We start from the raw sequence: 57096 nt of genomic DNA, 5'->3' as shown, positions 1-57096 counted from the left end.
GCACCGCCGGGCACGCTCACCGACCCGCCGCCGAACGTGCTCGTCCGCGACCGCGTCCCGCCGCTCAAGCTGCTCGAACACGTGTCGGCGGTCGTGTGTCCCGGCGACCACTCCACGGTCTGCGAGGCCCTCGCGCGTGGAGTGCCGCTGGTCGTGGCGCCGGTCCGGGGCGACGAACCGGTCATCGCCCGCCGGGTGGAGGCCGCGGGCGCCGGTGTCGCCGTCCCGTTCGCCGACGCCCGCCCGGACGACCTACGGGCCGCGCTCGCCGCCGTCATCGCGGACGGCCCCCATCGCGCCGCCGCCGGACGCGTCCGCGACTCCTTCGCCGAGGCGGGAGGCGCCACGGAGGCCGCCGACCGCCTGGAAACATTGCGCGGGTCCGGTTCGGGGTGAGCGGTCCATCTCCGTGCGGTTTCTCTGTATGGTGCACGGCATGTCAGGAAAGAAGATCAGCCCGGTTTTCATCATCTTCTGCGCGGTCGGCCTTCTGATCATCGCGTTCGCGCTTTTCGCCACCTTCGTGGCGGGGTCGAAGGTGGACGATCCCGATGAGAACAAGGGCGAGATCCAGTTGCAGCTGGCGTCGATGCTCAACTTCATCCTCATCGGCATGTCGCTGATCCTCGTCGGCCTCGGTTTCCAGCACGCGTCCGGTCCGAACACGACTCCGGCCGCGCTCCCGGGGCAGACGCCGGGGTACCAGTACGGGCAGCCCGCTCAGCAGCAGTACCAGTACCAGGTGCCCCAGCAGCAGCACCAGACCCCACAGCATCAAGCACAGCAGCCCGGTCAGCAGTGGGGCCAGCAGCCCCCGGGAGCACCGCCCGCCCAGTAACAGCGGACAACTCCCGGAACGTCAGCGCGGGGCAGGCCGGGACGTGACGGTCGCGTGCAGGCGCCGGACGCTCCGGACGGTCGCGTCGAACGACGCCTCGGCGATGGCCCTGGTCATGAAGTGGCACAGCCAGGTCACCGCGAAGGTGCCGAGGATCAGCACGGGCGCCCACGTCCACGTCAGCTGGACGACGATCCGTTCGGCGGCGGCGTGCGGATCGACGACGGGCTCCCAGCTGTTGAGGCGGGCCCAGCGTCCGAGGAAGATGCCGACGGAGCACAGGGCGTGCGCGGCGATCGTGACGCGCCCCTGCCAGGCGCCGAGGCCGACGCGGGCGAGGTGCCGGAGCGCCGCGCCGAGAGCCAGGTAGTAGGCCAGGAAACCGGACCCGATGAGCAGCGCGTAGACGGGCAGAATGGCCGTCACCACCGGGCCGCCCTTGTCGGCCGCCACGATGTCCGTGCGGAGATGGACCAGATCGGTCACCACGTACGGAGCGTTGGGCAGGAAGAGCACGAAAAGGACGAGCCCGCCCCACCAGAATGGTGACCGGGACAGTTGCCGACCGCGAAAGAGCGCCCAGGCCAGTGCCACCGGTATCCAGGCCAGAAGGGTGTTCCAGCCCATCCACCACATGTCACGGCGGAGGACATCGACCAGATTCGGCGCCACCTGCTCCAGAACCCCCATGATCTCCATCATGCATGAGAATCGTCGTCCGGTGTGGTGACGAAGGGTGCCAGCAGCCCGGCGGTGTCGCCGAATCCGGCCGTGGCCGCACGGAAACGGTCGGGCCAGTCGGTGTCGGTGCGGAGCGCGCCCACGGCGGTTTCGATGGCCGAAGGGGTTCCTCCCCAGAGCACGGTGGAACGCGCGTGCTGGTCGCGTTGGTCGCGTTCCCACCACGCGGTGACATGACCGAGCTGGTCGGCCAGCGCGTCACCGGGAATGGTCCTCCGGTAGTGGGACGCCCATTCGTCGCTACGAGGATGCCTGCCCGCGTCAGGGGTCGCCTGGTGTGATTGCTGGAGTTCCTCCAGGACGAGGCACCAGCGGTAAGGGGCCGCGAAGTATTCGGACTCGTCGCCGGTGCAGGGCCCTTCGTGAAGGACCGCGACGAGATGGACGGCGAGCCCGGGTGGCGCGCCGCGCGTGGCCACGGCCTCGTCGACCGCGTGCGACAGGGCGCACTCGCGCAGGCGCGGGGACAGGCCGTCCAGCATGGAGGCGTCCAGCTTCGGAGGGCCCCAGCCGGTCAGGTGCGCGACCGTGGCCAGTTCCGCCCACAGAACCAGTTCCGGACGGTCGGCCACCACGCGCTGGGCCGTCCGCATGTCGCGGAGGGTGCAGGGGGTGTCGCGACAGTCCGTCCCGCAGGTTCCGCTCCGGGGGCTCACAAGCGCGCGCGGGGACGCGACCGGCGCGTCCTTCTCCAGGTGCGTCCCGTCCGGCATGCGGACCAGATGCGGGTAGTCCATGCCGTCGGTGAACACCGCGCCCTCGCCGGGCGTGAGCGTCACCAGGAACTGCGACTGGGCGTCGGTGATGTTCATCGTGGCGCCGACCGCGTCCCGGTCGTCCTTCGCGGGCAGCCGGTGGACGATCTTGACGGCGGTGTTCTTGATGACGTCCGGGACGAGCTTGGACGGGATCTGCTCCGCCACGATCAGCCCCTCCCCGTACGCGCGGATCTCCGCGAGGAGGCTCGCGAACGTCTCGACCGCGTGCGACCCGGGCCCGGCCTGCTCGCTGCGGCGCAGCAGCCGGTGCGCCTCCTCGAACACGCTCAGATGGCGCAGCCCGGCGCCGCCGTCCCGCCGCTGCCGCATCCGCAGGTGCTCCACGAGCCGGACCAGGACCGTGCCCATGAGGAACGCCTTGTCGCGGTCGTCTCCGACGTCCTCGATCTCCAGGACGACGTTGCGCGCCAGCAGCGCGTCGAAGTCGATCGGATGGCCGCCCTCGAAGAACCGTCCCGTCGTGCCGAGCCGGAGGCTGGACAGCCGGACCCGGATGAACCCGCGCACATTGTCGGTGATCTCCTGCCCGTAGCCGATCTCCGTGACGACCTGCTCGGCGGCGGCCTGGAGATCGGCGAGCGCCGGGTAGCGCGGCGCCGTGCCGGGGCGGGACGGCTCGCCGAGCGCGAGGTCCCAGCCGAGCCGCTCGTAGCAGCGGGTCAGCGCCGCCGACAGCACCTGCGGGAACGGCTCCTCCGCGTCGAACGCGGCCAGGAACAGCGCGCGGACGAGATCGGCGTGCGTCTGGAGCGGGAACGGCCGCCCGTCCGGGCCCGTCGCCGGTTCGAGCGGGTTGATCCCGGCGGCGATCGCCTCGGTGTCGCCGGGCCGGATCGCGATCACCTCGGCGTCCGGCAGCCGCGCCGCCATCATCCGGTACTCGGCCTTCGCGGGCTCCACGACCAGCCACGGCAGCCCGGCGCGCGACGCCTCCGCCAGCAGCGCCCGGACGGTCTGCGACTTGCCCGCGCCCGTCGCGCCGCACACGAACGTGTGCCGGTTCAGACTGGACAGCGGCACCGACATGGGCCCGACGTCGCGGCGATCGCGGTCCAGGACCCGGCCGAGGCCGACACCCTCGTCCCCCGACTCGGGCGTCACGTCGAACTCGGGCCGCATCACGAACCTGACCCCGGCGACCTCCCGCACCGGCGGACGCGCGACAGCCGCCACCAGTTGCGTGCTCGCCTCGAACGGACCCGCCGCCCCGGGCACCAGGGCGTACGGCAGCCCGCCGAGATCGGCCGACGCGCACACCAGCGCCGCGACCCGCGCCGCCTCCCGCGCGGTCTCCGCGCCCGCCATCAGACGCACCCGCCACAGCCCCGACGTCGCGGCCTGGCGTAACTCGCGGTGCCGCCGCTCCATGCGGACGGCCGCGACCGACTCCTCCGGCGACAGTTCCGCCATCGACCGGGCGCGCTGTTGCCGGTCGGCGAGGTCGTCGGCGATGCGTCCCGCCTCGTCCGGGGCGATCGGTTCGGCGACCAGCAGCCAGGCGAACGGTCGCGTCCATACCGACAGGAGACCGTCTTCTAAGGACGGCCTGGCGGGTTCGGCGGGGGAGTCGTCTTCGAGTAGGCCATCGGTGATGGCGCCGATGCTCACCCAGTGCGGCATGGAATCGCGGGCGATCCCGTCCGGGACGGGCACGCCGCGTCCGCCCGCCGGGAGGCTCAGCGTCGCGTACTTCCCGTCGGTGTCGGCGAGGAGGCCGTCCCCGCCGACGAACACCTCCGTGGGACCGGACGCCCGCGCCCGCCGCCACCCGACCAGCGCCGGGTCGCCGCCCGCGTGGTACGCCGAGACGAGGGCGGCGAGCCGCTGGTCGCGCCACTCGTCGCGGCCGTCCGTCCCGTCCGGGCGGGGCACCTCCAGCAGGCGGCACACCGGGAGGCCGCGCACCACGTCCCACATGTCAGCCGTTCTCGCCCTCCGGCTCGACGACGATCCAGGCGTCGTCGCGGGGGCCCACGCCCTCCGACAGGGTCAGCGTGCGGCCGGTGGCGTCCTCCCAGCGCCTCGACCAGTCGTGCAGCGCCGGGGCCGCCCGCTCCAGGTCGTGGAACCGACCGGAGAGATCCGCGGTCGCGATGCCGAACTCGTAGCCGTCCGGCTCTTCGGCGATGCCCAGCTTGTACATGCTGTCGAAGAACGGCGCGATCGGACTGGGCCGCTCGCGGGAGAACCCGGCCGTCCGGTATTTCGCGACGGCCTTGTCGGCCCGCCGCAGCCGTTCGTCGTCCGACATGCCACGGTTCCGCCGAATGACCCTGGACCGCAATTCATTCTCGTTCTGGGGAAACCATTTCATTTGATCACTCGAACAGAACCGCGCACCCGGACCCCGAAGGCGGACTTCGGCGTCGCCGCAACCATCAGAGGTCAATGCGGCGCGCAGTTCGGCGACGCATCTGTCCCATTGCTCGGGACGAAAACCGAGCGGCGAACGTCGGGTGTGCATGTCCCATGCCTGCTCCGGGGTGACGTCGGCGAACGCGAACTCGCGCTCGGAGAACGAGAACCCGGAATGGTCGGTCACCTGCGGAAACCGTGTCCACTCGGGCTGCACCGGCTCAGGCGTCGGCTCAGGCACCGGCTCCGGTAGCGGGCGGCGGTCGGAACCGCCGGTGGCGCGGGCGGCGGCCCGGCTCGCGGCCCGCGACGGAGCGCCCTCGGCGCCGGGCCGGTCGGGCGGCGGCGCGGACGCCCGCTCCGCGCCGGGCGCCGCACGGTCGATTCTCCTTGCGCTCCCATCCCGATCCACGGCCATGGCCAGTCAGGCTATTGAGCAAGACGCCCGATGGGAAGGCCGAAACCGCGCGGAGGGCCTGACAAGTCCTGTGTCAATCTGCTTGGGTGGTTTGCGCATCGCCGCGCAGCCCCCCGCAGACTCGCGTGCCGATTGACCCGGAATCCGAACAGAACGGGAGTTCAGCGTCGTGAGGGGTGGACCCGTCGAGCACGGAGGGCCGCGGACGCGCGTGGAACGGCTTTTCAGCCCCGATCCCCGCCTCGGCTGGGTGTTCCGGGACCGCTGGTGGTTCCTGCGTCCCTTCGCCGAGGCGCCGCCGCACCAGCGGGCGCTGCCGGAGTACCTGGCCCGCCGCGTCACCGAGACCGAACGGCTCGCGCACCGCCACCTGAGCCGGACGCTGCCGATGAGCCTGACCGCCGCCGCCCTCCTGGTGGTCCTCGCCGCCTGCGGGGCCGCCGCGTCCACGATCCCGAGCGGGGTCCCGCTCGGGATGCTGGTTCTCGGCGGGATCGTCGCTTCGCCCGGCGCGGTGCTGGCGACCTGGTCCGTCCGGCAGCGGCAGAGCGCCCGGCAGGCCCACGACCTGGCCCAACGGCAGAACGCGAACGGCTATCAGGACCAGTCCCGCCAGTGGCGGGCGCGCAGACAGGCGCACGACGCCGCCGAACGCGTCCGGCTGGACGCGCTGCCCGAATGGGGCGCCGTCCCGCGTCCGGCCCGCCGCCTGGACGTGTTCGGCGGGACGCTGTGGGCGTGGGAGGCGCTGCTCACCACCTACGGGACGTCGACCCTCGCCGTCCAGCCGCTGCTCGTGCTGGACCTGTCCCGCGAGGTCGTCAGCCGGGAACTGGCCGAACTGTCGCGGGAGGCGCGAATGGCGGTGGACGTGCAGTTACTCCCGAGCCGCCAGCCGTCGGCCCGCCTGCTGACCGACCTGCCGCCGCAGGACCTCGTGGACGCGATCGTCGAGTCCATGCACGGCGGCACACCCGACGCCGCACGCGCCGAGCGCAGCATGGACGACCGGATCCTCACCACCGTGTGCGGCGCGCTCGGCGACGACGTCACCCTCGGTCGGATCGCCGCGTCGCTCCGCGCTCTGATGGGCGAACCAGACGACGGTGACGCCCTGACCCGCGATGAGCGGCGGCGCATAGGGAACGAACTGTTCACCGTGGAGTACCGTCGCCAGGCGCATGCGAACTTGTCGCGGATCGAGTCCTACGTGCATCCGCTGGAGAGCCTCGGTACCGAACCGGCGAAAGTCGACGGCCCGGGCTACCTGACGTGCATCGCATTGGACAGTCAGGCCCGCAACGTCCGGTCCGAACTGCTCACCGACCTGATCGTGCAGTGGGTCACGCATCGCATCACCGCGTCCCAGGACGCCACGCCCGCGCTCATCGTCGCCGGGGCGGACGAGCTGGCCCGCCGCCACCTGGAACGCCTCTCGGACGCCTGCGAACGGCGCGGCGTGCCGCTGACCCTGCTGTTCCGGCGGCTGCGCGAAACCTCGGCGGAGATGATCGGCGGCGGGGCCGTCGCGTTCATGCGGCTCGGCAACCACGAGGACGCGTCCCGGGCCGCCGACTTCATCGGACGCGAACACCGGTTCGTCTTGTCGCAGATCACCAAGAACATCGGCGGGAACGAGTCGCACACGTCCACCGACACCGAGGGCGAGTCCGACTCGGAGACCCTGAGCAGCAGCCGGACGACGGGCACGTCCAGCAACTGGGGGACGAACCAGTCGTCAGGCACCAACTACTCCGGCGGCGAAATGTTCGGGATGTTCCCCGACCGCTCCACGTCCCACCAGCGCGGACGCAACCGGGGCGGCTCCACCAGCAGCAGCGACACCGAGGGGACCGCCACGTCCACCTCACGCAACTGGTCGGCCGCCTACGCCTACGCCGAAGGCACCAACTGGAGCGACGCCGACACGACGCAGCGTGTCTACGAGTACGCCGTCGAACCCGTCTCGCTCCAGCACCTCCCCGACCACGCCCTCCTGCTCGTCGAGTCGGCGCCCGGCGGCGGACGGACCCTCACGCCCGTCGAGTGCGACCCGTCCATCATCACGCTGGACCGCGTCGCCACCGGGGCCCTCCCGGAACCTCCGCCACAAGCCGCCCTCCCCGCTCCCGGCCAGCCCACCCCATGGGCCACACCCACCGCACCCCAATGGGCCGCACAACCCGCGCCGCCCCCACCCCGCGCACCACTCACACCCGACCCCGGCGCGCCACCCGACCACCGATCGGGCCCGCGCGGAAACCCACCGCACCGTCCACCCGGCGAGGGCGGCCCACCACCCCTCTTCGGCGGTCACGGCTGAACTCAGCCCAGCCTGCGACGCAACCCCTCGGCCCGCCGAATCAACGGAAGCGGCATCCTCTTCGCAGGATCGGTGCCGTCGATATGGTGCTCGACCGCCGCCACAAGATCGGCACCAAGCCCCATCCGGACGGCCGCCGCGTCCGCCCGCGACTCCGGCCGTCCCGCGACCATGCGCCCGGCCATCAGCACCACCCGCGCGACCAACGCGGGCACCACCACCACGACCGTTACCGCCATCGCGACCAAAGCCATCAGGAAAACACCCAAGAACCCGATCGGCCTGTGCCATGCCACGGCCCGCTTCCACAACGAAACAACCAGGGACCACGGCGTGCGAAGCGTCCACGCCAACGCCCGTCCCGGCACCGTCACCTGCACCCGCACGAACGCCGGACCCGCCCGCCAACCAAGCGAATGCCCCAACTCATGGGCGAGCACCCCGGCCAATCGCGCCGGAGGCAACGACCGCGCCGCATGGGACGTGACCGCGACCGTCCGCCCGAACGGCGCGCAAGCGTTCAACTCATTCGACTCGACGACCAACAGCCGATACACACCACCGCCCGCCCGCCGCTGAACCTCCCGCCACGGCATCTCCACCCGCGCCCGCTCCTCCGCAGTCGGCTCCCGATACCCGTACACGGCCCGAGCCCCCAGCGGAGCCACCAACAAGACACCCCAAACAACCAACGGCAATACCGCACCCCAAACCGTCCACCCCACGCCCACCCCAACAGCAAGCACCACGACGACCAGACCCTCCACCCCAACAACAACACCCACCGCCACCCGCCGCCGCCCACCCCCACCTCGCGGAACGTCCTCCGACCGCCCCGCAGGCAGATAAAGCCGCCCACCCGAACCAGGCGGCGTCCCCTGAGAAGCCCCCACCGCCCGCGCCGCCCCAGCCGCAGGCGACGACACACCCCCAAGCGGCGCAGTCCGGGGCGATGCGGGCCCGCGCGGCGTGGATCGGGCCGCCACTGAGCCGGACGGCGCAGACCCGGGCGGCCCAGGCCGAGGTTGCACGGGCCGAGAGGATGCGGGCTGGGGCGGCACACGTCCGTGTGGTGCGGGCCCAGGTGGTCCGGGCCGAGATGACACAGGGCGAGGTGGCGCCGAATCGGGCGGCACGGCCGGGGTCGGCGAGGCGACGGGCGGCGCAGGTCTGGGCAGGGCGGATCGCGGCGGCGCGGGACGGGATCCGGCGGAATTGGGCTGCGCCGGTGCGGGTGGAGCAGGGCGCGGCTGCGCAGGTCGGGGTGGTGTGGGTGGGGGGTTGGGGCGGTGGCGGGCTTGGCCCTCGTAGGGGCGGGAGTGGTCTGTCCAGGTTTGGCCGTTCCAGTAGCGTTCGCGGCCCATCAGCTCCGGGTCTGGGTACCAGCCGGGTGGTGCGCTCACCGGACTCCGCCTCCCGTCGGGTGAGGTCAAGGTTTGCGCACGTCGCGACTCAGCGTCAACGGGACGGTCACAGCTTGGGGGTGAAGGGGCGCCGATGGGTGGGGTCGTCCGGTTCGGCGAGGCCGCGCAGGGCCGTCTCGACCAGTTCGATGCCCTGGAGGAGGGTGACGAGGCGGGCGCCCTCGCGGCGGTAGGTGTCCAGGACGGACTCGATGCCGTGCGGCGGGACGACGCCGCCGAGGTCGACGCGGGCCGTGCGGAAACCCTCGCGGGCCGCCTCGACGGACGCGCCGACATGGTGGCGGGCCATCCGAGCGAGGGCGAGGGGGTAGCGGCGCAGCACGCCGTAGCGCCGGTACTCGGGAGGGACGAGTTCCAGCAGCCAGGCGAGGGCGGTGTCCTCGAAGCGGTCGGAGCCCGGCGGGTGCACCTGCGAGGGCCAGCCGGGCGGAACGTGGGTGCTCACCAGCGCAGAATAACCCGAAGTCGAACCTGTGTTCGAAGTCAGTCGGGGCGGGGAGCGTCGCGGCGGATGCGGATCTTGCCCGAGGCGAGGTCGTCGCGCACGGAGCCGGAGCCGCCCGCCTGCTCGTGGTCGTCCTCGCGGAGCAGCCGCTGCCGCTCCTGCTCCTCGACCTTGACCCGCTTCGAGCCCTCGAACACGGACGCGAGGTCTTCGAACATGCCGCCGCCGAAGCCCGCGCCGGTCTTCCCGTCGCCGCGGATGGCGCCCATCATGGTCGACTTGCCGGTCCCGTCGCGGGGCCATTCGACGGTCTCGTGCTCGGCCGGCTGCTCAGGGCGGTTGCCCATGGGACGGCCCTTGACGCGCTTGCGGCGACGAAAGGGTGACTTCACACAGTCTCCAACGCGGTGAGTCTCCGAATTGATCCCCCGGAGGACGGTCAGGTGGCGAACGACCACCGGGTCGGGGAGCCGGTGAAGTCTCCCTGGTGGAGCCCGAACGCCTGCTGTGGCCGCACCGCGACGGTCGCGTTCACCTCGGGGTCCAGGAAGTCCACACGATATCGGGTGGAGTACTTGGAGTTGACCAGGTCGATGAACCGTTGCAGGTCGCGCTTCTCGGTGAGGATCTCCGCGTGCCCCTCGATGACGACGGGTTCCTCGGCCTCCTCGGTCGTCACGACGACCTGCGGGTTCGCCCGCAGGTTCGCCATCTTGCGGGACGGGACGCTGCTGCTGAACAGCAGGGCCGCACCGTCCCAGGCGCCCCACACCGGCATCGCGTGCGGGCGTCCGTCCGGCCGCACGGTGCAGAGCCAGAAGTTGCGCGTGGCGCGCAGCCGTTCCACGGCCCACGACCACGGGAGCAGGCCGGTGCCCTCGTCCGGCCCCTGCACGCCGTAGCCGGGCATGTGCGGGCGTCGCGCGGTGGGTTCGGCGGGCTCCGGTTCCGCGGCGGCGGCGGAAGCCGACATGGCATACTCCTCTCGGTCGTGGTGCCCCCGCCCATCGTTTCAGACCCGGGCACCTTCGGGTGACGCTCGTTGCCGGGTGCTCGGCGCGATAGCCTGCGGGACGTGCGTCTATCCCATGTCATCGCGGTGCTCGAGGAGCTCTACCCGCCGTCGTGGGCCGAGCCGTGGGACGCCGTCGGGCTCGTCTGCGGCGACCCCGACCAGGAGGTCCGCCGGGTGCTGTTCGCGGTCGATCCGGTGGCCGCCGTGGTCGACGAGGCACTGGAATGGGACGCCGATCTGGTCGTGACGCACCATCCGCTGTTCCTGCGCGGGGTGCACTCGGTGGCCGCGACCACGCCGAAGGGCCGTCTCGTCCACCGGGTGATCGTGAACGGGGTGGCGCTGCACACCGCGCACACCAACGCCGATCGCGCCGACCCGGGCGTGTCGGACGCGCTGGCGCGGGCGGTCGGCCTCATCGGGCCGCTGCTTCCCATGCTCCCGGCCGATGACGACCCCCGCCGCGGGCTCGGCCGGATCGGCGAGCTGGACGCGCCGCTCACGCTGCGGGACTTCACCGACCGGGTCGCCGCGGGGCTGCCGTCCACCGCGTGGGGGGTCCGCGCGGCGGGCGACCCGGACCGTCCCGTCCGCACCGTCGCCGTGTGCGGGGGCGCGGGCGACTCGCTGCTCGACACCGCGAGGGCCGCCGGTGTCGACGTCTACCTCACCGCCGACCTGCGGCACCACCCCGCGTCGGAGTTCGCCGAGCACGGCGGGCCCGCCCTGGTGGACGCCGCGCACTGGGCGACGGAGTGGCCCTGGCTCGCCACCGCCGAACGGTCCCTGACCGCGGCCTCGGCGGAGGCGGGCAAGCTGGAGACACGGGTGTCCACGCTCGTCACCGACGCGTGGCGCCATCACGCCGGATGATCCTTGAGCAGGAGTCGATTTGAGTCAAACACCGCCGGAGTCCGTCGTGTACCCAGGGGACCGTGAGGGATCGGCCGTCCGTACGGGAGGTTCTCGGTGAAAGCCGCACCGCAGGCCCAGATCCGCCTGATCGACCTGCAGGAGCTCGACACCTCGCTGGACCGGCTGGCGCACCGCCGCCGGACGCTCGCGGAGCTGGCGGAGATCGAGCGGCTGGAGGGCCGCCTCACCGAGCTGCGCGACGCGATCGTCGCCGCCGAGACGGAGGTCGGCGATCTGCAGCGGGAGCAGAAGAAGGCCGAGCAGGACGTCGAGCAGGTCCGCACCCGCGCCGACCGCGACCAGCAGCGGCTCGACTCCGGGCAGGTGACCTCCGCCAAGGACCTCGGCAGCCTCCAGGCGGAGATCGAGTCGCTGCACCGCCGCCAGTCCGACCTGGAGGAGGTCGTGCTGGAGATCATGGAGCGCAGCGAGCAGGCGGAGGGCAGGGTCGCGGCGCTGCGCGCCGACCGGTCCGCCGCGCAGGACGAGCTGACCGGCGTCGCCGGGAACCGCGACGCCGCCGAGCGGGAGATCGACGACGAGGCCGGGACGACCACCGCCGCCCGCACGGCCGTCGCCAAGGACGTCCCCGACGAGCTGCTCGCCCTCTACGAGAAGCTGCGCGGCCAGTTCGGCGGCGTCGGCGCGGCGAAGCTGTACCGGGGCGCGTGCCAGGGCTGCCACCTGGCGCTCAACACCGTCGACCTGAACCGGATCCGGACGGCGGCCGACGACGAGGTCATCCGCTGCGAGGAGTGCCGCCGCATCCTCGTCCGGACCCCCGAGTCGGGCCTGTGACCTCGCGCAGGCTGGCCATCGAGGCGGACGGCGGGTCGCGCGGCAACCCCGGCCCGGCCGGGTACGGGGCGGTCGTCCGCGACGCGCTCACCGGGGAGGTCCTCGCGGAGGTCGCCGAGTCGATCGGGCACGCCACCAACAACGTGGCCGAGTACCGGGGCCTGATCGCCGGGCTGGAGGCGGCCGCCGCGATCGACCCGTCCGCCCGCGTCGAGGCCCGGATGGACTCCAAGCTCGTCGTGGAGCAGATGTCCGGACGCTGGAAGATCAAGCACCCGGACATGATCCCGCTGGCCATGCGGGCCCGCGACCTGGCGGCGGGCCTCGGCTCGGTGACCTACGGCTGGATCCCGCGAAACCGCAACGCCCACGCCGACCGGCTCGCCAACGAGGCCATGGACGCGGCGGCGCGCGGCGAGCACTGGGTCCGCCGCGAGGAGACCCCCGAGGAGCCGCAACCCCCGCCCTCCTTCACCACGACACCCTCCGCGACCCCGCTGACGACGATTCTGCTGCGGCACGGCGAGACGCCGCTGTCGACCGACAGGCGCTTCGCCGGGACGGGCGACATCCCGCTCACCCCGAACGGCGTGGCCCAGGCCCGCGCCGCCGCCCTCGTGCTGAAGGACCGCGGCCTCGACGCGATCGTCACGTCCCCGCTGTCCCGCTGCCGCGACACCGCCGCCGAGGTCGGCGCCGCCACCGGCCTGGACGTCCGCGTCGAGGACGGCATCCGCGAGACCGACTTCGGCGCGTGGGAGGGCCTCACGTTCGGCGAGGCGGCCGAGAAGTGGCCCGCCGAGATGACGGCATGGCTGGCCGACCCGGCCGCCGCGCCGCCCGGCGGGGAGAGCTTCACGCACGTGTCCCGCCGCGTCGGAACCGCCCTGGACAAACTAAGGGTCCGCTACCGCGAGCAAAAGGTCCTGGTGGTCTCGCACGTCACGCCCATCAAGCTTCTGGTGAAGGAGGCCTTGGGCGCGCCGATATCGGCCCTGTACCGGATGCACCTGGACGTGGGGGCCATTTCCACCATCGACTGGTATGCCGATGGCCCCGCGACCCTTCGCGCCTACAACGACGTCCACCATCTGGAGACCTGAGCGGAACAACCGCCCCGCGCGACCCGCTAACCTTGGAGGACGGCGGACGAGCCGGCCGGACGGCCGCGTCGGGGAGCGATTCCCGTCGAGGAAAGTCCGGGCTCCACAGGGCAGGGTGGTCGGTAACGCCGACCCGGGGCGACCCGCGGGAAAGTGCCACAGAAAGCAGACCGCCGCCGGTACGCCCGGCGGTAAGGGTGAAACGGTGAGGTAAGAGCTCACCAGCGCCCACGGTGACGTGGGCGGCTCGGTAAACCCCACCCGGAGCAAGGTCAAGAAGGGGCCCGCCAGGGCTCCGCGCAGGTGTCTGAGGGCTGCTCGCCCGAGCCTGCGGGTAGACCGCTGGAGGCCGCCGGCAACGGCGGTCCGAGATGGATGGCCGTCACCCGTCGCCCTCCGGGGCGACGGGCACAAAACCCGGCTTACAGGCCGACTCGTCCGCCCTCCCCGCCCCTGATCCAAAGGCCAGGACGGCCCGTCGGAAAGGGCCTTCACGCCTGCAATGGGCGGCGCGCCGATAGACGGTTCTAGGCGTGGATTTCCTGCGTTTGGATTACCGGCACCGGTAAAGCCGAAACTGCGATGATCATGGTGCTCGCCGCCGTAATTCTGACTGTGCCGACAATGGCCCCGATGAGTCCTTCCTGACAGGTGGGACGTCGCGTCCCCCACCCCGGGGCCCACGTGGGAGCGCCCTTGTGGCATCGGCGCGTCCGGCCGCGTCCTCGACCTCGGCGCCGCCCGGCGCGCCGTTCTGAGACCGGGGGTGGAGGGGCATGCGGCTCAACTTGATTGGGGCACATGACACAGAAGGTTCGAAACGGCGCGCTTACCGTTCGAGTAAGAGCTGATCGCCTTGATCGGTGACGACGCGGGGCCGGTGCTGAGCCCCGTGGAGAGGAGCACTGATGATCGTCATCGCGTTCGTGGCCCTCGTGCTCGTCGGGGTGCTGACAGGTTTCGTGTACCTGTGGGACTTCTCGCGCGCCAGCCGGTGCGACGCGCTGTTCCTGCCGGCGTCGGATCGGCGCGCCCGACGTGCGCGCCGGGTGACGGGGATGTACGTCCGTGACACCACGCGCGACCAGGAGTTCGTCCCGCTGGCCGATGACCGCGGCGGAGCCCTGGCGGAGTGACCTGACACGTCGGGCGCCACGATCGGGGGCGACGTGGCGCGCTGACCGGGGGACGCGGTGGTGCCAGAGCCACTGTGGAGAGCGTGGGCCGTCCGGGCGGGGGGACGGCCCACGCGCATTCTTGGAAGCGGGGTTCAGGCGCGTGTCGAACGGCGCGGGGGCGCGTCCGGGACGAGGGCGAACGTCCCCGCTGAACGATCCAGGATCTCCACCCGCGCGGACTGAAGGTCGAGGTAGAGGCCCACGAGCTCGATCTCGCCGGACTCGACCCGTTCCCTGAGCCACGGATACGTGAGCAGGTTGTCCAGCTGCTGCATCACGTTGATCTTGCAGAGGCGGGTGAGCGGCGGCTCGTCGGTGTCGGGCGGCGGCTCCTCGGCGAGGAACCGGGCCAGGCTGTGGTTGCCGTGCTTGAGCCACCGCGACAGCCCCGTCAGATGCTCCACCTCGGTGCCGCCCGCGAGGAGCGCGGCCATCGCGCCGCAGTTGGAGTGCCCGCAGATGGTGATCGTCCGGATGTCCAGGACGTTGGTGGCGTACTCGACGGTCGCCGCGACGGAGTCGTCGGGCGTCCGGGAGCCGTGCCGCGGGACGAGGGCCCCCACGTTCCGGTTGATGAACAGGTCGCCGGGCCCGCTGGCGGTGATGATGTTCGGCACGATGCGCGAGTCCACGCAGGTGATGAACAGGTGCTGGGGCTTCTGCTCCATCGCCAGCTCGGCCATGATCGGCCGGACGAGCCGGGCGGTGCGGCCGTGGTACTCCTGCACACCGGCGAGCAGCACGGCGGCGGGCGACACCTCCGGCGCGTCCAACTCGGCCTCCGAACGCCGCCGCCGATTCGCCCAGGGCGCCCACCAGCGGGCAGGGGGCGGGGGTGTTTTACGTGGTGCGGACATGTCTCCTGTCACAGCCCTTTCATACCAAGCCTCGTGAACCTCGTCGATGTCGACCCTGCCGCCGTGCCGTTCGTGCGCCAGCCGCCACTGGTGGACGGCGTCGAACGCGGCATGGTCCATGAAGTCGACGTCGAGGTCCAGGTCGACGTGGGCACCGGGCGGTACGTCCTGGAGTTGGCGCGTCAGCTTCGGCACCCCGAGGAACGTGAGCGTGCCCGCCACGACCACGTGCACGCGGGGCGGCACCGGCCCGTCGTCCGGCGCCGGGACGAGATGCTCCGCGCGGACCGACAGTCGCGTCAGCCGCCGCAGCGCCATGATCGCCATGATGCCGACGCCGAGCAGCACGCCCTCGCCGAGCCCGAGGACGACGACGCCGCCGAGGGTCGTGAAGTACGCGGTCGCCTCCCGGTGGTGGCGCAGATCACGGATGCGGGCGGTGTCGATCAGCCGGAACCCGAGGACCACCAGGAGTGCCGCGAGCGCGGACAGCGGCACCTGCTCGATGAGCGGGCCGCACGCCAGCGCCAGCACCAGCACCCACACGCCGTGCATGATCGTGGACACGCGGGTGCGGGCGCCCGCCTCCAGGTTCGCCGAACTCCGGACGATCACGCCCGCGATCGGCAGCCCACCGAGGAACCCCGACACCGCGTTGCCCGCGCCCTGGCCGAGCAGGTCGCGGTCGAGGTCGGCGCGGGCGACCCCGGCGGGACGCCTGCGGTCGATCGCCACGCTGCACAGCAGCGACTCGACGGCCGCGACGAGCGCGACGGAGACGACGGCGCCGACGATGCCGTGCGGGGAGCCGTCCGGAAGGGCGGGGGCGTGCCATCCGCTGAGGAGGGTGTCGGGCAGTTCCACGCGCCGCGCGTTCCAGCCGAGCGACCAGGCGACGGCGGTGGCGAGGGCGATGGCGGGCAGTGGGCCGGGGACGAGCCGCAGCCATCCGCCGCGCGGCAGCCGCGCCCAGATGAGCAGGACGAGCACCGTCAACCCCCCGAGCAGCGCCGGATGGGTGTGCGGGTGCGCCAGCTGTCCGGGCAGCTCGCGCAGGTTGTCGAGCGCCGACTGCTGGGGGGTGCCGCCGAGGACGACGTGCACCTGCGCCAGCATGAGGACGACGCCGACGCCCGCGAGCATCCCGTAGACGACGGCGGGGGAGACGGCGAGCGCGGTGCGCGCGACCCGGCTGGCGCCGAGCGCGAGTTGCAGCAGCCCGGCGAGCATCGTGATCGTGCAGGTGGCGCGCCAGCCGTAGGTGTCGACGAGCCCGGCGACGAGCACGGTCAGCCCGGCCGCGGGCCCGGAGACCTGGAGCGGTGAGCCGCCGATCGATCCGGCGACGATCCCGCCGACCACGGCGGCGATCAGCCCGGCGGCGATCGGGGCGCCGGAGGCGACCGCGATGCCCAGCGACAGCGGGATCGCGACCAGGAACACGACGAAGGAGGAAAGGAGATCTTGGCGGAGGTGAGAAAGTTTCGTAAACCTGGGAGTCACGTCGAATATGTAACCCGAATCACCTGCCTTCACCCGTGAAACGCGAAGGCCACCGGACGGATCCGGCGGCCTTCACCCGTGTTCGGGTCAGCGGCGGTAGTTCTCCCAGTCGTCGGTGGGCTGGCGGGAACCGTACGGGCCGGTGTCGTTCGGGTGCCCCGGCGGGTAGCCGCCCTGGGGCGGACCGCCCTGCGGGCCGGTGCCGTACCCGCCGGCCCCGTACGTCTGGGTGGCGTTCGGGTCGACGTAGCCGCCGCCCTGCGCGCCCGTGTCACGCGGACCGGACAGCGGGTCGCCGCCGCCGTTGTAGCTGCTGCCGCTGAAGTCGCCGTAGGCGCCCGCGCCACCGCCACCCGAACCGGTGCCGGGGGAACCGCCGTACGGTTCGCGTCCGGTGCCGCTGAGCGGGTCGTCGTACCGGGGCGCCGAGTCGCCGTAGGCGGGGGCCGTCGGGTAACCGTCGTTCTGCTGGCCCTGCCCGTATCCGGACGCGCCGCCGAGGCCCGAGTCGTATCCGGGCGTGGCGCCGGACGGCACGCCCGAGCCCACCCCGGAGTCGTAGCCGCCGGAGTGGCCGGGCGACGACCACGGACCGGTCGCGGTGTTGCCGGTTCCGCCGCCCGCGCCGCCGCCGGTACCGAACGAGCCGGTGCCGAGCGGGTCGCCGAGGGGATCGTTCAGGGAACCGCCGCCGTAGCCCGGGTCGGACGAGGCCGGACCCGACGACCGCTGCCGGTCGTTCTGGATGCGCTGGAGCAGCTCGTCCACGGTCGGGAGCTTGTGACCGTCGGTGTCGGTGCCACCGCCGGGGGTCGCACCAGGGGGGGCGCCAGGAGGGGCGCCGTGCGCCGCCGGGGCCTGGGGAGCGGGCGCGCCGGACGGCTCGTCGGTGCGGCCGAGCGGCAGCCCGAGCGGGTCGGACACGCGGGGATCGGGCATCCGTGGATCGGGCACGCGCGGGTCGCCCAGCCCGGGCGAACCGGGAGCGGGCGCGCCGGGTGCGGAGGGGACGGGACCGGACGGGCCGAGCCCGAGGTCGTAACCGTCCTGGCGGCCTCCGGGGGGCGGGCCAGCGGCCGCGGCGGGACGGCCGCCCAGCGGGTCGGACCCGTAGGACGGCTCGGGGGAGCCGTGCTGGGACTGGTCGCCGTACCCCTGGTCCGGGTAGCCGGTGTCGTGGCCGCCGCCGTACTGGTCGCCGCCGTACTGCTCACTGCCGTACTGGTCGCCCGACCCGTAGTCGCCCGAACCGTAGTCGGCCGACCCGAACGCGGGCTGCGGCTCCTGCCCGCCGTAGGGGGACTGGTCGGGCATGCCGGGACCGCCGCCGTACGGCGACTGCATGCCGGGGCCGCCCTGGCCGCCGGGGGAGCCGAGGTCGGTGGGGATCGGGTCGAGCGCCGTCGAGCCCGGGTCCTGGCCGGTGAAGGGGGAGCCGCCCTGGAAGCCGCCCTGGCCGGGCGTCTGCTGCGGACCGGTCCCGCCGCCGAGGACGCCGAATCCCGGGCCGTCGGCGTTCATGGAGACCGGCTGGGTCAGGTTGTGCTGGGGCGGGCCGGGCTGCTCGGCGGGCGCCTGCTCGGCGGGGCCCTGCGCGTTCAGCGGGTCGGCTGACGGGTCGACGTCGCCGCGGGCGTCGTCGTTGTCGTGCTGCCAGGGGAACTTGGGCTTGTCGAAGGTGATCGTCGCCCAGTAGTCGTCGTCCTCCATCTCGTCCGACGCCGGGCCGCCGCTAGCGGCGGGCGGTGGCGGGGACGGGGTGGTGGGAGCCGCGAGCGGTCCGCCAGCGACCGGTCCGCCAGCGACGCGCCGGTCATGGGCGGCCTCGGGAGCGCCCGGACGTTCGTAGCCGCCGGAGTCGTATCCGGCGTCATAGCCCGAGTCGTAGCCGTCGTTGTAGCCGTAGCCGTCGGGGCCGCCCGCCTCCTCGTGCTGCGGCGGGACTCCTCTACGGCCGCGCGGCTGCTGCGGCTCGTCGTCCATCCAGTCGTCGTCGTCGCGTCCCGCCCTGCTGGCCCGCAGGCCGAGGGCCACGAGGACGACCACGAGGACCACGACCACAATGAGGCCGAAGACCACGATGTAAGAAGTCATGCCACCACCCAATGCCTTGGCCCGGTGAGAAGTCCCGGCGCGGACCGCGGGTCCGTTCCGGCCGATGCCGACGGCCTGTCGTCCTCGGGAGTCCGCCGCCCCGGCTCAACCCGATTCTGTCCGACCGCTATGACCGTTGTCACACCCTTCGCGCACATTTACCCTCGCACGGCGCGTGCCGATCGGTCGATCCGACCATCGGTACGCCCCTGTCGGCTCCAGCCCCCCGGTGGGGTCCGCCCTGACCCTGTGCTTCGAGACTTCACGTGTCCTGTGGCTCCACGTGCTTCGAGACTCCACGGTCAACGCGCCTACTAGCCGCCGAAGTTCCCTGTGATCCGTCCCCGCCCGACCGTGTGCTCGGCGATGGCGGGAAGCGAGTCCTTCAGTGCGGCGCCGTTCTGGAATGGTGCCGGATCGTCCAGCGCGTAGATGGTGAACCGGTACCGGTGCCGTTCTCCCTTGGGCGGGCACGGCGGCGCGTAGCCCACCTTCTTGTCCGTGGTCGATCCTTCGACGGTCCTGTCCAGACGTGCTCCCTCGACGAGTTCGTTCACGGTTCCGTCGATGCCCGCGATCACCCAGTGGACATAGGCGCCGCCGGAGGCGTCCGGATCGTCCATCACGATCGCGAACGACCTGGTTCCGGCCGGGGTGCCCGACCACCGCAGCGGCGGGGTCTTGCCCTGCCCGCCAGAGTACGTCGTACAGCCGTACCTCGGGGGCAAGTCGCGCCCTTCGCGGAAGACGGGGCTGGTCACCGTGAACCATTCCGACAGTTCGGCGCTCTTGTTCTGGGGTTGGCCGATCAGCCCGCAGCCGCCGACGGATCCGGCGAGCGCGAGCGCGCCGACCGCGGTCGCGGCCCTGGACGCGAACACGGTCGGAATCGGACGCCGGTCTCTGCTCATCATGGATTCGCTCCCGGGCGAGATCGTACGCCGCGCACCGCCGGATCGCCGTCATCTCGGCTCCGGATCTCGGCAGCCCGCGTCCCGCCGCCGGCGCCCCCTTCCTCGTCCGCCCCAACGATAGGGCTTCGCGGGGAGTGGAACGCGCCTTTCGTCCCACCGGGGACGGCTCTCCGGGGGCGGACGCTGTGACGTTGGTCATGAGTGTTTTGTCCGTTTGTGTCGAGTTAAAAGGGAAGGAGTGGCGTGTTTCACAGCGTCATCCGCGACTTTCTTTGCCAGAACGGGAAATTTTCGCGTTCTTCGCACGGTTCTCATTGGTGCCGGGCACGCTCCATCGAGTAGCTTGTGAATGTCTTCACAAGCCGACCGTGACATTGGAGGCCGCAATGGCCAGGACCGCCCAGGAGACCCCTGGCGCTCCCCACATCCTCATCGTGGGTGGTGGCTATGTGGGCATGTACACCGCCTTGCGCCTACAGAAGAAGCTGAAGCGCGAGCTGAGACGGGGCGAGGTCAGGATCACCGTCGTTGACCCCAACTCGTACATGACGTACCAGCCGTTCCTCCCCGAGGCGGCCGCCGGGAACATCTCCCCGCGGCACGTCGTCGTTCCGCTCCGCCGGGTCCTGCAGAAGTGCACCGTGCGCAAGGCCAGGGTCACCGAGCTGAACCACGAGGAGGGCTGGGCGATCGTCCAGCCGCTCGCGGGCACGCCGGAGCGGATCACCTACGACTACCTCGTCATGGCCGCGGGCGCGGTGCCCCGGCTGCTGCCGATCCCCGGGCTCGCCGAGAACGGCATCAGCCTGAAGACCGTCGGCGAGGCCATCCACCTGCGCAACCACGTGCTGGAGCAGCTGGAGATCGCCGAGTCGACCGACGACGAGGAGCTGCGCCGCAAGGCGCTGACGTTCGTGTTCGTCGGCGGCGGCTTCGCCGGGGTCGAGGCGGTCGCCGAGCTGGAGGACATGACCCGCGACGCCACCCGATACATGCGTAAGGTCACCCCGCAGGACCTGCGGTTCATGCTGGTCGAGGCGACCGGGCGCATCCTGCCCGAGGTCGGCCCCGACATGGGCAAGTGGACGGCCGAGCAGCTGCGCGGGCGCGGCATCGCCGTGAAGATGAACACCCTGCTGAAGTCGGCGGTGGGCGGACGCATCGAGCTGTCGGACGGCAGCAACTTCCTCGCCGGGACGCTGGTGTGGAACGCGGGCGTGAAGCCGTCGCCGGTCGTCCGGCTCGGTGACCTGCCGCTGGACGCGAAGGGCCGGGTCAAGGGCACCGAGTACCTGACGATCGAGGGCCTCGTGCGCGCGTTCACCGCGGGCGACAACGCCGCGATCCCGGACCTGACGCAGGACGGCGAGTTCTGCCCGCCGAACGCGCAGCACGCCGTCCGGCAGGCCAAACTGCTCGGCGACAACATCGTCCGGTCGCTGCGCGGCAAGACGTTGAAGCCCTACGTCCACGGCGACCTCGGCACCGTAGCCGGGCTCGGCCTGCACAAGGGCGTGGCGAACCCGCTCGGCTTCAAGCTCAAGGGCTGGCCCGCGTGGTTCTTCCACCGGACCTACCACGGCGCGATGGTCCCGACCTTCAACCGCAAGATCCGCGTCGTGGCGGACTGGACGCTCGCGCTGTTCCTCAAGCGCGAGACCGTCTCGCTCGCCACCGTCGAGCAGCCGCGCGCCGACTTCGAGCTAGCCGCTGTGTCTATTGCAGAGCTCTCCTCCGTCGGGCGCTGAGCGCCCTCCGTCGTCGTGCACTGCGGTGCGATCGCTGCATCGCTCCGACCCGCCTGGAGGCTCGCTGCGCGATCAGGTTTCTCGCAAGCTCGAAACCTGCCTTCGGACGCGATCGCAACAGTTGAGGTCGCTGTCGGTCGCGGCGATGGCCGATCTGGTCACGGGCATGCCGAAACGGCCGTCCGGACCGTGCCCCGAAAGGGGTCACGGTCCGGGCGGCCGTTTGATGCTCACGCGCGCTTCTTGAAGGCGCGCAACGACAGCGGTGCGAAGACCAGGGCGATCCCGAGACCCCAGACCAGTGCGATCCAGGCGTGTTCGAGGACGGGCCCGCCCACGAGCAGGCCGCGCATCGCCTCCACCAGGTGGGTCACCGGACTGTTGTCCATCACCCAGGCCACCGGCCCCGGAATCCCCTCGGTGGTCTTGATGAACGCCGTGCTCAGGAAGCTCAGCGGGAAGATCACCACAAAGCCGAAGATCTGCACCTTCTCCGGCTCGCTCACCTTCATCGCGATGTAGACCGACGTCCACGAGAACAGGACCGCGAAGGTCAGCAACAGGATGAACGAGGTGAGCAGGGCGAAGACGTTCGTCCCGAGCCGGAACCCGATCGCGAAGCCGACCGCCAGCAGGATCGACATCGACCACGCCTGCTTGACGGTGTCGGCGATGATCCGGCCGACGAGCGGCGCGCTGCGCGAGATCGGCAGGCTCCGGAACCGGTCGAACACGCCCTTGGTGATGTCGGTGTTGAGCCCGAAACCGGTGCTCATCCCGGCGAACAGGGCGTTCTGCGCGATGATGCCGGGAATCAGGACGGGCAGATAGGCGTCGACGCTGCCCTCCATCGCGGGCCCGAAGACGTACGCGAACAGCAGCACGAACATCATGGGCTGGAGGGACAGGTCGAGCAGTTCCATCGGGTTGTGCTTGATCTGGACGAGGTTTCGCCAGGCCAGCGTGAGGATGTTGCGGACGGCGGTGCCCGGCGCGACCCGCTTGGACAGATCCTGCGGCGCGAACGTCGCGGTGGTCATGCCGACGCCCCTTCCCGGTCGGCCGACTTGTCGGCGGACTCGTTCTTCACGGACTGCTCCAGCTCGTCGGCCTCGGCGTCGATGTCCTCGGTGTGGTGGCCGGTGAGGGCGAAGAACACCTCGTCCAGGCTGGACTTGCGCAGCGACAGCTCGCCGACGGTCACGCCCGCGTCGTCGAGACGGCGGACGACGGCGGGCATCAGCTCCGGATCGGTGATCGGCGTGCTGATCAGGCCGTCCCGGACCTCCGGCTCGGCCTCGGCCAGCTCGCCGACGATCCGCGCCGCGGTGTCCAGATCCGGCGCGTTGACCGGGCGGACCTCCAGCACCTGCCCGCCGACCTGCGACTTCAGCACGTCGGACGTGCCGTGCGCGATGGCCTGCCCGCGGTCGATGACGATGATGTCGTCGGCCAGCTGGTCGGCCTCCTCCAGGTACTGCGTGGTGAGCAGCACGGTCACGCCGTCGTCGGTCAGGCCGCGGACGATGTCCCACAGGCCGTTGCGGCTGCGCGGGTCGAGGCCGGTGGTCGGCTCGTCCAGGAACAGGATCTGCGGCCGTCCGACCAGGCTGGCCGCCAGGTCGAGACGGCGGCGCATCCCGCCGGAGTAGGTCTTCGCGGCGCGTTCGGCGGCGTCGGTCAGCTGGAAACGTTCCAGCAGCTCGGCCGCGCGCGCCTTGGCGTCGCGGCGCGGGATGCCGAGCAGACGGCCGATCAGGACGAGGTTCTCGGTGCCGGTGAGCATCTCGTCGACCCCGGCGTACTGCCCGGTCAGGCCGATGAGCTGCCGCACCTTGTGCGCGTCCTTGACGACGTCGAAGCCGCCGACGCTCGCCCTGCCCCCGGTCGGTTCGATCAGGGTGGCGAGGATACGGGTCATGGTGGTCTTGCCCGCGCCGTTCGGCCCGAGCACGCCGAGCACCGTCCCGGCGTCGGCGGTGAGAGAGACGCCCGCCAGCGCCTGGGTCTCACCGAACCGCTTCTCCAAGCCCTCGGCCTGGATCGCGTACGTCATGTGATCTCCTGGTGGTTGGTTCGCCGGACGTCTACGCCTCTCAGAAGAGAGACCAGCCAAAATATGCGGTGTCCGGATAAGTTCGCATCCAGTTTTCCGCCGCCCCGTGCCTGGCCCTGTCAGCGACGCAAGATGCGTCCTGGAAACATCGCATGCACCTCTGACAGAACGCTCACCTCCGGCGGATTGTGCCCCGGATCCCGCGATTCGACCTCGCAGGTGACAACGGGAGGGGACCTCCGGCGTTCTAAACTCGCGGTGTGACGTCGGTGCGGAGCGGTCACGGGGAGGACGGCGGGGGGCCGCACCCGCCGCGCTTGCGGCCGCCCGAACACCGGGTGTCGCGCCGCGCCGTCGCGCACTGGGCGATCGAGTACCTGCTGCTGTGGGGGCTCGCGTTCGGTCTCGCGGTGGGCGTGGCGGCCTGGGCGGGCGACGAGGGGTGGAGCGGCGTGCCCGGCTGGCTGTCCGGCCGGATCGGCTGGCTGCCCTACGCCGTCGGCGCCGCCGGGCTCCTCATGGTGTCCGTCGCGCCCGTGTGGCGATACCGCGTCCACCGGTGGGAGGTCAGCGCCGACGTCGTCTACACGCGGACGGGCTGGTTCAGCCGCGAATGGCTGCTCGTGCCGGTGAGCCGCATCCAGACCGTCGACACCGAGCAGGGCTGGATAGAACGGATGCTGGGCCTCGCCACCATCGAGGTGAACACGGCCTCGCACACCGGGTCGTCCGAGGTGTCCGGCCTTCCGGTGGACGTGGCGACCCACCTCGCCGAGGATCTCGCGCGACGCGCCCACGACCTCCGCGACGACGCCACGTGAACGTCCAGGACGGCGACCACACCCCCGAACCCGCCGCGCGCCCGCACCCGGCCCCCGAACCGTCGTCGAACGGTCACGGGGGCGACCACCGTCCCGCGCTCAACGGGACGTCGCCGCCGGACGTCGGCCGCGCGCAGCGGCTGCATCCGCTCACCTTCGTCGTCGGGGCCGTCCGCGAACTCGTGGCGCTGGTCGCCGCCGGGGCGACGGGGCTGCTCGTCGGCGGGCTGTCCACGGCGTTCTACTTCACGCTCATCGGGCTCGCGTTCGGGCTGCTGGTGCACGTCGCGAGCTGGGCGACGTTCACCTATGTCCTGTACGGCGACCGGATCGAGTTCCGGCGCGCCCTCATCGGACGGTCCGTCAAGAGCATCCCGCGCGACCGGATCCGGGGCGTCGACATCAGCGCGTCCCTGCCGCACCGGCTGCTGGGCCTCGCCGTCGTCGAGATCGACGCGGGCGCCGACGGCGGCGAGGGGTCGCTGAACGCCGTGTCCCGGCAGGAGGCCGACCGGCTCCGGGGCGTGCTGCTGGCACGCGACGCGCCGACCCGTGACGCGCCCGCGCCGCCGAGCCGTGTCCTCGCCCGCATGCGGCGTCGCTGGTACGTGTACGCGCCGCTCAGCGGCGCCTACCTGTTCACCCCGTTCGCGCTGGCCGGGAGCCTGCTCGGCACCGTCTACAACCTCGGCGACGACCTCGGCCTCATCACCCGGGAGCGGGTGGAGGGCGTCGGCCATGACGTGGTGGGGCTGTCCACCGCCCTCGTCGTCGCGCTGGCCATCCTCGTGCTGATCGCCATGCCGGTCATGTCGGTCATTGTTTTCACACTGTTCAACTGGGACTTCACCGTCCGCGAACGGGACGGATCCGTCGTCGCGGAACGTGGCCTCATCACCCGCCGCAGTGTGTCGCTGGAGCGTCGCCGGTTGCGGGGGGTCGAGCTGGCCGACAACCCGTTCGAGCGCGTGGCCGGGGTGACCCGTGTGGGCGCGCTGATCACCGGTCTGGGGGACGCCGCGCATCGCGGCCGTCTGCTGCCCGCAGCGCCGCGCGGGGTCGCCGAGGCGCTCGCCGCCCGCGTGGTCGGGGCCGTGCCCGGGCCGCTGGTCGCGCATCCGCCCGCCGCGCGGGGGCGACGGCTCGTCCGCGCGATGGCGCTCCCGGCGGGGGTCGCCGTCCTGGCGCTGCTCGCCGGTCAGCCCTGGGTGGCCTGCGCGTGCGCCGTGTTCGTCGTGCCCGCCGTCCCGCTCGGGCTCGACCGCTACCGGCAGCTCGGCCACGGCACGGACGGGGAGCGCCTCAGCGTCCGGTCCGGCTCGCTGCGCCGCCGCCAGGTGGTCGTCGAACACGGCGCCATCGTCGGGTGGCGCATCCGCCGGACCCTCTTCCAGCGCAGGCTCGGCCTGGCGACGCTGTTCGCCGCGGTCGGCGCCGGGGACGGCGGCTACTCCGCCACGGACATGGCGGAGGCCGACGCCGTGGCGCTGGCCGCCGAGATCACCCCGGCCTGGTTGGCGCCGTTCCTGGAGCCCCCGCCGGACGGCGAGGGCCGCGGCGAGGTTGACGTCCGGCCGCCTACTCGGGGCGGCGGGCGCCGAACATGATCTCGTCCCAGGACGGCACGGAGGCGCGCTTGCCCTTGGCCTTGCGGCGCCGCGCCGGACGGGGCGCCGCCGTATCACCGTTGCTCGCGGCCGCGGCGGGCGTCCCCGCGGCGGGTCGTTCGGCGGCGGGCCTTTCGGTCGCGGGCTTCTCCTGTGCGGCGGCGGGCATGGCGGGACGGCTCGGCTGCTTCTTCTTCGCGGGCGTCCGCGACGACTGCCGCTGCGCCGTCCGCTGCTGCGGTGCGGGCTTCTCCGCCGGGGCCTTCTCCGCTTCGACGGGTTCGGGCGCCGGTTCTGGTTCCGGCTCCGGCTCGGCGGGCTTCGCCTCGCTCCGCGGTTCCGTGGCGGGTGCCTTCTCCGCCGGTGCTTCCTCGGGCTGGTCGGCGACCGCCTCCGGCTCGGCGGGCTCCTCGGCGGCCTCTTCGACGAATTCTTCGGCGGTGGCTTCGCTGGGGGGGTCCGGCTCCTCGGCCTGGACGGTCTCCTCCGGCTCCGGGGCCTCCTGGACGTCCGCGGCGGCCCGCACCGGCTCGGCCGTCTCCGCCGGGTCCGGGGCGTCGTCGGTCGGACGGAGCGCTGCGGGCGGCCCGGTGGCGGCCTCGGCGGCGTCGTCGGTCTCGGGCGCGTCGTGAGTCTCGGGCGGGGCGGTCTCGGGCGGGGCGGCCTTGGCGAGGGCCGCCGCCTCGGCGCGGGCGGCTTCGGCGGCGGCGGCCTCCATACGGGCGGCCTCGCGCAGGACGGCCTCGGGCGGCCGCCGGAAGGGGCTGCGGGACTCGGTCGTCGGGCCGGGCTCGACGATGTAGTCGCGGGGCTCGGCGGCGCGCAGCGGTTCGCGGGCGCTCGCCTGCTCGGGCCGTTCGGCCTGCTCGGGCTCGGCGGGCAGCCCACGCGGAGCCGCCTCACGGTCGCGATCACGGTCACGGTCGCTGGACACGACCGTCATGGCGGGACGGCGCGGGACGAGCGGCGTCACGGTGTCGGACAGCGGCTCGTCGTCCCACTCGGCGGCGGTGAGACGCGCGGCGATCTCGTCCAGCGGGGAGACATGGCGGCGGCGCGGGTCGAACGTCCACTCGGCGGCGTGTGGGCGGCCGTTGTCGAAGAAGGAGAGCCGGACGCGCCAGGTGTTGTCCTCGCACTTCCAGGAGTCCCACTCGGCCTCTTCGAGGTCGACGCCGCCGCGGCCGAGGCGTTCCTCCACGGTCTCGCCGAGGGGCGGGCCGGGCGCGGACTCGCCGGGCCGCCGGACGGCGACGCGTTGCGCCTGCTGCGCCATGTACTCGCGTTCCTGTAGGACCGGGCCCTCGAACCAGCGGACGCGTTCGACCGGGATGCCCGCCGATTCGGCGATCTCCTCCGCGGTCTCGCCGGAGCGGATACGGGCCTGGATCTCCTTGGGGCGCAAGGGACTCTCCACTTCGATCTCGAACTGGCCGAGGCGGGAGAAGTGCCCACGGACCGCGGCGCGGAGCCGGTCGTCGACGGGCAGGGTGAACCGGGTGCCTCGGCCCGCGGTGGCCAGGACGAGGTACGTACCGTCCTCGCTGACCGCGACGAGGCGCAGCTCCTGCATGCGTGTCCTTCCTGCCCTGTCCTGATGGCACGGAGGACTCCGGACCCGTCCGGCCGTGCTCTCACCGGCCGGCCGTCCGATGCCCACCGAGGGCGCATGCGTGCCCTTCCCCCGGGTTCCCGAGTCTCTCTTTCGGACACACCTGCTGCCAGCACCGTACCCGGCATGTCCGAACATCGCCGCTCTCGAAGCCCTCTTCACGAGGTCGAAGAGGGCACCCGACCTAGCTTGCCGGTGACGCGACCGGCCCGGGGCCGCCCGGCTCGATTCTTGTCCATCTTTTTCCACACCGTGCCCGCCGGCGCCTCCGCCTCGACGTTGCGAGCGTCACGTCTCCGTCCGGAACATTCCGAATGTCCTGGTTAGTTGGTCATCGGGGGGTTGACGGCGATGGAACAGGGGTGAGTCGGGGAATGCGGCGCAAGCTGCCGGATCTCAGCACGACGCAGCTGATCGCGAGTGCGCTGGCGACGGCGGTCGCCGCCTTCGGCGCGTCCTACCTGGGGGTCTACGGGACGATCATCGGCGCGGCGCTGATGAGCGTGATCTCGACGGCCGGTTCGGCGGTCGGCAAGCACTATCTCGACCAGGGCAAGGACCAGATCAGGGAGCTGACGCACCTCCAGGCGGCGGCGCGGCGGCGGGAGACCGCCGAGGGCGCGGTGGGCGAGGCGACGAGCGCCGACCCGACCCGCACCGTCGTGTGGTCGGGCGACCCGAACGCCACCCGCTACGACCCCCCGTTCGGCGGCGGTGACCCGAACGCGACGCGGCTCGACGGCGTGTTCGGCGCCGATCCGAACGCCACCCGCCGGGAACCGGTCGACGCCGTCGCCGCGTCGCTCGCGGAGGAGGCGGGGGAGGACGCGGTCCGCCAGGTCGTCCGCCGGTCGGCGTGGGACGGCACGGTCGAATGGGCGAAGGCGCACTGGGTGAAGCTGGTGGTGTCGTCGGCCGCCGTGTTCGGCCTCGTGCTCGGCGGCATCACGCTCGTCGAGGCGACGACGGGGCAGCCCATAGGCAAGAGCAACAAGGGCTTGACGGTCACGAACGTCCTCGGCGGCGGAGGCGGCGGCAGTACGGACGACGACCCCACGCACGGGCCGTCCGGCCAGCCCACCGACCCCACGACCAGCCCGAGCGACACGCCGACGGGTGAGACGCCGTCCACACAGCCGAGTACGGACGGCCCACCGACGACGCAGCCGACGCAGGAACCCACCGGAGAGCCCACGCCGGGGCCGACGAGCACGGCGCCGACGGGACCGGACACCCCGACACCCAGCGAGGGCCCGCAGGGCGGCGGCGGCCAGCAGCAGACCCCCACACCCGGGGACTAGTCGCCGAACACGCGCCGTGTGTAGGGGTTGGCGAAGCGGCGGTCCGGGTCGAGTTCGTCTCGCAGAGCTTGGACGTCGCCGAACCGTGAATACACCTTCTCCAGGTAGGCCGCGTCGCGCGTGTGGAGCTTGCCCCAGTGGGGGCGTCCGTTCAGCGCGGTCATGATGTCCTCGACGCCTCGGAAGTACTCGTGGTGCGAGTCGCGGTGGAAGACGTGCACGGCGATGAACGCGCTGTGCCGTCCGTGCGCCATCGAAAGCCAGGCGTCCTCTTGGGGGAGGACCCGTACCTCGATGGGGAAGCTGATCCGCCAGTCCTTCCGTGCGAACAGGGAGCGGAGTTCGCGCAGGGCGGGGACGAGTTCCTCGCGCGGGATCGCGTACTCCTGCTCCTTGAACCGAACGGTTCGCGGGCTGGTGAAGACCTTGTACGACGTGTCGGTGTAGGTTCGGGCACCCAGCGCCTTGGCCGAGATGCCGTTCACGAACGGAGTGGTGGCGGGAACCAGGTGCGTGACCTGGTTGACCGCCCCGAAGACCGTGTTGGACAGGAACCTGTCGTCCAGCCAGTGCTTGAACCTGGGCAACGGCTCGGCGGGACCCTCCACACGGTTGTTCCGCTTGGTCAGGCAGCCCTCAGTGTGTGGGAACCAGTAGAACTCGAAGTGCTCGTTGGCGGTGTCGAACTCGTCCAGGCGCGCGAGGACCTCGTCCCACCGCATCGGCACCTCCCGCGCATGCAGAAGGAACGCGGGGATCGTTTGCCACGTGACGGCGGTGACGATGCCGAACGCGCCGAGGCCCGCGCGGGCCGCGTCGAACAGGTCGGGACGTTCCTTCCGCGAGCACGTCACGACGGTGCCGTCCGCGAGGACCAGTTCCAGCGCGACGACCTGCGAGGCGAGGCCCGCGCTGTCGCGGCCGGTGCCGTGCGTGGCGGTCTGGAGGGCCCCGGCGACAGTCTGCTCCTGGATGTCGCCCATGTTGGCCAGCGCGAGGCCGTGCTCGTCCAGAAGGCGATTGAGCGCGTGCAGCGGCAGCCCCGCCTCGACGGTGACCAGCCCGGACGCGGTGTCGACCGAACGCACGGCCGTCAGCCCGGTGGGGCGCAGCAGGACGCCCTCCGCGACGGCGGCCCCGGTGAAGGAGTGGCCCGTGCCCGGCATGCGGACGGTGAGGCCGTCGTCGGCCGCCGCCCGGACCGCCGCGGCCACCTCGTCCGTCGTGCCCGGCGTCTGGACGCGACGCGGCGTGGCCTGCTGGTTTCCTGCCCAGTTCTGCCAGGTTCGGTTGGTCACGGGGGACATGGCGTGACTCTAGGGGACATGGCGTGACTCTACTCGCGGCGGATTCATGAGGAAAGTTCATGTTTTTGGCCCGGGTCGATACCGTACGATCCGCGACGCTCCCAGATCATGATCCGGGCCATGATCCCGTGACATGCGGGAAAGAAGTGACACCGTGGGCACCCGTCCGTGACGACAGTCGTTGGGAAGTGTTGTGGCTCCTCCATCAGCACGGCGCGCCGGCTCGCGCGGCCGGGGCGGCCGGGGGCTGCCGCTCGTCATCGCCGGTATCGCGATCCTCGCCGCCGCCACCACGTCCGGTGGGGTCTTCGCCGCGCTGACCGCCGACGAGGACGCCCCGCCCGTGTCCGGCGCGACGGGGACGGAGCCGCCGCCGAGCGTGCCGCCCGGCGATCCGGTCAACGTGTCCACGGGCGGCCAGGTCGCGCCGCTGCGGCGGGTGGTGCCGCCGGACGTGCTGGCCGTGGGCGGCCACGGCCCGATCCCCGCCGCCAAGATCAAGAAGATCCGCGGGCTGGGGAAGATCGGGGACGTCGTGGCGGTCGCGGGCGGCGCCGTCCAGCTCCAGGGCCGCCAGGTGAACGCCCTCGCCGTCGACCCGTCGGCGTTCCGGTCCTGGACGCCGCCCGCGACGGCGCGCAAGACCGAGCTGTGGGAGGCGCTCGCGGCCGACAAGTTCGTGGTGTCCCCGGCCGCCGCCGAGAAGCTCCGGCTCGACCGGGGCATGCGCTACCCGGTGGTCGGACGGACCGTCCCGACCCTCACGATGGGCGGCGCCGGACCCCTCGGCCTGCCCGGCATCGACATGCTCGTCAGCGCGAACGCCGGGAACCGGATGGGGCTCGTCTCCAACGTGGCGGTCCTGGTCAACGCGCCCGGCGTCAGCCCGGCCAAGGTCGTCAGTGCGGTGACCAGGATCCTCGGCCGGGGCGCGAACGTGGTGAACCTGCACGACTTCCAGGAGCCGGCGGGCGGCGGGCGTCCGACCGGCTACCTGGACCTGTACAAGCGGGCGGCCTCCTCCTGCCGGGGCCTGTCCTGGACGGTCCTGGCCGCGATCGGCCAGGTCGAGAGCGACCACGGGCGCAACGCGGGCCCGTCCAGCGCGGGCGCGCTCGGCCCGATGCAGTTCATGCCCGCGACCTGGCGGACGTACGGGGTGGACGGCGACCGCGACGGCAAGGCCGACATCATGAACCCCTACGACGCCATCCCCGGAGCGGCCAAGTACCTGTGCGCGAACGGCGCGGGCCAGGGCGGACGGCGCCTCTACCAGGCGGTGTGGCGCTACAACCACGCCGACTGGTACGTCCAGAAGGTCCTCGGCTTGGCCCAGGCGTACGCACGGAAGTACAGCTGATTTGATGGAGTCATGACTTCGCGCGCGCGCGTGCTGACCCAGTACGACGCTTTGCTCCTTCTCTCCTTCGGCGGGCCGGAGGGGCCCGACGACGTGATCCCGTTCCTGGAGAACGTGACTCGCGGCCGGAACATCCCCCGCGCACGCCTGGAAGAGGTGGGCGAGCACTACTTCCTGTTCGGCGGGGTCAGCCCGATCAACCGGCTGTGCCGGGACCTCAAATCGGCCATCGAGGCCGATTTCGCCGCCCACGACATAGACCTGCCCGTCTATTGGGGCAACCGGAACTGGACCCCGTATCTGGCCGACACCGTCCGGCAGATGCAGGCGGACGGTGTCCGGAGGGCGGCCGCGTTCGTCACGTCCGCTTACAGCGGCTTCTCCACCAACGACCAGTACCTCAACGACATCGCGCGCGCACGCGCAGAGGTACCGGACGCGCCTGAGATCGACAAGCTGCCCGTCTACTGCGACAGGCCCGGATTCATCGAACCGTTCGTGGACGCCACCAAGGACGCACTGAGCCGACTCCCAGAAGGCGCCCGGCTGGTCTTCACCGCGCACAGCGTGCCGCTGGCCCAGCCCAACCGCGACCTGTACGCGGAAGAGCTGTACGCGGCCGCGCGGACGGTCGCGCAGAAGGCCGCCCCGGGGACGCCGTGGGATCTGGTGTACCAGAGCCGCAGCGGCCCGCCGACCCAGCCGTGGCTGGAACCGCAGATCACCGAGCATCTGGAGAAGCTGCGCGGCGAGGGCGTCCGCGCGGTCGCGGTCGTCCCGATCGGATTCGTCTCCGACCACATGGAGGTCAAGTACGACCTCGACGTCGAGGCCGCCGACCTGGCCGCCGACCTCGGCATCGCGTTCGCGCGCGCCGCCACCCCCGGCACCGACCCCCGCTTCGCCGCGCTGCCGCGCCACCTCCTGGGCGAGACGGAATGAGCGAAGCGAATCCGGGGGGCGCCGAGGGTCGTCCTCCCACAGAGATCACGATGAGCTTCGCGGAGGAACTGCTGGGGCTGGCCGTCGCGACCGCGCGTGAGGCGGGGCGGATGCTGGTCGACAAGCGCCCGGCGGACGGCCCGGACGTCGTGCAGACCAAGTCGTCCCCGACCGACGTCGTCACCATGATGGACCGCGCCGCCGAACAGCTGATCATCGAGCGGATCCGGGCGGTCCGGCCGGACGACGCCTTCCTCGGCGAGGAGGGCGGCGACCGCGCGGGCGGCAGCGGCGTCCGCTGGGTCGTCGATCCGATCGACGGGACCGTCAACTACCTGTACGACCTGCCCGACTGGGCGGTCAGCATCGCCGCCGAGGTGGACGGGACGGTCGTCGCCGGGGTCGTGGAGATCCCGCGGCGCGGCGAGTCGTACACGGCCGTGCGCGGCGGCGGCGCCGTCGCCCACACCGCGTCCGGCACCCGCGAACTCCGGGTGAACTCTCAGGTGCCGCTCGGCGAGGCGCTGGTGGCGACCGGGTTCGGGTACGCGGCGAAGCGGCGGGCCTGGCAGGCGCAGGTCCTGACCGGGGTGCTGCCCCGCGTCCGCGACATCCGGCGCGGCGGCTCCTGCTGCGTGGACCTGTGCTCCCTCGCGGCGGGACGGCTCGACGCCTACTACGAGCGCGGCGTCCAGGCGTGGGACATCGCCGCGGGCGGCCTGATCGTCCGGGAGGCGGGCGGACGCATCGAGGGGCTGCACGGCGCCCCGCCCGGGCCCGAGCTGGCCGTGGCCGGGGGACCGGGCACGTTCGAGGCCCTGCACGACGTCCTGGCCCCGCTGAACCCGCTCACCGACTGACCCGCGCACACAGCCCGACCCGCATGAAGCTCGGCTCGCATGAAGCCCGGCTCGCACGAAGCCCGACACGCACGAAGCCCGGCCGCGCAAAGCCGGACACGGGGCCCGGGACGCGATCCCGGACCCCGTGTCGTCAGCGCGTCGCTCAGTCGCAGCGGGGTGGTTCCACGCCGATGTCGTTGTTCGCCGCGATCCGGCGCAGGTCGTTGATCTCCTCCTGACGGATGTCCGCCAGGTAGGCGTCTCCCTCCGCATGGGCGCTCCGCAGCGACGCGTACGCGTCGTCGAGTCGCTGCTGGATCATGCGTGACAACTCGCCCATAGGCCTCCTCCCGGATCGTGCCATGCCTTACCCAGGCCTAGGCTGAAGGTAAACCTGTCCGCCACTGCAATTTTCGCGGGGACTTGCGTCCGCCTGGTCACGGTGCGGGCGACGGTCAGCTGAACAGGTGTTTACGGGCGCCTTACGGTGTCCGTGGCATACCTGGAGCCCGGGGGCGTGCCGTGCCCCCGGCCATGGAGGGGGATCCCGTGCGTGTTCTAGTCGTCGAGGACGAGCGCGTGCTCGCCGACGCGATCGCCACCGGCCTGCGCAGGGAGGCGCTCGCCGTGGACGTGGCCTACGACGGCGCGGGCGCGCTGGAGCGGGCCGGCATCAACGACTACGACGTGATCGTGCTGGACCGCGACCTGCCCCGGGTCCACGGCGACGACGTCTGCAAGCAACTCGTCTCGCAGCGCTACCCGGCGCGGATCATCATGCTGACGGCGGCGGGCGAGCTGGACGACCGCGTCGAGGGCCTGTCCATCGGCGCCGACGACTACCTGGCCAAGCCGTTCGCGTTCGCCGAGCTGATCGCCCGGGTGCGCGCCCTCGGCCGCCGCGCCGCCGCGCCGCTGCCGCCCGTGCTGGAACGCGCCGGGATCACGCTCGACCCGTCCCGCCGCGAGGTCGCGCGGGACGGCCGTCCCGTCGAGCTGACCCGCAAGGAGTTCGCCGTTCTGGAGGTGCTGCTCAGCGGCGACGGCGCCGTCGTCAGCTCCGAGCAGCTCCTGGAGAAGGCATGGGACGAGCACATCGACCCGTTCACCAACGTCGTCCGCGTCACGATGATGACCCTGCGCAAGAAGCTCGGCGACCCCCCGGTGATCGAGACCGTGCCCGGGGTGGGGTACCGGCTGTGACCGGCGAACCCGAGCCGCGGCAGGGCACCGACGAACCGCGCCGGACGGGCTCCGACGACAACCGGGCGTGGCGGCGTCCCGGCCCGCAGCAGGTCCCGCCGCCGCCCCCGGCCCCGAAGGGCATGTGGCGCGGCGACGGCGGCGGGACGTTCGGCGACATCAGGCCCATGAAGGCGCTGCCCCGCATGAGCGTCCGGCTGCGCCTCACCCTCCTGTACGGGCTGCTGTTCTTCGTCGCGGGCGCGCTGCTGCTGTTCGTGATGTCGGTGCTGATGGCCAACATCCTCGGCAGCGTCAAGGTGATCGGCTACAACATCTCCGACGAGGAGGCCACCGCTCTCCAGCGCCAGTTCGTCGAGCAGACGATGCAGCAGCTCGTCGGACGCTCCCTGCTGGCGCTCGGCGGCGTCGGGATCATCACGCTGGTGCTCGGCTGGTTCGTCGCCGACCGGGCCCTCGGCCCCCTCCAGCGCGTCACGACGACCGCCCGCCGCCTGTCGGAGAGCACCCTGCACGAGCGGATCGCGCTGGAGGGCCCCGACGACGAGATCAAGGAGCTGGCCGACACGTTCGACGCGATGCTGGAGCGGCTCGGGCAGGCGTTCGACTCGCAGCGCCGCTTCGTCGCGAACGCCTCCCACGAACTGCGCACCCCGCTCGCGATCAACCGCACGCTGCTGGAGGTCGCGCTCGGCGACCCGGACGTCTCCGACGACCTGCGCGCCGTCGGCCGCACGCTGCTGGCGACCAACGCCCGCCACGAACGGCTGATCGAGGGCCTGCTGCTGCTCGCCCGCAGCGAGCGCGAGCTGGTCACCCGCACGCCGGTCGACCTGGCCGAGGTCGCCACGAAGGTGCTGGAGCGTCCGGCGCGCGGCGACAACGGCACCGACGTGTCCGTCCATCCGGAGCTGACGCCGGGGGACGCGCTCGGCGACCCGGTGCTGCTGGAGCATCTGGTGTCCAACCTCGTCGACAACGCGATCAAGCACAACGTGGACGACGGCGGCGAGGTGTGGGTCCGCACCGGCATGCTGGAGGGCTACGCCACGGTGCAGGTCGAGAACACCGGGCCCGTCGTGCCCGCCTACGAGGTGGAGCGGCTGTTCGAGCCGTTCCGGCGGTTGAACGCCGACCGGGTCGAGTCGTCCAAGGGCGCCGGGCTCGGGCTGTCGATCGTCCGGTCGGTGGTGCTGGCGCATCGCGGCGCCGTGTACGCGACGCCGCGTCCCGGGGGCGGGCTGGTCGTCACCGTCCGGCTGCCGTCCGGCTGACCCGTCCCGCCGCGCTCACTTCAGCGCGGCGTTCACCTCAGCGTGCTCACTTCAGCGCGGCGGACGCGAGCGTCGGGTCGCCGTCGTAGTCGAGTGCCAGGCCGACGTACTTGGCCTTGCGGACGAGGGCGACGCGTTCGTTGACCATGAGCGGGATGATCGCCAGATCGTCCAGCGCGATCTTCTCCGCCTCTTTGTAGAGGGACGTGCGGGTGTCGGCGGACGGGCTGCGCGCCGCGCGGTCGAGCAGGTCGTCGAAGCGCGCGTTCCGCCAGCCGTTGACGTTGGTGTTCGAGGAGGCGTCCAGGGTGGCGGTCCTGCCGCCGAGGAGCGGCTCCAGGATCGTGCGCGGGGTCGGATAGTCGGGCCCCCACGACATCAGGGCGAGCCCGGCGGCGTCGCTCCCCGAGTAGGTCTTGCGGAGGTCGGCGAACTCGACGGGCTTCAGTTCGACGTTCCACCCGAGCGTGCTCCGCAGTTGCTCGGCCATGGCCTGGGCGACGGGCTCGTAGGAGGCCACGTTCGGGTGGTGGAGCGGGACCTTCGTGCCGGGCTTCAGCCCCGCCCGCGCCGCCAGCGCCTTGGCCTGGTCCGGGTCGGGCGCGCCGCAGGACGCGCAGACCCCCGGCTTCTCGAAACCGCCGGGGATCGTCGCCGGGACGATGCCCAGCGCGGGCCGGTAGTAGCCCTGCGCCGCCGCGCTGAGCTTCGTCCGGTCCAGCGCGGCGGAGACCGCGAGCCTGGCCTCCTTGCTCCTCAGCGGCCCCCTCCGGGTGAGCGGGATGATGAACCGCGTGTACGGGAGGGACCGCTTCACCAGGTCGTTCCCGCCGCCAGTCCCGGACGACGTGGTCGAGCCGAGCATGGCCAGGTCGGTGGCCCCGGCGGTGAACGCGACACGGGCCTGCGCGGGTTCCCGGGCCAGCTTGATATCGACCTTGTCGAGCTTGGTCTTGCCGAAGGCCCAGGCGTCGTTGCGGACGAGCGTGACGTTCTGGTGCTTGGTGTTGGTCTCCACCTTGAACGGACCGTTGCCGATGGGCTTGTCGTTGTAGGCGGTGTTGTCGTAGCGTCCCGCGTCCGCTGGGACGGGGAAGAAGACGGGGTCGGCCAGCCGGGTCGGGAACTCGCAGTCGGGCTTGGTGAGCTTGACCGAGAGCTGCGATCCGGTCGCCTTGACGCCCGACAGCTCGCCGGTCTTCGCCGCGGACACGGTGTCGAAACCCTCGACGTCGTTCATCAGATAGGCGGCAGGCCCGGCGGCGACCGCGGCGCTGCGCGCCCAGCCCCGGGCGAACGCGGCCGCGTCCACGGGTGCGCCGTCGCTGAAGGTGGTGCCCGCCCGGACGGTGATCTGCCAGTTCTGGCAGGTGGCGTCCGGGGTGATCGAGGTGGCGAGCCGGTTCCGCGCGACGCCCTGGGCGTCCAGCTCCGTCAGGCCGGTGAAGAGTTGCTTGGTGAGAAACCGCGTGGTGCCGCTGTAGCTCTGCCCGGGATCGAGCTGGCCGTCGCCCTGGTAGGTGTCGTCCGCGATCATCTGTAGCGTGCCGCCGACCCGGCCGGTGGGCGCGCCGGGCGGATCGTGCCCGCCGTTCCCGTACCGGACGGCGAGCACGGTGCCCGCCACCACGAGCGCGACCAGCGCGGCCCCGCCCGCACTCGCCGGAACCACGACGCCGCGTTTCCCGCGCTTGCGCGGCTTGCTCGGCGTCCAGAGGTCGGTGGTGGCCCCGGGCGGCGGCGACCACGTCGCGTACCCCTGCCCGTTCGGCGGCGGCGCCGCGGGTGGGGGCGCCGCGGGTGGGGGCGCCGCGGGCGGGGGCGGCGGCCACGACGAGGGTGGCGGCACCGCCGGAGGCGCCTGGACGATCCGCAGCCGCGCCGACTCGGTGGCCGCCGTCACGACGCCCTGGGTCAGGATCATCGAGTCGTCGCCGCTCGCGTCCGGCCGCGGCAGGCTCCCCGCCAGGTCCAGCAGATGGGCCAGGACCTGCTCGGACGCGGGACGCAACGCCGGATCCTTGCTGAGACAGTCCGACACGATCTCGCGCAGCGGCGGCAGCAGACTCCCGAGGTCCGGCGGAAGGTTCAGGATGCGGTGCATGACCGCCGGGATGGAGTCGTGCCCGAACGCGGGACGCGCGGTGGCCGCGTACACCATCGTCGCGCCCCACGCGAAGACGTCCGCTTCCGGTCCGACCCGCGCCCCCGAGATCTGCTCCGGCGCCATGTAGGCGGGCGTCCCGACGGCCGCGCTGGACATCGTGCCCGTCGCGTCCAGCGCCCGCGCGATCCCGAAGTCGATCACGCGCGGGCCGTCCGGCGCGAGCAGCACGTTGGCGGGCTTGAAATCGCGGTGCACGACGCCCGCCTGGTGGATGGCGGCGAGCGCGGTCATCGTCCCGATCGCCAGCCGGTCCAGGTCGGTGCCGTGCCGGGCGCCCTCGGCCGACAGCACCGTCGACAGCGACGGGCCCGCGATGTACTCGCTGACGATGTAGGGCCGGTCGCCCTCGACGTCGGAGTCCAGGACGCGGGCCGTGCAGAACGCGGAGACGCGCTTGGCGACCGCGACCTCCGCCGCGAACCGCGCCCTGGCCTTCGGGTCGCCGCTGAAGCGCGCGTGGAGCAGCTTCACGGCGACCCGCTCGCCCCGTTCGTCCTCCCCGAGGTAGACGGTGCCCTGACCGCCCTCCCCGAGGAGCCCGGCCAGCCGGTACGCGCCCAGCCGTGGAGGATCACCCGCGCGAAGCGGGGTGATCTCCAACGTCACTTGCTCACGACCCCGTAGGCCCCGGCGGTCGCCGCGGTCCGGGTCTGCCGCCACTCCCACCGCAGCGTGTTACCGGACGAGGACGGCGTGAACCTGATGTACCCGGAGGCGCACTCCTTCGGATCCATGCCCGTGAGCGGCGTCTCCTGGTACTCGACCACGGCGGCGCCCGCGTCGGACAGCAACGACAGTCGCGTGCGGCAGTCGGCCTGCGCGTTGGACGGGTACGTGTACGTCCCGAGCCCGACCGAGTAGGCCAGGGTGAACCGGACCTTGAAACTCGTGTGGCCCTCGCCCGCGCCCGGCTGGTTCCCGGTGCCGTTGAACACGCCGAGCAGCCCGGCACGGGTGCTGGACGTCGGCGGCGAGTAGGTCGGCGGCGAATAGGTGGGCGGCGAGTACGTCGGGAACGGCGACGGGTCCGGGTCGTCGTTCGCGGCGATCGCGGCCAGCACCACGATCACGATGATGACGATCAGCGCGAGGACGCCACAGCCGATCGCGATGATCGGCCCGGTGTTGCTGGACTGCCGCGGCGGCCCGTACCCCGGCCCCGGCGGGACGGGATGCCCCATCTGCATCGGTGGCTGCGTCATCGGCGGGGGCGGCGGCATCGCCCCGCCCTGGTACATCGGCATCGGCGCGGGCGTGATCGGCTGCGGCGGCGGCGTGTTCGGCCCCTGCGGCCCGTACCCTCCCGGCCCCTGCGGCCCGTACCCCCCCGGCCCCTGCTGCATCGGCATCGGCGGTGGCGTGATCTGGTGCTGCGGCTGTGGCTGCGGGCGCGGCGCGGGCGGCACCGGGGGCGGCGGCGCGAGCTGCGACGCGATGCGGGTGCCCTGGTTGAGCAGGTCCTCCTGGCCGCCGCCAGGGGCTGCCCCGACATGCCCCAGCAGGTTCAGCAGCAGCTGCGCCGCCGGGGGGCGCAGGCCCGCGTCCTTGGACAGGCAGCGTCCGATCAGGTCGCGCAGCGGCCCCGCGGGCAGCGCGGACAGGTCCGGCTCCTCGTTGAGGATCCGGTTGATGATGACCGGCAGCGTGTCCGCCTCGAACGGCGACTGCCCGGTCGCGGCGAACACCATCGTCGCGGCCCAGGCGAAGATGTCCACGGCCGGGGTGAGCGGCGCGCCGGTGAGCTGCTCGGGCGCCAGGTAGCCCGGGGTGCCGACCACCATCCCGGTGGCGGTCACCGCGCTCTCCTGCGAGTTCACCGTCCGGGCGATGCCGAAGTCGACGACGCGCGGGCCGTCGGACGCGAGCATCACGTTGTTCGGCTTGAAGTCGCGGTGGACGATCCCGGCCTCGTGGATGGCGGCGAGCGCCGTCACCGTGCCGATCGCGAGGCGCTCCAGCTGGTCGGCGCTGCGCGGCCCGTCGTGCGCGACCACGTCGTGCAGGGACGGACCGTCGATGAACTCGCTGACGACGTACGGCTGGTCGCCGTGGACGTCCGCCTCCAGGACGCGCGCCGTGCAGAAGGGCTCGACCCGCTGGGCCGCCGCGACCTCCCGGGTGAACCGGGCGCGCGCCGCCGGGTCGTTCGCCATCTGGGCGTGCAGCAACTTGATCGCGACGTACTCGCCTCCGGGCGTCCGCCCGAGAAACACGGCACCCTGGCCGCCGGCGCCGAGCCGGCCGACGACCTCGTACTGCCCCAGTGCGCTAGGATCGCCCGGCTCCAGCGGAGCGGCATCCGGCATCTGACCCTCCATGACCCGCAGTGATGTCCCGCGATAGCGTGCGCGGACCCCGCTTCGAGGCCGTACGCCGGCAATGGCCGGGCGGTCCCCGCAGGGGGCCCGCCCCCAACCTCAGGCGGGCACGATATCGCGTTACTTCAGACGTTTCACCGAAGAGTCTGGTTCGACCGATCACCAGGTCGATCGTCCATCCCGGCGTGTCCGGCAGGTCGGCGCGCGCAACGCCGCGCGGACCGATATGATCCCCCACCGCCGCGGGATGCGCGGCGGGAGTCCGGTTTGGAAGATCACGCCGTTACATCTGCCGAGAGATGTGACGGAAGACACACTGTGAGGACGAGATGCGGGTGATGGGTGTCACTCGTGGGGACGGTCGCGCCTCGTGTGTCGCAGGTCACCAATCGTGACAGAATTTCCCGCCCGGATCGGGCACAAGAACGGTCCCCCGAGCGTTAGTTCCGCGCGACGGGGCGCATAAAGCACTGAGGGGGATGGAGACAGAAGATGGCGACCGATTACGACAGCCCACGCAAGACAGACGACGACCTCAGCGAAGACAGCCTCCAGGAGCTCCAGGCCCGGCGGGCCGACAAGGCCGCCAGCATCATCGACGAGGACCTGGACGCCGGTGAGGTCGCCGAACTGCCCGGCGCCGACCTGTCGAACGAGGAGCTCACCTTCCGGGTGGTTCCTCGGCAGGCCGACGAGTTCACCTGCACGCGCTGCTTCCTGGTGCATCACCGCAGCCAGCTGGCCACCGAGAAGAACGGTCAGCCGGTCTGCCGTGAATGCGCCGCCTGACCGGGAGCGGCCGTCGGGTGGCAGGGGAGGAACGACGTCCTGACGAGGTGGAGCCGTCCGGCGACGGCTCCACGGAACTCGGTGAGCTGATCGGACGGCTCACCGCCGATGAGCACCTGGACCGCGAGACCCGCGGCCGCCTGCTCGGACGACTGGCCGGACTACTCGGCCAGAACGCCCGTCGAGCGGGCGCCGCGGGCGTCGCACGCGGCCGGTGGCTCACCGACGTGCTCGTCGAGGCCGCCCCCCACATCCCGATCCGAGACCTGGAGACGCTCCAGGCGCACCACCACGGCCTGATGGGCGAGGAACTCGCCGACCGCCTAGTCACCGTGGCCGCGAACAGCACCACCGCCGTGGGCGCCGCAGGCGGCGCACTGGCCGCCGTGGAGTTCGCCGCCCCGCCCCTCCTCCTGACCGCCCCCGCCCAACTCGCCGCCGAGACCCTCGTCGTCGCGGCCATCGAGGTCAAGATGATCGCCGAGCTCCACGAGGTCTACGACATCCGCGTCCAGGGAACCGGCACCGCGCGCGGTGCCGCGTTCCTCACCTCCTGGGCCCGCCAACGAGGCGTCAACCCGCTGGAAACGGGTTCCCTGACCAGCGCCGTGGGCACAGCCGCCAAGTCCGCCCTACGCAACCGTCTCCTACGAACCTTCGGCCGCACCCTGGGCACCATGGGGCCCTTCCTGACCGGCGCCGCCGCGGGAGCGGCCCTGAACCGCTCGGCGACGAAGGCCCTGGCCGCCAAGATCCGCAGAGACCTGGCTGTTGTCTATCGGGGGGACGACCCCCCGGACCCCCCGGACCCCCCGGCTGCGCGGCACGGGTCTCCTCGCTCCGGTCGCTAGCGCTCCCTGCGCTGCGGGGACGCGGCGCGCCGGGTATTCCCGCTGCGCTCGCTGGCGCTCGCTCCACGTGAATACCCGTAACCGGCGGACGGGGTTCGAGTGATCCGTCGTCGCCTCGCAGCTATCCCTTCATGCTTCCCGGGAGTTCGCCGGTGCCCTTGGCCCACTGTTTGGCGGCGGCGCGGGTGGCGAGGAGGCGGGCGAGTTCCATGCCGACGCCCATGACCACGGCCCAGCCGATGGCCTCGGTCAGCGCGACCTCCGGCGACTCGGGGTTGGTCGGAGGCTCCTTTCCGGTGCTCTTCTTCCAGGCCAGCGTGATCGCCTTCTTGGCGACGAAACCGCCCGCGAAGGCCGCGGCGCCCGCCATCACGCGCCAGCCGAGGTCACCCTTGTCCGCCATGATCGTCCTCCAGTCGTCCTGTCGTGTCCGACGCTACCGGCCGCCGTGTGCGACGCTACCGGCCCGCGGGTAATCGGCGTGCGCCGCGGGCCGATGTCAATACGATTGATCTATGACAGAGCAGCCGCGTACTCCGGACGTCCCCGCCAAGCCCTCCCTGGACGGCTTGGAGGACAAGTGGGTACGCGCCTGGGAGGACGACGGCGTCTACCGTTTCGACCGTACGCGGCCGCGCGGTGACGTGTTCTCGATCGACACGCCGCCGCCCACCGTGAGCGGATCCCTCCACGTCGGTCATGTCTTCTCCTACACGCACACCGACACCGTCGCGCGGTATCACCGCATGCGCGGTCGGGCGGTCTTCTACCCGATGGGCTGGGACGATAACGGCCTGCCCACGGAGCGGCGCGTCCAGAACCACTTCGGGGTGCGGTGCGACCCGTCGCTTCCGTACGATCCGGACTTCGAGCCCCCGGCCAAGCCCGACGCCAAAAGGCAGGTGCCCGTTTCGCGGCGCAACTTCATCGAGTTGTGCGAGCGGCTCACCGAGGTGGACGAGAAGGCGTTCGAGGAGATGTGGCGCCGAGTAGGGCTGTCGGTCGACTGGCGCCATCTGTACACGACGATCGGTGACGTGTCGCGGACGGCGTCGCAGCGCGCGTTCCTGCGGAATCTCGCGCGGGGTGAGGCTTATGTGTCCGAGGCGCCGACGTTGTGGGACGTCACGTTCCGCACCGCCGTCGCCCAGGCCGAGCTTGAGGACCGCGAGCAGCCCGGCGCGTTCCACCGGATCCGTTTCCACGGGGACGAGCGGCCCGTCTACATCGAGACGACGCGGCCCGAGCTGTTGCCCGCGTGCGTCGCGCTGGTCGCGCATCCCGACGACGAGCGGTACCGGGAGCTGTTCGGGACGACCGTGCGGACACCGCTGTTCGGTGTCGAGGTCCCGGTCGTCGCGCACCGGCTGGCCGAGCCCGACAAAGGATCCGGCATCGCCATGATCTGCACGTTCGGCGACGTCACCGACGTCACGTGGTGGCGCGAGCTGAACCTGCCCACCCGCGCGATCATCGGCTGGGACGGCCGGCTGGCCGCCGACCCGCCGGACGGTGTCCCCGGGGACGTGTATGGGGAGCTGGCCGGTAAGACGGTGTTCTCCGCGAAGGAACGGGTCGTCGAGCTGCTGCGCGAGTCCGGCGACCTGGACGGCGAGCCACGCAAGATCAGCCGCCCGGTGAAGTTCTACGAGAAGGGCAGCAAGCCCCTGGAGATCGTCACGACCCGGCAGTGGTACATCCGCAACGGCGGGCGGGACGAGGGCGTCCGCGCCGAGCTGCTCGCGCGCGGCCGGGAGCTGACATGGCATCCCGGGTACATGCGGGCCCGCTACGAGAACTGGGTCGAGGGACTGAACGGCGACTGGCTGATCTCGCGGCAGCGCTTCTTCGGCGTGCCGATCCCCGTCTGGTACCCGCTGGACGAATCCGGCGAGCCGCGCTACGACGAGCCGATCGTGCCGTCGGAGGACGCGCTGCCGGTCGACCCGTCGTCCGACGTCCCGCCCGGGTACACCGAGGGGCGGCGCGGCGAGCCGGGCGGCTTCGTCGGCGACCCCGACGTCATGGACACGTGGGCGACGTCGTCGCTGACCCCGCAGATCGCGGGCGGCTGGGAGCGCGACGCCGACCTGTTCGGCCGGGTCTTCCCCTACGACCTGCGTCCCCAGGCGCACGACATCATCCGCACGTGGCTGTTCTCCACGGTCGTCCGCGCCCATCTGGAGCACGGGTCGCTGCCGTGGAAGGGCACCGCGCTGTCGGGGTGGATCCTCGACCCTGACCGCAAGAAGATGTCCAAGTCGAAGGGGAACGTCGTCACCCCGATCGACCTGCTGCGCGAGTACGGCTCCGACGCGATCCGCTACTGGTCGGCGGGCGGGCGTCCCGGCACCGACACCGCGTTCGACACCGGCCAGATCAAGGTCGGCCGCCGCCTCGCCATCAAGATCCTCAACGCCTCCAAGTTCGTGCTGGGTCTCGGCGAGGTCCGCCCGGACGCCGCGGTGACGGAACCGCTCGACCGGGCGATGCTGGCGTCGCTGACGCGCGTCGTCCAGGACGCGACGGAGGCGTTCGAGGGCTACGACTACGCGCGGGCTCTGGAGCGCACGGAACGGTTCTTCTGGGAGTTCTGCGACGACTACCTGGAGCTGGTCAAGGCGCGCGCCTACGGGGAGGGCCCGCAGGCGGAGTCGGCGCGGGCGGCGCTGCGCACGGCGCTGTCGGTTCTGCTGCGCCTGTTCGCGCCCGTCCTGCCGTTCGTGACCGAGGAGGTGTGGTCGTGGTGGCGGCACGGGTCGGTGCACACGGCGCGCTGGCCGTCGACCGCCGAGCTGCCCCCGGGCGGCGACCCGGCCGTCCTGGCGGCGACGGGCGAGGCGCTCCGCCAGGTCCGCAAGGCCAAGTCGGAGGCCCGGGCGTCGATGCGCGCCGACGTGTCCCGCGCGGTAGTGCGCGGCGCCGAGGCGACCCGCATCGCACGCCCCGACCTGGCCGCCGCGGGCCGCATCGCCGACCTCACCTTGGAGGACGCCCCCGCCACTCTCACGGTCGACGTCACCCTCGCCACCTAGGTCCGTTTCATGTGCCGAACGCCACGCCGAATGCCATAAGGCGTCAGGCGGCCGCCGTGATGGCCTTGCGCTGGAGTATGGCGCGTTCTGCCGCCGTCCAGGCTCCGGACGTCAGTAGGTGCAGGCCCGCGGCCAGCGGGACGAACGCCGCCACGGCGATCGTGCCGAACGGCATCAGGCGCGCGACCGCGCCCATGGGGCCCTCGGCGGTCACGCGGCGCGAGGACCACAGCGCCACCGCCGCCAGCAGAGTGAACAGGCCGAGGAAGACCAGCGACGGTGGGGAGAGGAGGCCGCCGCCCACGACGCCGATCCAGTTCTGGCCGAGTGGCGCGGCGAGGAGGGTGTGGGCGAGCAGCAGGTTCTGATGTCCGGCCACCGTCGCGGACACGAACAGCCGGTACATGACCATGAAGAAGGGCATTTGCACGAACATCGGCAGGCATCCCGCGACCGGCGAGGCGCCTTCGGACTCGTACAGCGCCGCCATCTCGCGCCGAAGCCGTTGCGGATCCTTCGCGTGCTTCTTTTGCAGTTTCTGGACTTGGGGCATCAGCCGTCGGCGGGTGCGTTCGCCACGCGCCGCCGCGACGGCGAGCGGGAGCATCAGCAGACGCACCATGGCGGTGAACACGACGATCGCGAGAGCTGTGGCCATGCCACCGGCGACGGGGTCGAGGGCGTCCGCCAGGCCCCCGACGAGGGCAGCGGCGATCGAAACGGGAACGTCGAGCATGGAAGAACCTTCCGGAGAGGGGAGATGAGGCGTCTCGGCCGCGTTCAGGCGGCCGCGATCTCCGGACCGGGTGCTCGTGGACGGGGGCGTCCCGCCGCGTCCGGGTCGCGCTGGGGGAGGAAGGCCGTGCGCAGGGTCCGGTCCCGCAACGTCGTGCGTACGGGGGCCGTGGGTTGTTCTCGGCGTGACGTGGCGCAGGCTCGGACGGCGGCCAGAATCAGGAGGCCCGCCACTCCGGCCGTCGCGAGGGCCAGCAGGCCGGGTTGTTGCGGGCCCGACGCGACCCATTCGGCCACGGCGAATCCCCGGAGGACCAGGAAGATCACCAGTAGCCGGATCACGAACGCGCGCCCCTTCGTCGACGGTGTCCGACCAACCTACGCCGTCCCGCCGCGATCGGCCTGTTTCTCCCCCCTGAAGCGCCGTAGTGACAAATGCGGTGTTAGGCGTAATTCTTCGCTTTGGGGCTGAACCTCCGGTGCCGTGGAGCGGGTAGGGTCAACTGCCGGGCTCGCGCGGGCGGCGGCGTTTCAGCCCCGGTCGGGCACGGCGTCCCGGATAGGGTCGTGTGGTTTTCCGGCAGGTGAGCGTGAGGTGGACGCGCGTGAGCAAGGTCGATGTGCTGATCCGGCGGCTGGATCCCGGGCTGCCGTTGCCCCGGTACGCCCATGCGGGCGACGCGGGCGCCGATCTGGTCGCGGCCGTGGACGTCGAGCTGCCGCCGGGGGAGCGCGCCGTCGTCCCGACGGGGATGGCCGTCGCGCTGCCGGACGGGTACGCGGCCTTCGTTCACCCGAGGTCCGGTTTGGGCGCTAGGTTGGGGGTGACGATAGTCAACGCACCCGGTACGGTCGACGCCGGCTATCGGGGTGAGATCAAGGTGACCCTGCTGAACACCGACCCCCGCGCCGCGGTGACGCTGCGGCGGGGAGACCGCATCGCGCAACTGGTCGTGCAGCGGGTGGAGCACGCGGTGTTCCACGAGGTCGCGGAGCTTCCCGGATCGGCGCGCGGAACCGACGGCTTCGGCTCCACCGGCGGATTCGGCGGCGCGTCCGGCGGGCGAGCGCCCGTGGGCGCGGATAATGCAGCCAGTGAGCACACAAGCAGTGAGCACAGTCGAGAAGGAGCGTGAGTCGTGGCTTTTGGACGTCGCCGGCAGGCCGAGGAGCCCGCGAAGGGTGCCGAGGTGACCGAGGAGGAGGCCGCCGAAGAGGCCGAGGAGGAGGCGCCCGCCAAGGCCGACTCGGCCGACTCGTCCGGCGGTCCGTGGGACTCCGAGGACTCCTTCCCCGAACTACAGCGTCTTGATTTCGGGTCCCTCCAGGTGCCGGTCGCGCCGGGGCTCGGTTTCCAGGTGAACTTCGAGGCCACCCAGGTGGACGAGGAGGGCAACCCGGTCGACGGGCGGCCGGTCGCCGTGCTGGTGCAGTACGAGGAGAGCGCCATGCAGTTGCAGGCGTTCGCGGCCCCGAAGCGCAGCGGCATCTGGGACGACCTGCGCCGTGAGACCGCCAAGGAGATCCAGGAGGAGGCGCAGGGCCAGATCCAGGAGGGCGAGGGTCCGTTCGGCCCCGAACTGCTGGCGATGGTGCCGCAGCCGCTCACCGAAGAGGTCCTCGCCGAGATGCCGGACGAGTTCCGCGAGCAGATCCCGGCCGAGTTCGTCGAGCAGGGCTGGGCGCCGCAGATCATCCGTTTCCTCGGTGTGGACGGTCCCCGCTGGTTCCTGCACGCGGTGGTGCAGGGCGCCGCGATCGAGAACGAGGAGCAGTGGCAGGTTCTGGAGGACGTCCTGCGCGGCGTCGTCGTCGTGCGCGGTGACGCCCCGATGCCTCCGCGCGACCTGCTGGAGCTGCAAATCCCGAAGGAGTTCAGCGAGGGCGGCGAGGAGGAGGACGAGGAGGCCGTGGAGACCTTCGACCCCTTCGAGCGCGGCCCCGAGATCACCGAGGTCCGCTGACCCGCGCGCCCACGCAGCGTCCCATACCGCGCCCGCCGTACCGCACGCCTTTCCGGACGTGCGGTCGGCGGGTTTTTGCTGGTCCGCGCCCGTCCGGATGCTTGCCTTCGGCGCCGTCCGGGTGGTCAATCGGGGCATGTCGAAGAAGACGCGCAAACGCCGAGCCCGCAAGCGCGGTAAGCACAACAAGGGCAAGCGGCCCAACGCCCGCCACTGAGCGCCCTACGTCCCGATCATCTCGAATCCGATGGCGTGCTCCACTCCGGCGGTGCGTCCCAGCTCTTCGGCGTTGCCGGTGAGGAACGCCGCCGCGTCGAACTCGGCGCCGAGGTTCGAGAAGTACACGTGGTGCGCGAGCAGCGAGTCGATCCCGGCGCGCAGGTGGCCGGTGACGTCCACGTAGTGCGCGGCCTGTGGTGATCCGCCGAACAGCGCGAACCGGACGCCCTGCCATGGTTCGAGGCCGAGGTCGCGGAACACCCACCGGTTGGCGGCGTCCCTGATCGCGTCCGCGACGGCGAGCCCGAACACTCGGTGGTCGGCCATGTTGAACCCGCCGCCGGGGAACGTCTCGCGGAAGTTCAGCGACAGGACGACGTCGGGCCGGTGCCGCCGGATCACCGCCGCGAGCGTCCGCCGCAGTGGCAGGCCGTACTCCAGCATGCCGTCCTGGAGGTCGAGGAACTCGACGGTCTCCACCCCGACGCGGCGCGCCGCCTCGATCTGCTCCGCGCTGCGGACGCGGGCGACCTCCTCGGGATCCATCGAGTCGATCCCGGCCTCGCCGCGGGTCGCGAGGACCTCCGTCACCGTCTTGCCCTGGCTCGTCCATTTCGCGATGGCCGCCGACGTCCCGTACTCCAGGTCGTCGGGATGGGCGGCGATCGCCAGCGCGCTGTCCCAGTCCTCAGGTACCTCGTCCATCCCCTGATCATCTCCCAGGGGCCCTAGAGGTAACGAAGCCAGAGGTAGGGGGTGCACAGGGCGACCGTGAGGAGCGTGACGACAAGGCCGTAGCGGGTGAAACGCCAGAAGCTGATGGGCGTGCCGTTGCGGGCGGCGAGGCCGAGGACGACGACGTTCGCGCTGGCGCCGATGGCGGTGGCGTTGCCGCCGAGGTCCGCGCCGAGGGCGAGGGACCACCACAGCACGTGCCCCTCGGTGCCGGGATGCTGCTGGACGAGGTCCGACACGATCGGGCTCATCGTCGCGACGTACGGGATGTTGTCCACGAGCGCCGACAGCCCGGCGGACGCCCACAGCAGCAGCATCGAGGCGGCGCCGAGGTCGCCGCCGGTGGCGTCGGTGGCGGCCTCGGACACGTCGTCGATGACGCCGGTCTCGACGAGCCCGCCGACCATCACGAACAGCCCGGCGAAGAAGACGAGCGTCGGCCATTCGACCTCGCTGAGCGCGTCCTCGGTGGTCACCTCCGTCGCGGCGACGAGCAGCCCGGCGCCGAGGAGCGCGACGACGGACGGCTCGTAGTGCAGCACGGGATGCAGCACGAACGCGGCGATGACGATCGCGAGGACGGTGAGCCCCTGCGCGAGGAGCTTCCGGTCGGTGATCGCCTCCCGTTCCCGGAGCGCCATGACCTCGGCGACGCGGTCGGGGTCGTAGTGGAACGCCGACCGGAACAGCCAGCGGCAGAGCAGGCAGAACACCGCCATCAGCACGACGACCATCGGCGCCAGATGCACGAGGAAGTCGTTGAACGACAGGTCGCCGCGGCTCGCGATGATGATGTTGGGCGGGTCGCCGACCAGCGTCGCGGTGCCGCCGATGTTGGACGCCATCACCTCCGCGATCAGATACGCCTCGGGTTTGAGGCCGAGCCGTTCGCAGACCAGGAACGTCACGGGCGCGACCAGCAGGACGGTGGTCACGTTGTCCAGCAGCGCGGACGCCCCCGCCGTGAGGACGACCAGCATCACCATCAGCCGGTAGGGGCGTCCCCGCGCGCGCTTGGCGGCCCAGATGGCGACGTACTCGAACACCCCGGTCTGCCGCAGCACCGACACGATGATCATCATCCCGAGCAGCAGGAAGATGACGTTCCAGTCGATGCCGGACTCCTCGGAGAAGAAGGAGCCCTCGGCGTCGGTGATGTGCAGGAGCAGCATCAGGCCCGCGCCGCCGAGCGCCACCGCCGTCCGGTGCACCTTCTCGGTCGCGATCAGAACGTAGGCGCCGAGGAAGATGACGATCGCGGCGGTGACCTGCACGGACTCTCCTGATCGGCGGACGGCATGCGGAAACGCGTTGCCGACCAGACTTCCCGGCGCACCGCCAACGACCCTATCCCGGCCCGATGGCCACGCGAGAAGGTGGGGTTTTGCCTACCCCGATCGGCGTGCTGGACCCATCCTCGCGGGCCGTCGCGATCCGTAATTTCGTTCCCACAGGCGCTCCACGACGGACGGGGCGCAGGGCGGGAGGACCGAAACGATGATCGGACGTAAGGGACAGGCCCCGGCGGACCAGCCGCCGGGAGAGGCGCTCCGGCTGGAGGGCGTCCGGAAGGTCTACGGCGCCGAGGGCAACCAGGTGATGGCGTTGGACGGCGTGTCGCTGTCGCTGCCCGCCGGGTCGTTCACCGCGGTGATGGGGCCCTCCGGGTCGGGCAAGAGCACGCTGCTCCAGTGCGCGGCGGGCCTGGACCGTCCCACCGAGGGGCGGGTCTTCGTGGACGGCGCGGAACTGTCCGGCGACGGCGAGGCCGCGCTGACGAAGTTCCGCCGGCAGCGGATCGGCTTCGTCTTCCAGCAGTTCAACCTGCTGCCGACCCTGTCCGTGATGCAGAACGTCCTGCTGCCGCTGCGGCTCGCGGGACGCAAGGCCGACCGGCGGGAGGCGCGGGCCGTCCTGGCGCGCGTCGGCCTGGGCGAGCGGCTCGACCATCTGCCCGCCGAGCTGTCCGGCGGGCAGCAGCAGCGGGTGGCGATCGCGCGTGCGCTGGTCACCCGGCCGCGGGTGGTGTTCGCGGACGAGCCGACCGGCGCCCTCGACACCCGCAGCGCCCGCGACGTGCTGAGCCTGCTCCAGGAGTCGGTGCGCATGTCCGGGCAGACGATCGTGATGGTCACGCACGACCCGGTCGCCGCGTCCTACGCGGACGCGGTGCTGTACCTGGCGGACGGGCGGATCGTCGGCCACCAGGCCGCGCCGACCGCCGAGGCCGTCGCGGAACGGATGACGCACCTGGCCGACGAGGTCGAGCGTCAGCGGACGACGGCGGGGGCGTGAACGACATGACGATGTTCAGGTTGGCGATCAGCTCGGTGCGCAAGCGGACGGGCGCGTTCGTGGCGAGTTTCCTGGCGATGTTCCTCGGCTCGGCGATCCTCATGGGATTCGCGTCGATGCTGGACACGGCGGAGGCGGGCGACGCGACCGGCACGGCCCGCGAGACGTTGTCCATCATGGCGAACGTCGTCGGCGGCTGGGGACTGCTGCTGGTGGTCTTCGCGGTCACCTCGACGCTGACCCTGTCGGTCCGGCAGCGGGCGGCGGAGATGGCGCTGCTGAAGAGCGTCGGCGCGACCCCGGCGCAGCTCGGCCGGATGATCGTCGGTGAGGCGGCGGGGCTCGCCCTGGTCGCCGCGCTGCTCGGGATCGTCCCGGGCATGCTGATCGGCCGTGGGCTGCTCGGCATGCTGCACGACACGAACCAGGTCCCGGCCGACATCGGGTACAGCTTCGGGCCGATGGCGCTGTCCATGGGCATCGGGATCACGCTGGTGTCCGCGGTCGGCGCCGCGCTGATCACGGCGCGCCGCACGACCCGCGTCCGGGTGACCGAGTCGCTGACGGCGGCGGCCGTCGACACCGGCAGGCTGAGCAAGAAGCGGATCGTGTTCGCGGTGATCTTCCTGCTGGTGGCCGTGCAGGAGGCGGTCGTCACCATCACCGTGATGGACGGAAAGGGCAGCGACGCGATGGCGACGTCCGGGCAGGCCGACATCCTCGCCGCGATCGGGCTGGCGCTGCTGGCCCCGGCGATCATGCGGCGGGTGACGGCGCTGGTGGCCGGGCCGCTGCGGCTGTTCGGCGGCGCCGCCGGTGGCCTCGCCGCCGACACGATGCGGCGCCGGACGTCCGCGCTGGCCTCGGCGGTCACGCCGATCATCCTGTTCGTCTCGACGGCCGTCGGCACGCTGTTCCTGCAAGCCACCGAGAACGCCGCGATGGACGCCTCCGGGCTCGCCAAGACCAACGAGCAGAAGAACATCGAGACGCTCAACTTCGTCGTCATCGGCATGGTCGTGCTGTTCACCGCGATCATGCTGGTCAACACGCTGGTCGCGGCGACCGCGCACCGGCGCCGCGAGTTCGGCCAGACCCGGCTCGCGGGCGCCACGCCCGGCCAGGTGCTCGGCGGCGTCGCGGTCGAGTCGGCGGTGCTGACGATCACCGGCGTGGTGGTCGGGACGATCGCGTCCGTCTTCACGATCGTGCCGTTCGGGCTGGCCAGGAGCGACTCGGCCACTCCCGACGGGAGCGTGTGGACCTACCTCGGGGTGGTCGCGCTCGCCGCCGTCCTCACCGGGGCCACGGCGTACGCCGCGACCCGCCGAGCCGTCCGGGTCCCGGCGGTCGAGGCGGCGCTCAACTGACCAGGCGAGGGGCGGCGCCGACCGCACCGTGGGGGTGTTCCGACCCGAGAGGGCGGGCGCCCCCACGGTGCATACTCGCGTCCGGGGGTGATGCGAATGGAGGAGCCCGACAGACGCCGGATCCTCATGCCGGGGATCTTCGACGAGGCGGAGCGCGCCGAGCCGCCGGGCGAACCCGAGATCGGGCTCGTCCCGGTCCGCGACCCCGGTGACGTCGCCGACCCGGGGACCGCCGACCGGCCCGGCTCGGAACGCGACGAGATCGGCGGCGCCGCGCAGGCCGCACCGCCCGGCGTCGCGCACTCCAGCGCCGTCATGGCCATCGGGACGATCTTCTCCCGCCTCACCGGCTTCCTGCGCACGGTCGTGATCGGCGCGGCGCTCGGCACCGCCCTGCTCGGCGACGCCTACCAGGCCGCCGAGATGATCCCGTACACGGTGTACGAGCTGCTGCTCGGCGGGCTGCTCGCGAGCGTGTTCGTCCCGTTCCTGGTCAAACGGCGGATGCGGGACGCCGACGGGGGAGCGGCGACCGAACGGCGGCTGCTCGGCGTCGTGCTGCCGGTGCTCGCCGTGCTGACCGTCGTCGCCGTCCTGCTCGCCGACCCGCTGATCTCCCTGTACGCGGGCGGGTACGAGGGGCGGCAGCGGGACGTGACGGTGCTGCTCACGCGGCTGCTGCTCATGCAGCTGTTCTTCATCGGCGTCAGCGGGCTGGCGAGCACGATGTTGAACGTCCGGCAGCGGTTCGGGGCGCCGATGTGGGCGCCGGTCGTCAACAACGTGGTCACGATGGCGGCGGGCCTGCTGTTCCTGTGGGTCGCCGGACGTGGCACGACCACCGAAACCGTCACCGACGCCCAGTTGACGCTGATCGGGCTCGGTTCGGCGCTCGGGACGGTCGCGCAGAGCGTCGTCCTCGCGTGGATGCTGCGGTCGGCCGGGTTCCGCTGGCGCCCCCGTTTCGACCTGCGCGGCTCCGGGCTCGGCGAGGCGATGCGGGCCGCGTCGTGGATGGCGGTCTACATCGTGGTCGCGCAGGCGGGCGTCCTGGTGACCGCGAACGTCGCGACCCGCGCCGGGAAACGCGCCGCCGAGGCCCCGGGCGGTTCGGCCACCGGAAGCGGCCTGGCGACTTACAAGTTCGCGCTTGTCGTGTTCCAACTTCCGTACGCGATCATCGCGGTGTCGGTGATCACGGCACTGCTGCCCAGGATGAGCGCGCATGTGGCGGACGGGCGGCGCGACCTCGTCCGGGACGACTTCTCGCGGGGGCTGCGGCTGGCCGCCGCGCTGCTCGTTCCGCTGTGGCTCGGGATGCTGGTGTTCGCGGTGCCCGGCTCGGTGACCTTCTTCGCCTACGGCAGCCTCACCGAGGACGCGGCGCGCCGCGTCGGCGCCGTCCTGATGGTCTTCGCGGTGATGGTGCTGCCGTTCACGCTCCACCAACTGCTGATGCGGGTCTTCTACGCGCTCGGCGACACTCGCACGCCGGGATTGATCGCCGTTCCGGCCGGTGTCGTCCAGGCTGTGACGGCGTTCCTGCTGCTCTGGCTCGTCCCGGCGCGGCAGGTCGTGATCGGGCTGCCCGTCGCGTACGGGCTGTTCTACGCGGTCGGGGCGACCGGTGCCGCGCTCGTCCTGCGGCGGCGCCTCGGCGGGATGGACGGACGGCGCATCGCCCGCGCCCTCACCCAGTTGCACCTGGCGGCCCTGCCCGCCGTCGCGTTCGCGGCGGCGGCCCTCTGGGGCTTCGGCCACCTCCCCGGTGAACGGCTCCCGGCCCTGCTCACCCTCATCGTCGGCGGTGTCGGCGGCGGGGCGCTGTACGTGGCGGCGGCCCGGCTGATGCGCGTCCCGGAGATCGGCTACTTCACCGCGATGGCGGCGTCTCGCCTGCGGCGCTCCTGACGTCTGGAACACGCGAACCCGCCGCCCGGGTGCGGGCGGCGGGTTCGGCGGGACGGGATCAGTGGGCGCGGGCCCGGCGGGGGAGGAGGAACGCGACCAGGAACGCCACGGCGGTGAGGCCGAGCGTCAGCGCCGCGACCTTCTCGGCGGCGTCCAGCGCGGACGCCGGGTCGAAGTGCCCCGCCGCCGGGACGCCGATCGCGCCGAAGAACACCGTCCCGAGGACCGCGATGCCGAGCGACGCGCCGAGCTGCTGGACCGACTCCAGCGCCGCCGACCCGGACCCGACCTCGTGGTCGGCGATGCCCGCCACGATGATGTCGAACAGCGGGACGAAGATCATGCCCATCCCGGCGCCGAACAGCAGCAGCGGCGCGGTCAGGTGCCAGGCGCCGAGGTCCGTCCCGACCGTCTCGAACACCGCGTACAGGGCGACCAGACCGGCGATCATCGTGGCGAGGCCGATGTGCAGGATGGATCGGCCGAGCCTTGTCATCGTCATGCTGGAGAACGCCGATCCCGTGAACGCGCCGATCGCCCAGGGCGCCATGGTCAGGCTGGCGTCCAGCGGCGAGTAGCCGAGGCCGAGCTGGAGAAACAGGCCGACGGCCAGCGAGAACCCGGTGATCGTCCCGAAGAAGACCAGCACGAACAGGACACCGGAGCTGTACGAGCGGTTGGCGAACACCGTCAGCCGGACGAGCGGCGTCCCGCCCCGGCGGGCGCGGCGGAGCTGGTGCAGCGCGAACACGGCGAGGACGGGCGCCGACCCGGCCAGCAGCGCCAGCGACCAGACGGGCCAGCCGAGCTCACGGCCCTGGACGAGCGGGTAGACGAGCATGCTCATGCCGAGCCCGCCGAGCAGCATGCCGGTCACGTCCAGCCCACCCGAGCGGTCGGCGTGACCCTGGGAGCGGGCCGGGGCGGGCAGCGCCCGCGCGCCCACGACCAGGGTGTACGCGCCGACCGGCACGTTGATCAGGAAGATCGCCCGCCAGCCGGTGCCGAGCAGGTCGGCGTCGACCAGCAGCCCGGCGACCACCGGGCCGAGGATCGTGGCGAGCCCGATCACCGGGCCGAGCAGCGCGAACGCCTTGCCGACGTCCCGGGCGCCGAACAGGTCGCGGATCAGCCCGAAGCCCTGCGGGATCATCACCGCCGCGAACAGGCCCTGCGCGACCCTGGCGGCGATCAGGCTCTCAGGAGACCAGGCGAACGCGCAGGCCACCGAGGTCGCGACGAACCCGGCCGCCCCCGCCAGCAGGACGGGCCTGCGGCCGAACATGTCGCCGAGCCGTCCGCCGGTGAGCAGCGCCACGGCGAGCGCGAGCGTGTATCCGGCGGCCATCCACTGGAGCGCGGAGTAGGAGCCGCCGAGGTCGGCGCGGATCGCGGGCGCGGCCACGTTCACGACGGTGGAGTCGAGCAGGTTCAGCAGCATCGCGGCCAGGACGGCGGACAGCCCGAGCCAGCGGCGCGGGTGCGCGGCCGGGGCCGGAGCCGGGGCTTGGCCGGTGGTCCCGGACGGGGCGGCCGGGACGGTGTCGAGCGTGGCGGTCACGGCTCTTCCTTCCTCTTGGAGCGGAATGCTCTGTTCCGATAATAGCAGAACGGAACGCTTCATTCCACACTTGGCGGGAGGTCGCTCCGAACGGTGGGGCTGGGGGGTCCGATTCGTCCGTGGATGCCATACGCTTCGTGGCATGGACGAGGGATCGGCCGAGCGTGGGAAGCGCGGCCTGCGGCGCTTCCTGCGGCGCATGGCGTCGAGTACGGCCGAGCTTGAGGCCGAGGACCTGCAGAAATCCTCCGGGGACGAGGGCGCGACGCCGATCATGGAATGCGGCGAGCGCAAGCGGCACTGCGTGGCGGGTACGCTACGAACGGTGACGCTCCGGCCCCGGGGCGGCGCCCCCGCCCTGGAGGCCGAGCTGTACGACGGCACCGACGTGATCAGCCTGGTCTGGCTCGGTCGCCGCAAGATCGCCGGTATCGACCCGGGGCGCATGCTGCGCGCCGAGGGGCTGGTGAGCACGCAGGACGGGCGCAAGGTCATGTTCAATCCGCGATACGAGCTGCGCGGCGGCGGCTCATGAGGCCGCGCGGGCGGCCGGGAGTACGACGTGAGCGAAGTGGAAGCGAACCAAGGACACGGCGCGAACACCGAAGCCGATCCTGACCGGGCCGCGCACGACACCGTCGAGGCGGCCGTGCGCGCCCAGCTCAACAAGGCGCTGGGCGGTGTCCGCGGCATGGTCGAGGCCGCCGTCCCGACCATCGGGTTCACCGGCACCTATGTCGCGACCAAGGACATCAAGCTCGCCGTCGGCACGGGCGTCGGCGCCGCCGTGCTGCTGCTCGTGATCCGGATCGCGCAGCGCTCCAACCCGCAGTTCGTCCTGAACAGCCTCGTCGGCATCGCGGTCGCCGCGTTCTTCGCGCTGCGCTCCGGCAAGGCCGAGGACGCATTCCTGCCCGGCATCCTCCTCAACGCGGGCTACGCCGCCGCGATGCTGTTCTCGATCGTGGTGCGCTGGCCGCTCGTCGGCTTCATCATCGGCACCGTCACCGGCGACCCGACCGCGTGGCGCCGCGACCCGGGGATCGTGCGGCTGTGCTCACGGCTCACCTGGCTGCTGATGCTGCCCTGCGCGGTGCGGGTCGCCGTCCAGTACCCGATCTACCTCGCCGACGGCGACCAGAGCGGCCTGCTCGGCCCCGCCAAGATCGTGATGGGCTGGCCGCTCCAGGTCGCCGCGCTGGCCGCCATGGTCTGGCTGCTCGCGCGGGGCCGCACCCCCATCGAACGCGGCGGCCCCGCCTGATCCCGCCTGACCCCGCCTGCCCCTGCCCCCGTCTGACCCGGCGCGCCCGCTGCCGGACGCGCCGTTCGCTCAGTTGCCGCCGAGTAGTTCGGCGAGTTCGTCCTCCACG

General features: G+C 71.9%; 50 protein-coding genes, 1 other RNA gene and 1 pseudogene (2 of these 52 cut by a window edge). 27 read left to right on the top strand and 25 right to left on the bottom strand.

Going from position 1 to position 57096, the window contains the following annotated elements:
- A protein-coding gene (locus ABD808_RS24740) for a glycosyltransferase (protein ID WP_344900717.1) crosses the window boundary here: on the top strand, window positions 1–396 show its end. 852 nt of this gene lie to the left of the window's left edge; 396 of the gene's 1248 nt are visible here — the last part of the coding sequence; its start codon lies off the left edge, out of view; its stop codon occupies window positions 394–396.
- A gap of 40 nt (window positions 397–436) precedes the next feature.
- Complete coding sequence (locus ABD808_RS24735; RefSeq protein WP_344900715.1) at window positions 437–838, top strand: hypothetical protein; 402 nt, start codon at window positions 437–439, stop codon at window positions 836–838.
- Window positions 839–859: 21 nt separating this feature from the next.
- Here ABD808_RS24735 and ABD808_RS24730 read toward each other — a convergent pair whose 3' ends face one another.
- The 3 genes from ABD808_RS24730 to ABD808_RS24720 are packed head-to-tail and all read right to left on the bottom strand — an operon-like array spanning window position 860 to window position 5131.
- Window positions 860–1540: a DUF1361 domain-containing protein gene (locus ABD808_RS24730; protein ID WP_344900713.1), complete on the bottom strand. Its 681-nt coding sequence runs from the start codon at window positions 1538–1540 to the stop codon at window positions 860–862.
- On the bottom strand, window positions 1537–4275 hold the full coding sequence (locus ABD808_RS24725) for an ATP-binding protein (RefSeq protein WP_344900711.1): 2739 nt from the start codon (window positions 4273–4275) through the stop codon (window positions 1537–1539). The genes ABD808_RS24730 and ABD808_RS24725 overlap by 4 nt, the downstream gene beginning before the upstream one ends.
- A 1-nt stretch (window position 4276) precedes the next feature.
- Window positions 4277–5131 (bottom strand): hypothetical protein, encoded by an 855-nt coding sequence (locus ABD808_RS24720; protein ID WP_344900709.1) that lies wholly within the window; start codon window positions 5129–5131, stop codon window positions 4277–4279.
- A 211-nt stretch (window positions 5132–5342) separates the two neighbouring features.
- Between ABD808_RS24720 and ABD808_RS24715 the strand changes: the two genes are divergently transcribed.
- Window positions 5343–7454 (top strand): hypothetical protein, encoded by a 2112-nt coding sequence (locus tag ABD808_RS24715; RefSeq protein ID WP_344900707.1) that lies wholly within the window; start codon window positions 5343–5345, stop codon window positions 7452–7454.
- 2 nt (window positions 7455–7456) lie between these two features.
- Here the strand turns inward: ABD808_RS24715 and ABD808_RS24710 are convergent, their stop codons facing one another.
- From ABD808_RS24710 to ABD808_RS24695, 5 genes and pseudogenes are all read right to left on the bottom strand, one after another.
- A complete protein-coding gene (locus ABD808_RS24710) occupies window positions 7457–8122 on the bottom strand; it encodes a M48 family metalloprotease (protein WP_344900705.1) in 666 nt (221 codons plus the stop codon).
- Between the two features lie 639 nt (window positions 8123–8761).
- Window positions 8762–8857: pseudogene (locus ABD808_RS38595) on the bottom strand (DUF2510 domain-containing protein); the annotation flags it as partial.
- Between the two features lie 67 nt (window positions 8858–8924).
- The gene (locus ABD808_RS24705; RefSeq protein ID WP_344900703.1) at window positions 8925–9323 is read right to left on the bottom strand and encodes a hypothetical protein; all 399 of its coding nucleotides are present in this window, start codon (window positions 9321–9323) and stop codon (window positions 8925–8927) included.
- A 38-nt stretch (window positions 9324–9361) separates the two neighbouring features.
- On the bottom strand, window positions 9362–9715 hold the full coding sequence (locus ABD808_RS24700) for a DUF6191 domain-containing protein (RefSeq protein WP_344900701.1): 354 nt from the start codon (window positions 9713–9715) through the stop codon (window positions 9362–9364).
- 47 nt (window positions 9716–9762) lie between these two features.
- A complete protein-coding gene (locus tag ABD808_RS24695; RefSeq protein WP_344900699.1) occupies window positions 9763–10296 on the bottom strand; it encodes a pyridoxamine 5'-phosphate oxidase family protein in 534 nt (177 codons plus the stop codon).
- A gap of 102 nt (window positions 10297–10398) precedes the next feature.
- Here ABD808_RS24695 and ABD808_RS24690 point away from each other — a divergent pair, with 102 nt between their 5' ends.
- The 5 genes from ABD808_RS24690 to ABD808_RS24670 all read left to right on the top strand — a co-directional run bounded on the left by ABD808_RS24690 (window position 10399) and on the right by ABD808_RS24670 (window position 14290).
- A complete protein-coding gene (locus ABD808_RS24690) occupies window positions 10399–11211 on the top strand; it encodes a Nif3-like dinuclear metal center hexameric protein (protein WP_344900696.1) in 813 nt (270 codons plus the stop codon).
- Window positions 11212–11307: 96 nt separating this feature from the next.
- Window positions 11308–12051: a zinc ribbon domain-containing protein gene (locus ABD808_RS24685; protein ID WP_344900694.1), complete on the top strand. Its 744-nt coding sequence runs from the start codon at window positions 11308–11310 to the stop codon at window positions 12049–12051.
- Complete coding sequence (locus tag ABD808_RS24680) at window positions 12048–13154, top strand: bifunctional RNase H/acid phosphatase (RefSeq protein WP_344900692.1); 1107 nt, start codon at window positions 12048–12050, stop codon at window positions 13152–13154. Before ABD808_RS24685 ends, ABD808_RS24680 begins: the two co-directional genes overlap by 4 nt.
- Before the next feature lie 47 nt (window positions 13155–13201).
- Window positions 13202–13595: RNase P RNA component class A (gene rnpB, locus ABD808_RS24675), an RNA gene on the top strand.
- A 467-nt stretch (window positions 13596–14062) separates the two neighbouring features.
- Window positions 14063–14290, top strand: coding sequence for a hypothetical protein (locus ABD808_RS24670; protein WP_344900690.1), 228 nt, complete (start codon window positions 14063–14065; stop codon window positions 14288–14290).
- Between the two features lie 134 nt (window positions 14291–14424).
- Here ABD808_RS24670 and ABD808_RS24665 read toward each other — a convergent pair whose 3' ends face one another.
- The 3 genes from ABD808_RS24665 to ABD808_RS24655 all read right to left on the bottom strand — a co-directional run bounded on the left by ABD808_RS24665 (window position 14425) and on the right by ABD808_RS24655 (window position 19700).
- The gene (locus ABD808_RS24665) at window positions 14425–16692 is read right to left on the bottom strand and encodes a SulP family inorganic anion transporter (protein ID WP_344900688.1); all 2268 of its coding nucleotides are present in this window, start codon (window positions 16690–16692) and stop codon (window positions 14425–14427) included.
- Between the two features lie 87 nt (window positions 16693–16779).
- Window positions 16780–18786 carry a hypothetical protein gene (locus ABD808_RS24660; protein ID WP_344900686.1) on the bottom strand — a complete coding sequence of 669 codons (2007 nt, stop codon included), beginning with the start codon at window positions 18784–18786 and terminating at the stop codon, window positions 16780–16782.
- Between the two features lie 314 nt (window positions 18787–19100).
- Window positions 19101–19700 carry a YbhB/YbcL family Raf kinase inhibitor-like protein gene (locus tag ABD808_RS24655; RefSeq protein ID WP_344900684.1) on the bottom strand — a complete coding sequence of 200 codons (600 nt, stop codon included), beginning with the start codon at window positions 19698–19700 and terminating at the stop codon, window positions 19101–19103.
- Between the two features lie 386 nt (window positions 19701–20086).
- Between ABD808_RS24655 and ABD808_RS24650 the strand changes: the two genes are divergently transcribed.
- The gene (locus ABD808_RS24650) at window positions 20087–21448 is read left to right on the top strand and encodes an NAD(P)/FAD-dependent oxidoreductase (RefSeq protein ID WP_344900681.1); all 1362 of its coding nucleotides are present in this window, start codon (window positions 20087–20089) and stop codon (window positions 21446–21448) included.
- A gap of 230 nt (window positions 21449–21678) precedes the next feature.
- On the opposite strand, the gene ABD808_RS24645 is transcribed toward ABD808_RS24650, so the two are convergent.
- Window positions 21679–22488 (bottom strand): ABC transporter permease, encoded by an 810-nt coding sequence (locus ABD808_RS24645; protein WP_344900679.1) that lies wholly within the window; start codon window positions 22486–22488, stop codon window positions 21679–21681.
- The gene (locus tag ABD808_RS24640) at window positions 22485–23504 is read right to left on the bottom strand and encodes an ATP-binding cassette domain-containing protein (protein ID WP_344900677.1); all 1020 of its coding nucleotides are present in this window, start codon (window positions 23502–23504) and stop codon (window positions 22485–22487) included. Before ABD808_RS24640 ends, ABD808_RS24645 begins: the two co-directional genes overlap by 4 nt.
- A 260-nt stretch (window positions 23505–23764) precedes the next feature.
- Between ABD808_RS24640 and ABD808_RS24635 the strand changes: the two genes are divergently transcribed.
- Together ABD808_RS24635 and ABD808_RS24630 are read left to right on the top strand one after the other, a co-directional pair.
- Complete coding sequence (locus tag ABD808_RS24635; RefSeq protein WP_344900675.1) at window positions 23765–24325, top strand: PH domain-containing protein; 561 nt, start codon at window positions 23765–23767, stop codon at window positions 24323–24325.
- Complete coding sequence (locus tag ABD808_RS24630; protein WP_344900673.1) at window positions 24322–25932, top strand: PH domain-containing protein; 1611 nt, start codon at window positions 24322–24324, stop codon at window positions 25930–25932. The genes ABD808_RS24635 and ABD808_RS24630 overlap by 4 nt, the downstream gene beginning before the upstream one ends.
- Here ABD808_RS24630 and sepH read toward each other — a convergent pair.
- A complete protein-coding gene (sepH, locus tag ABD808_RS24625; RefSeq protein ID WP_344900671.1) occupies window positions 25904–27505 on the bottom strand; it encodes a septation protein SepH in 1602 nt (533 codons plus the stop codon). The two genes, ABD808_RS24630 and sepH, sit on opposite strands and share 29 nt — an antisense overlap.
- Before the next feature lie 413 nt (window positions 27506–27918).
- Between sepH and ABD808_RS24620 the strand changes: the two genes are divergently transcribed.
- Window positions 27919–28845 carry a hypothetical protein gene (locus ABD808_RS24620; protein WP_344900669.1) on the top strand — a complete coding sequence of 309 codons (927 nt, stop codon included), beginning with the start codon at window positions 27919–27921 and terminating at the stop codon, window positions 28843–28845.
- Here ABD808_RS24620 and ABD808_RS24615 read toward each other — a convergent pair.
- Window positions 28842–30152, bottom strand: coding sequence for a D-arabinono-1,4-lactone oxidase (locus ABD808_RS24615; protein ID WP_344900667.1), 1311 nt, complete (start codon window positions 30150–30152; stop codon window positions 28842–28844). The genes ABD808_RS24620 and ABD808_RS24615 overlap by 4 nt on opposite strands.
- A gap of 193 nt (window positions 30153–30345) precedes the next feature.
- Here ABD808_RS24615 and ABD808_RS24610 point away from each other — a divergent pair, with 193 nt between their 5' ends.
- From ABD808_RS24610 to ABD808_RS24600, 3 genes are read left to right on the top strand one after another with little or no spacing between them, the layout of a single operon-like run.
- Window positions 30346–31512 carry a lytic transglycosylase domain-containing protein gene (locus ABD808_RS24610; protein WP_344900665.1) on the top strand — a complete coding sequence of 389 codons (1167 nt, stop codon included), beginning with the start codon at window positions 30346–30348 and terminating at the stop codon, window positions 31510–31512.
- Window positions 31513–31545: 33 nt separating this feature from the next.
- Window positions 31546–32454 carry a ferrochelatase gene (locus ABD808_RS24605; protein ID WP_344900780.1) on the top strand — a complete coding sequence of 303 codons (909 nt, stop codon included), beginning with the start codon at window positions 31546–31548 and terminating at the stop codon, window positions 32452–32454.
- Between the two features lie 50 nt (window positions 32455–32504).
- Entirely contained in the window at window positions 32505–33314 is an 810-nt protein-coding gene (locus ABD808_RS24600; RefSeq protein ID WP_344900663.1) for an inositol monophosphatase family protein, read from the top strand.
- A 145-nt stretch (window positions 33315–33459) separates the two neighbouring features.
- On the opposite strand, the gene ABD808_RS24595 is transcribed toward ABD808_RS24600, so the two are convergent.
- Window positions 33460–33636 carry a hypothetical protein gene (locus ABD808_RS24595; protein ID WP_344900661.1) on the bottom strand — a complete coding sequence of 59 codons (177 nt, stop codon included), beginning with the start codon at window positions 33634–33636 and terminating at the stop codon, window positions 33460–33462.
- Between the two features lie 209 nt (window positions 33637–33845).
- Here ABD808_RS24595 and ABD808_RS24590 point away from each other — a divergent pair, with 209 nt between their 5' ends.
- A complete protein-coding gene (locus tag ABD808_RS24590; RefSeq protein ID WP_344900659.1) occupies window positions 33846–34499 on the top strand; it encodes a response regulator transcription factor in 654 nt (217 codons plus the stop codon).
- On the top strand, window positions 34496–35773 hold the full coding sequence (locus ABD808_RS24585; RefSeq protein WP_344900657.1) for a sensor histidine kinase: 1278 nt from the start codon (window positions 34496–34498) through the stop codon (window positions 35771–35773). Before ABD808_RS24590 ends, ABD808_RS24585 begins: the two co-directional genes overlap by 4 nt.
- Window positions 35774–35819: 46 nt before the next feature.
- On the opposite strand, the gene ABD808_RS24580 is transcribed toward ABD808_RS24585, so the two are convergent.
- A complete protein-coding gene (locus ABD808_RS24580) occupies window positions 35820–38546 on the bottom strand; it encodes an ABC transporter substrate-binding protein (protein ID WP_344900655.1) in 2727 nt (908 codons plus the stop codon).
- A complete protein-coding gene (locus ABD808_RS24575; RefSeq protein ID WP_344900653.1) occupies window positions 38543–40246 on the bottom strand; it encodes a serine/threonine-protein kinase in 1704 nt (567 codons plus the stop codon). Before ABD808_RS24575 ends, ABD808_RS24580 begins: the two co-directional genes overlap by 4 nt.
- 504 nt (window positions 40247–40750) lie before the next feature.
- Here ABD808_RS24575 and ABD808_RS24570 point away from each other — a divergent pair.
- Together ABD808_RS24570 and ABD808_RS24565 are read left to right on the top strand one after the other, a co-directional pair.
- Window positions 40751–41047 carry a DUF4193 domain-containing protein gene (locus ABD808_RS24570; RefSeq protein WP_117404125.1) on the top strand — a complete coding sequence of 99 codons (297 nt, stop codon included), beginning with the start codon at window positions 40751–40753 and terminating at the stop codon, window positions 41045–41047.
- Window positions 41048–41064: 17 nt separating this feature from the next.
- On the top strand, window positions 41065–41898 hold the full coding sequence (locus tag ABD808_RS24565; RefSeq protein WP_344900650.1) for a hypothetical protein: 834 nt from the start codon (window positions 41065–41067) through the stop codon (window positions 41896–41898).
- A 121-nt stretch (window positions 41899–42019) separates the two neighbouring features.
- On the opposite strand, the gene ABD808_RS24560 is transcribed toward ABD808_RS24565, so the two are convergent.
- Window positions 42020–42301 carry a DUF4235 domain-containing protein gene (locus ABD808_RS24560; RefSeq protein WP_344900648.1) on the bottom strand — a complete coding sequence of 94 codons (282 nt, stop codon included), beginning with the start codon at window positions 42299–42301 and terminating at the stop codon, window positions 42020–42022.
- A 112-nt stretch (window positions 42302–42413) separates the two neighbouring features.
- On the opposite strand from ABD808_RS24560, the gene valS reads away from it, so the two are divergent.
- Window positions 42414–44933 (top strand): valine--tRNA ligase, encoded by a 2520-nt coding sequence (valS, locus tag ABD808_RS24555; protein ID WP_344900646.1) that lies wholly within the window; start codon window positions 42414–42416, stop codon window positions 44931–44933.
- A gap of 43 nt (window positions 44934–44976) precedes the next feature.
- On the opposite strand, the gene ABD808_RS24550 is transcribed toward valS, so the two are convergent.
- Both ABD808_RS24550 and ABD808_RS24545 read right to left on the bottom strand, forming a co-directional pair.
- On the bottom strand, window positions 44977–45669 hold the full coding sequence (locus ABD808_RS24550) for a YidC/Oxa1 family membrane protein insertase (protein ID WP_344900644.1): 693 nt from the start codon (window positions 45667–45669) through the stop codon (window positions 44977–44979).
- Window positions 45670–45713: 44 nt separating this feature from the next.
- Entirely contained in the window at window positions 45714–46010 is a 297-nt protein-coding gene (locus tag ABD808_RS24545; protein ID WP_344900642.1) for a DUF6412 domain-containing protein, read from the bottom strand.
- A 263-nt stretch (window positions 46011–46273) separates the two neighbouring features.
- Here ABD808_RS24545 and dut point away from each other — a divergent pair, with 263 nt between their 5' ends.
- Window positions 46274–46804: a dUTP diphosphatase gene (gene dut, locus ABD808_RS24540; protein ID WP_344900640.1), complete on the top strand. Its 531-nt coding sequence runs from the start codon at window positions 46274–46276 to the stop codon at window positions 46802–46804.
- A 3-nt stretch (window positions 46805–46807) separates the two neighbouring features.
- Window positions 46808–47632, top strand: a complete 825-nt coding sequence (locus ABD808_RS24535) for a DUF3710 domain-containing protein (RefSeq protein WP_344900638.1) — start codon at window positions 46808–46810, stop codon at window positions 47630–47632.
- 222 nt (window positions 47633–47854) lie between these two features.
- Here ABD808_RS24535 and ABD808_RS24530 read toward each other — a convergent pair whose 3' ends face one another.
- The gene (locus tag ABD808_RS24530; RefSeq protein ID WP_344900636.1) at window positions 47855–48556 is read right to left on the bottom strand and encodes a PIG-L deacetylase family protein; all 702 of its coding nucleotides are present in this window, start codon (window positions 48554–48556) and stop codon (window positions 47855–47857) included.
- A 23-nt stretch (window positions 48557–48579) separates the two neighbouring features.
- A complete protein-coding gene (locus tag ABD808_RS24525; RefSeq protein ID WP_344900634.1) occupies window positions 48580–49860 on the bottom strand; it encodes an ArsB/NhaD family transporter in 1281 nt (426 codons plus the stop codon).
- A gap of 223 nt (window positions 49861–50083) precedes the next feature.
- Here ABD808_RS24525 and ABD808_RS24520 point away from each other — a divergent pair, with 223 nt between their 5' ends.
- The 3 genes from ABD808_RS24520 (at window position 50084) to murJ (ending at window position 54162) form a co-directional block, all read left to right on the top strand.
- The gene (locus tag ABD808_RS24520) at window positions 50084–50881 is read left to right on the top strand and encodes an ABC transporter ATP-binding protein (protein ID WP_344900632.1); all 798 of its coding nucleotides are present in this window, start codon (window positions 50084–50086) and stop codon (window positions 50879–50881) included.
- A 5-nt stretch (window positions 50882–50886) separates the two neighbouring features.
- Complete coding sequence (locus ABD808_RS24515; RefSeq protein WP_344900630.1) at window positions 50887–52251, top strand: FtsX-like permease family protein; 1365 nt, start codon at window positions 50887–50889, stop codon at window positions 52249–52251.
- Window positions 52252–52347: 96 nt separating this feature from the next.
- Complete coding sequence (gene murJ / locus ABD808_RS24510; protein ID WP_344900628.1) at window positions 52348–54162, top strand: murein biosynthesis integral membrane protein MurJ; 1815 nt, start codon at window positions 52348–52350, stop codon at window positions 54160–54162.
- A 58-nt stretch (window positions 54163–54220) separates the two neighbouring features.
- Here murJ and ABD808_RS24505 read toward each other — a convergent pair whose 3' ends face one another.
- Window positions 54221–55723, bottom strand: a complete 1503-nt coding sequence (locus tag ABD808_RS24505) for an MFS transporter (protein ID WP_344900626.1) — start codon at window positions 55721–55723, stop codon at window positions 54221–54223.
- 142 nt (window positions 55724–55865) lie between these two features.
- Between ABD808_RS24505 and ABD808_RS24500 the strand changes: the two genes are divergently transcribed.
- Entirely contained in the window at window positions 55866–56258 is a 393-nt protein-coding gene (locus ABD808_RS24500) for an OB-fold nucleic acid binding domain-containing protein (RefSeq protein ID WP_344900624.1), read from the top strand.
- A gap of 36 nt (window positions 56259–56294) precedes the next feature.
- A complete protein-coding gene (locus ABD808_RS24495) occupies window positions 56295–56987 on the top strand; it encodes a DUF3159 domain-containing protein (RefSeq protein ID WP_344900778.1) in 693 nt (230 codons plus the stop codon).
- 69 nt (window positions 56988–57056) lie between these two features.
- Here ABD808_RS24495 and ABD808_RS24490 read toward each other — a convergent pair whose 3' ends face one another.
- Window positions 57057–57096, bottom strand: the 3' end of a protein-coding gene (locus ABD808_RS24490) for a potassium channel family protein (RefSeq protein WP_344900622.1). Its footprint extends 620 nt past the window's final position; only the last 40 of its 660 coding nucleotides appear in the window; its start codon lies beyond the right edge, outside the window; it ends in the stop codon at window positions 57057–57059.

The sequence above is a fragment of the Actinomadura meridiana genome (genome assembly GCF_039537545.1).
Lineage (GTDB): Bacteria > Actinomycetota > Actinomycetes > Streptosporangiales > Streptosporangiaceae > Spirillospora > Spirillospora meridiana.
Note: the sequence above shows the minus strand (reverse complement) of the source record. Positions and strands in the feature narration are given on the sequence as shown.

What these genes read in the sequence shown, in the direction of transcription:
- ABD808_RS24500 (WP_344900624.1), top strand. Translation starts at nt 55,866, where the DNA reads ATGGACGAGGGATCGGCCGAGCGTGGGAAGCGCGGCCTGCGGCGCTTC.
- ABD808_RS24670 (WP_344900690.1), top strand. Translation starts at nt 14,063, where the DNA reads ATGATCGTCATCGCGTTCGTGGCCCTCGTGCTCGTCGGGGTGCTGACA.
- ABD808_RS24560 (WP_344900648.1), bottom strand. Translation starts at nt 42,301, where the DNA reads ATGGCGGACAAGGGTGACCTCGGCTGGCGCGTGATGGCGGGCGCCGCG.
- ABD808_RS24570 (WP_117404125.1), top strand. Translation starts at nt 40,751, where the DNA reads ATGGCGACCGATTACGACAGCCCACGCAAGACAGACGACGACCTCAGC.
- ABD808_RS24620 (WP_344900669.1), top strand. Translation starts at nt 27,919, where the DNA reads ATGCGGCGCAAGCTGCCGGATCTCAGCACGACGCAGCTGATCGCGAGT.
- ABD808_RS24735 (WP_344900715.1), top strand. Translation starts at nt 437, where the DNA reads ATGTCAGGAAAGAAGATCAGCCCGGTTTTCATCATCTTCTGCGCGGTC.
- murJ (WP_344900628.1), top strand. Translation starts at nt 52,348, where the DNA reads ATGGAGGAGCCCGACAGACGCCGGATCCTCATGCCGGGGATCTTCGAC.
- ABD808_RS24520 (WP_344900632.1), top strand. Translation starts at nt 50,084, where the DNA reads ATGATCGGACGTAAGGGACAGGCCCCGGCGGACCAGCCGCCGGGAGAG.
- ABD808_RS24575 (WP_344900653.1), bottom strand. Translation starts at nt 40,246, where the DNA reads ATGCCGGATGCCGCTCCGCTGGAGCCGGGCGATCCTAGCGCACTGGGG.
- valS (WP_344900646.1), top strand. Translation starts at nt 42,414, where the DNA reads ATGACAGAGCAGCCGCGTACTCCGGACGTCCCCGCCAAGCCCTCCCTG.
- ABD808_RS24720 (WP_344900709.1), bottom strand. Translation starts at nt 5,131, where the DNA reads ATGGCCGTGGATCGGGATGGGAGCGCAAGGAGAATCGACCGTGCGGCG.
- ABD808_RS24650 (WP_344900681.1), top strand. Translation starts at nt 20,087, where the DNA reads ATGGCCAGGACCGCCCAGGAGACCCCTGGCGCTCCCCACATCCTCATC.
- ABD808_RS24695 (WP_344900699.1), bottom strand. Translation starts at nt 10,296, where the DNA reads ATGTCGGCTTCCGCCGCCGCCGCGGAACCGGAGCCCGCCGAACCCACC.
- ABD808_RS24655 (WP_344900684.1), bottom strand. Translation starts at nt 19,700, where the DNA reads ATGATGAGCAGAGACCGGCGTCCGATTCCGACCGTGTTCGCGTCCAGG.
- ABD808_RS24595 (WP_344900661.1), bottom strand. Translation starts at nt 33,636, where the DNA reads ATGGGCGAGTTGTCACGCATGATCCAGCAGCGACTCGACGACGCGTAC.
- ABD808_RS24515 (WP_344900630.1), top strand. Translation starts at nt 50,887, where the DNA reads ATGACGATGTTCAGGTTGGCGATCAGCTCGGTGCGCAAGCGGACGGGC.
- ABD808_RS24550 (WP_344900644.1), bottom strand. Translation starts at nt 45,669, where the DNA reads ATGCTCGACGTTCCCGTTTCGATCGCCGCTGCCCTCGTCGGGGGCCTG.
- ABD808_RS24530 (WP_344900636.1), bottom strand. Translation starts at nt 48,556, where the DNA reads ATGGACGAGGTACCTGAGGACTGGGACAGCGCGCTGGCGATCGCCGCC.
- sepH (WP_344900671.1), bottom strand. Translation starts at nt 27,505, where the DNA reads ATGCAGGAGCTGCGCCTCGTCGCGGTCAGCGAGGACGGTACGTACCTC.
- ABD808_RS24725 (WP_344900711.1), bottom strand. Translation starts at nt 4,275, where the DNA reads ATGTGGGACGTGGTGCGCGGCCTCCCGGTGTGCCGCCTGCTGGAGGTG.
- ABD808_RS24615 (WP_344900667.1), bottom strand. Translation starts at nt 30,152, where the DNA reads ATGTCCCCCGTGACCAACCGAACCTGGCAGAACTGGGCAGGAAACCAG.
- ABD808_RS24730 (WP_344900713.1), bottom strand. Translation starts at nt 1,540, where the DNA reads ATGATGGAGATCATGGGGGTTCTGGAGCAGGTGGCGCCGAATCTGGTC.
- ABD808_RS24600 (WP_344900663.1), top strand. Translation starts at nt 32,505, where the DNA reads ATGAGCTTCGCGGAGGAACTGCTGGGGCTGGCCGTCGCGACCGCGCGT.
- ABD808_RS24660 (WP_344900686.1), bottom strand. Translation starts at nt 18,786, where the DNA reads ATGACTTCTTACATCGTGGTCTTCGGCCTCATTGTGGTCGTGGTCCTC.
- ABD808_RS24645 (WP_344900679.1), bottom strand. Translation starts at nt 22,488, where the DNA reads ATGACCACCGCGACGTTCGCGCCGCAGGATCTGTCCAAGCGGGTCGCG.
- ABD808_RS24640 (WP_344900677.1), bottom strand. Translation starts at nt 23,504, where the DNA reads ATGACGTACGCGATCCAGGCCGAGGGCTTGGAGAAGCGGTTCGGTGAG.